Below are 57,671 nucleotides of genomic sequence, written 5' to 3' on the forward strand. Positions count from 1 at the left end.
CAGATAGCGCCGCGTGGCATTGAACAGGTCTTCGAGCAGCTTGGCTTTCCAGGCATTCCATACTTTGGGGCTGGTGCCGCGGATATCGGCGACCGACAGCAGGTAGAGCGCGATCAGATGACGCTCATCGCCCACCACCCGGGCAAAGCGCTCGACCGTGTCGGGGTCGTAGACATCCTGCTTCTGCGCCGTATGCGACATGGTCAGATGCTGCTCGACCAGCCAGGCCACCATCTCGCCGTCTTCGCGCGACAGACCGTGGCTGTCGCAGAACTGGCGTGCATCGATCTTGCCAAGCTTTGAATGGTCGCCACCGCGTCCCTTGGCGATATCGTGAAACAGCGCCGCCAGATACAGCACTTCCGGCCGCTCGAACGATTCGATCAGGCGCGAGCAAGTCGGGTATTCATGGTTAAAGGCGGGCGTGGCGAAGCGGCGCAGATTGCGCAGCACCATCAGGATATGTTCATCGACCGTATAGACGTGGAACAGGTCGTGTTGCATCCGGCCGACGATCTTGCCAAACGCCGGGATATAGCGGCCCAGCACGCCGTACTGGTTCATCCGCCGCATGACCCGGGTCGTGCCCCAGGGCTGGCGGACGATGGCCAGGAAAGTCGCCTTATTGACCGGATCGCGCCGGAAAGCCGCATTGATACGCGGCCGTGCATGCCAGAGCGCCCGCAGCGTGTCGGCTCCGATGCCGGTCAGTTCGGGATGCTGCTGGAGCACCAGAAAGGTCTCCAGGATGGCCGACGGGGTTTTCTCATACACATCGGGCCGGGCGATCTCCAGCAGCGGCCCGCGTGCCACAAAACGCTCGTTGATCGGCGTGGCCGGCATCTGTTCGGCACCGTAGAGATGGCGGCGGATTGCCTGGATCAATAAGGGCTGCAACTGCGCCACCACCCGGGCCGACAGATAGTAGACCGCCATCAGCTGCTCGCTGGCCCGGTTGGCGTCGGTGTCGTGGTAGCCGAAACGCTGGGCCAGCGCATTCTGGTAGTCGAACAGAATACGGTCCTCACGCCGCCGGGCAGTCAGATGCAAGGCAATTCGGAACGACCACAGCAGCTTCTCGGCCCGCTTGAGCTTGCGCATTTCCTGACCGGTCAGCATGCCGGCCTGCTTGAGGCTGGCCCAGTCGTTCCCCAGTCCGGCCGCCCGGGTCAGCCACAGCACCAGATGCAGATCGCGCAAACCACCGGGGGCTTCTTTGACGTTCGGTTCGAGCTTCATCGTGGCGCCCTGATGGCGCTCGTAACGCTGCTGCTGCTCCAGCAGCTTGGCCTCGAAAAAGGCGCGCGGGTCGAGGACGGCGGCGGTGGCGCGCTGGAATGCCTGATAAGTGTCGAGGCTGCCCGCCAGCAAGCGGTTCTCCAGCATGGCGGTCTGCACCGTGATGTCGCGCTGAGCCTCTTCGGCGCACTGCGCCACGCTGCGCACGCTGTGGCCGACTTCGAGCCCCAGATCCCACAGCAAGCCGATTAAGCCTTCGACTGCCGCCAGCGTCGGCCCGTCGGTCTCGGGCGGCAGCAGTATCAGCAGATCGATATCCGAACACGGAAACAATTGACCGCGCCCGTAACCACCCACCGCGACCAGGGCGGTACGAGGATCGAGCGGCAGTTCGGCCCAGCGCTGGGCCAGAAATTCATCGACCAGGGCGGCTTCGGCTGCGAGCAACTGACCCGCCTGTTCCGGGTCGTGATAACCATCGTGCAGCCGGGCACGGTCGGCCTGGAGTTGTTTTTTCAGCGTGGCAATCGGCGCATTCATGATGGGGCAAGCGGGAAAAATTGACGCCTATCTTGGCCCAACTGCCGGCGCTTGGCGAGTTGCAAGGGAGACTGGAGGGGAGGATGAAAGTAAGTCAATAAATAGTCGGCTTTTCTTGATCTTTCCTGCTGCTGGGGTGGTGGAGTGAATCTCTAGTGGAGACACGGAGAGTCAGCAAAGAAGAGTAGGGATGAGTGGGAGAGAGTAAACCAGTTTTTTTGTGAAAAATCTGGCGAAGCGTTGATTTTTTCCTATGGTGTATGGGTGCAAAACCAAGTGGAGCGTACTGCCAGCGTGGATTGGCTGACCGGGCGTCAGCAGTGAGTTTCAGCCTTGTAGCAGTGGGAGTGGGGGAGACGGGGCAAAATGAATGATTCACGCCAAATGACTGCAAGGAACTTAGCAATATTTGTTTGAAAAGGAATTATTGTTCCCTGGCTGACCAGTGTGTCATTTGTCATGGGGATTTCCCTATTTCTGCTTGAGCGCTTGCTTTGTGTAATGCCAAAGTCATTAATCTGTAGCACAATGGCCCGGCCCGTCTTCGGGCGATCACGACAATCAAAAACCTAGACAAGGAAAATCCGATGCTTCGCCGTTTGACCGCCACGGCCTGTGCCGTGCTCGCTCTGCAAGCCCAAGCCGCTTGTCCTGACTATGCAGTGATCGACCAGGCACCAGCCGCGCCGGCCGCACCGCGCGCCAGCTTCCAGCATTTCGGCAGCCGCCTGCTCTCCGCGCTCTATTCGCCCTGGCATATGGTGCACGACACCATGGTCGCCAAAGGCCAGTCGGCCATGGTGGTCGGCAAGTTCGACTATGATGCGGTGCTGCACAAAGACCTTGAGGACGAGCGCATCCATGTCTACCTGTACGGCGCCTCGACCAAGGGCTGGGAATATGTGGGCGTTCACCGTACCGACCGTGACGGCAAGATCTTCGTCTCGATGGGCCAGCGCCCGGTTGGTGAATACAAGGTACGGATGGTGGTCGAGGGCGATGGCAGCAGCGTCGAAGGTTTCCTGAGCGTGGTCGACCCGGGCCGCGAAGCGGTGCTGTTCGATGTGGACGGTACCCTGACCATCAACGACTTCGAAGCCTACGCCGACTATGTGGGCATCAAGACCGCCACGCCTTACTACTACGCACCGGAAACGGTCCGGGCCTATCGGGCGATGGGCTACCAGATCGTCTATCTGACCGCCCGTCCTTATTGGGTCACCCGTGACGCTCGCGAATGGTTCGGCAAGATGAACCTCGCCGCCGGTCACTACCGCTCCAATGCTTACGGCGACGGCCCGATTCCGCCCAATACCGAGCAGCACAAGACCGATTACGTCACCTATCTGCGCCAGACCGTGGGCCTGAATATCATCCGCGCCTATGGCAACGCGACCACCGATATCTCCGCCTATGCCAAGGGCGGACTGCCCAAGGCCGAGACCTGGATCATCGGCCCCAATGCCGGACGCGATGGCACCCAGGCGCTGAAGAACGACTACGCCTATCATTTCAGTACGGTGGTTTCCAAGACGCGGCCGGCGAAATGTAATTAAATTCGCGACAGGTGAATCTAAAAGGCTCAGTCTTATCTGAGCCTTTTTTATTGCCATTCCGAGTGAGATGAAAGTCGAGCTTCTCGGTTCAAGGGTTTGAGTGATTGAAAATTCCGATCGTGAGATTTTGCAAATTGTGGTTTCGGGAGTATTAAAATGCATCCTTTGGATTCAGATGACTATCTTTCTGCTTTGGTGAGAAGAACACAAATGAGATTTTTGTCTACAGGCTTTGATCTTCTTATTGTGGAGGATTGGTACGACGGTCCTGAGTCAGGGTTTGTCTTTACTTGTTCAGGAAGTGCGGTTTATTTTGTTCGCGTCGCTTGTTCAAAAAATAGTGGTTTACTGGGAGGTTTCGAACTTATCCAATTCAAAGGGAAGTGGCCGAGGGTGAAAAATTTTCATGGGTTAGATTGTTGCCCCAGCGAAAACATATCGGTGGTGGATGGGGGTGATTGTGAAGGCTGGGGTGCAATGAAGGATGAAATTATGAATTCTCCTAGGTTTGAAACTTTTTTGGGGCTGGGGAGCTACTATTTAGATAAATTGGCAATATTTCCTGTGGCTCAGGATGAATTAATTTCTTTACGAGCCTCCCCTGCTTGGGGAGTAGGTTACATGGGATTGCATCAAATTTTAAAAGAGAAGAGGAAGATTTTTGAAAAGGAAGGAGGATATTAGGGTGGGCGATTGACTTGCTTAGAGGGTATTGCGCAATAAATATTTACAAGGAGGCATCTCTTATATTTAGCCGGGGATGAGAGAAAATAAATGAAAAATGCCGCGACCTCGCAAAACTGAAAATCGACCGCAAAGCTGGGCTGGATGCGGCTTCCAACAAAAGTGCATAACAGGCTCTAGAGATTTCATTTGAGAGAAAGTCTGTGGGCGAGTTTGGATGGCGTGTTATTTAAGCTGATGAGGATAAATCTGTCCTCAAACATATCGCATGTCCTCATAACTTAAGCACAGCAAACGGCGCGAAAGCGTCTCTTCATTGAGAGTTGGGAGACGTACCGATGACGGAAATAATGTATTCTCTGGTGGCGATGGATACCGTGCTTGCCGAACTTGCAGCCGCTTCGCCAATTGGTGCCGCTTCCGTGGCGGACTTTTTCGAGCGATGCGCCGGTAGGGGCAGGCCCTGGAAGCATGTGGCGAACTGGGGAGATCTAGATGATATCGAGGTCTACCGGCATCTAACGCTGGCGGAAAAGCCGCAAGGTCCGCTTTATGGGGTGAGCGAGGCCTGCTAGTTCAAATCATCCGGTGCGTTCGCGCTCGACGCTGAAGATATGGAGCGCTTTGTGGAAGCGCATCTATCCTCGTTCGAAGAGTGTTTTTTCAATGGCGATACGATTATCTTCGAATTGAATCGATCCGTCGCTTGGCTGTTCAACCACGAGGGTTTCCACCATGTGTTTCGGTGGAAACCGCGCGGACAGGATAAGACATAAAGTTTCTCGGATTCATAAGTACCAATTTAAGAAAACGATACTTGGCGGCTGGAAATAGTTTGCGAGTCGCTAGGGCTGGAAGTCGATTTTGCCGATTGGGAAAACATTGCAGACGGCAGTCAACGCTGGCGTGTTGGCAGCTGGTGCTGCCAGCGATTATTACCTGCACCCCGTTTGACGCAATAAAAAAGCGACGCATAAGCGTCGCTTTCACATTTGATTTCAAATTCTTTTCTATCCGCTTGTAATCTTGCACGGAAATTGCAGATTATTTTCTATACCGCTCATTTCTTCCGCTGCGGCGGCAAATCCGTGCAATGGCCTTCGAACACTTCCGCTGCAAGGCCCACCGATTCGCACAGCGTCGGATGCGGGTGAATCGTCTTCGCGATATCGGTCGGGTCGCAACCCATCTCGATTGCCAGGCAAAGCTCGCCGATCAGATCGCCTGCATGGGTGCCGACGATGCCGGCGCCGACGATGCGGTGGCTTTCCTCGTCGAAGATCAGCTTGGTGAAACCTTCGTCGCGGCCGTTGGCGATGGCGCGGCCTGAGGCGGCCCAGGGGAAGAGGGATTTGCCGATCTTGATGCCCTGCGCCTTGGCCTGTTCCTCGGTCAGTCCAACCCAAGCGACTTCCGGATCGGTGTAGGCCACCGACGGAATCACCCGCGCATCGAAGAAGCGCTTCTGACCCGCCGCGACTTCAGCCGCTATATGGCCTTCGTGAACTGCCTTGTGCGCCAGCATCGGCTGGCCGACGATGTCGCCGATGGCAAAGATATGCGGCACATTGGTGCGCATCTGCTCGTCCACCGGGATAAAGCCGCGCTCGTTGACCGTCACCCCGGCATTTTCCGCACCGATCAGCTTGCCGTTGGGAGCGCGGCCGGCGGCGACCAGTACCATGTCGTAGCGCTGCGGCTCCTTGGGCGCCTGTTCGCCTTCGAAGGTCACCCAGATGCCGTCGTCACGCGCATCCACCGCCACCGTCTTGGTCTTCAGCATCACCCGGTCGAAGCGGTGGGCGTTCATCTTTTCCCACACCTTGACCAGATCACGGTCGGCACCCTGCATCAGGCCGTCCATCATCTCGACCACTTCAAGACGGGCACCCAGGGTCGAATACACCGTGCCCATCTCCAGCCCGATAATGCCACCGCCCAGAATCAGCATCCGACCTGGCACTTCGCGCAGTTCCAGCGCACCGGTCGAATCGACGATGCGCGGGTCGGTCGGGATAAAGGGCAACTGCGTCACCCGGCTGCCAGCGGCGATGATGGCCTGCTTGAACTTGACCACCTGCTTCTTGCCGGTCTTGTCGCGGCCCACCCCGTCGGTCAGCTCGACTTCGAGATGATGCGGATCGAGGAAGGTACCGACACCACGGATGACTTCCACCTTGCGTGCCCGTGCCATCCCGGTCAGACCGGTGGTGAGCTTGCTGACCACCTTGTCCTTGTAGCCACGCAGACCGGCCAGATCGATTTCCGGTTCGCCGAACTTGATGCCGTGCTTGGCCAACTGCTTGACCTCGTCGATCACCGCTGCGTTGTGCAGCAGTGCCTTGGACGGGATACAGCCCACATTGAGGCAGACTCCGCCCAGCGTGCCGTAGCGCTCGACCAGTACGACCTTGAGTCCCAGATCGGCTGCGCGGAAGGCGGCCGAATAGCCGCCTGGGCCAGCGCCCAGGACCAGCAGGTCGAACTCGGCATCGGCGCTGCCCGTGTGCTGGGCTGCCTGCGGAGCCGGAGCCGGAGCCGGAGCCGGAGCCGGAGCCGGAGCCGGAGCCGGAGTAGATGCAGCCGCCTTGGGTGCGTCCGCTGCTGCGTCTGCCGCGTCAAGCAGCGCAATCACCGACCCTTGCGACACCTTGTCGCCCACCTTGATCTTCACTTCGCGCACCGTGCCGCCGGCGCTGGCCGGCACTTCCATGGTGGCTTTGTCGGTTTCGAGCGTGAGCAGCGAATCTTCCTGCTTGATGGTGTCGCCGGCTTTGACGAACACCTCGATCACATCGACATCCTTGTAGTCGCCGATATCGGGGACTTTGAGTTCGATCGGATTGCTCATGGATTTCCCTTCGATGGCGGCGCCCAGGGCGCCGCGCCGGTTCACAGCATCAGACGGCGGATATCGCCGAGCACCTGGCCCAGATAGGCGGTGAAACGTGCCGCCGAGGCACCGTCGATCACGCGGTGGTCATAGGACAGCGACAGCGGCAGCATCAGCCGTGGCGCGAATTCCTGGCCGTTCCAGACCGGCTTGATCGAGGACTTGGACACCCCGAGGATGGCCACTTCCGGTGCATTGATAATCGGGGTGAAGGCCGTGCCGCCAATGCCACCCAGGCTGGAGATCGAGAAGCAGCCACCTTGCATATCGGCCGGCAACAGCTTGCCGTCGCGTGCCTTGGCTGCCAGGGCGGCGGTCTCGTTGGCGATATCGATCAGGCTCTTGCGATCGGCGTCGCGCACCACCGGCACCACCAGCCCATTGGGCGTATCGGCGGCAAAACCGATATGGAAGTACTGCTTGAGAATCAGCTGCTCGCCATCGAGCGAAGCATTGAATTCGGGGAATTTTTTAAGTGCTGCCACGCATGCCTTGATAATGAAAGCAAGTGGTGTCAGCTTGATGTCCTGTTTTTTGAGCTCTTCGGACATCTGCTTACGGAACGCTTCCATCTCGGTGATGTCGGCCTCGTCGAACTGGGTGACATGCGGAATCATCACCCAGTTGCGCGCCAGATTGGCGCCCGACAGCTTCTTGATCCGCGACAGCGGCTTTTCGCTGATCGGACCGAATTTGGCGAAATCGACCTTGGGCCAGGGCAGCAGGTCAAGACCGACACCCGAGCCGTTGCTGGGGGCGGCGGCCGAACCGGCCGCAGTCTGACCGCTCATCACCGACTTGACGAAGGCTTGCACATCGCTGTGCAGAATGCGCTGCTTTGGGCCGCTGCCGCTGACCCGGCTCAGATCGACGCCCAGTTCGCGGGCGAACTTGCGCACACTGGGGCTGGCATGGGCTTGTTTGAAGTTTTCACGATTCACCGGCGCACTGGCGGATGCTGGTTTGGCAGCGGGTGCCGGCGCCGCCGCAGTCGGGGCCGGTGCGGGTGCAGCGGCTTGCGGGGCCGGGCTGCCTGCCGGCGCCGAGGCGGCCGCGGATGCTTCGGCATCCACCACCACGATCACATGGCCTTCCGACACCTTGTCGCCGACCTTGACCCGCACCTCGCGCACCGTGCCGCCGGCGCTGGCCGGCACTTCCATCGACGCCTTGTCGGTCTCCAGCGTGATCAGGGCATCTTCCTTCCTGATCACATCGCCGACCTTGACGAAGACCTCGATTACATCGACGTCCTTGGCTTCGCCGATATCGGGCACCTTGATCTCGACCGGGCCGGCCGAGGCGGTTGCGGCGGCTGGGGTTGGAGCCGGCGCGGGGGAGGGGGCAGCCGCTTGCGGCGCCGGTGCTGCGGCGTCCGCAGCTTCCAGAATCACCACCACCGAGCCTTCCGACACCTTGTCACCGACCTTGACCCGTACTTCGCGCACCGTACCGCCGGCACTGGCGGGTACTTCCATGGTGGCCTTGTCGGTTTCGAGCGTCAGCAGCGAGTCTTCCTTGTTGATCGTATCGCCCGGCTTGACGAAGACCTCGATCACATCGACGTCCTGGTAGTCGCCGATATCGGGCACCTTGAGTTCGATCGCATTACTCATTTTTATCCTCCGTGCGACTGCACCGGCGCTTGGCGCCGGGCGGTCCACTGTTTCCGTGATATCAGACCGTCCAGGGCGCCGGGCGGTCGGCGTCGATGCCGTACTTGGCCAGGGCCTCGGCCACCACCGTGCGCGGCAGCTGGCCTTCGTCGGCCAGCGCCTTGAGCGCGGCGATCGTCACGTAATAGCGGTTGACCTCGAAGAAGCGGCGCAGCTGCTCGCGGGTGTCGGAACGACCGAAGCCGTCGGTGCCCAGCACCACATAGCGCTTGGGCAGATAGGCGCGGATCTGTTCGGCGAACATGCGCATCGAATCGGTGGCGGCGATCACCGGACCGCTCTGCTGGGCCAGGCACTCGGTGACATAAGGCACGCGCGGCTCGTCGGTCGGATGGAGCATATTCCAGCGCTCCACCGCCATCCCATCGCGGGCCAGTTCGGTAAAGCTCGGGCAGCTCCACAGATCGGACTCGACGTTCCAGTCCTGCCGCAGCAGCTCGGCCGCGGCGATCACTTCGTTGAAGATCGTGCCGGAGCCCAGCAACTGCACGCGCCGCTCACCCTCGCCACCGCGCCGGAAGGCGTACATCCCCTTGACGATGCCGGCCTCGGCACCTTCGGGCATGGCCGGGTGCGGGTAGTTTTCGTTCATCAGGGTGAGGTAGTAGTAGACGTCCTGCTGCTCGGCATACATGCGGCGCAGGCCATCTTGCACGATCACCGCCACTTCGTAGCCGAAGGTCGGGTCGTAGCTGATGCAGTTGGGAACAGTGGCCGAGATCAGATGCGAATGGCCGTCTTCGTGTTGCAGACCCTCGCCGTTGAGGGTGGTGCGACCGGCGGTGCCGCCCAGCAGGAAGCCGCGTGTGCGCATATCGGCAGCGGCCCAGGCCAGGTCACCGATCCGCTGGAAGCCGAACATCGAGTAGTAGATATAGAACGGGATCATCGGCACGCCGTGCGTGCTGTAGGAGGTGCCCGCCGCGATCCAGTCGCACATGGCACCGGCTTCGTTGATGCCTTCTTGCAGAATCTGACCGTCTTTCGATTCCTTGTAGAACATCAGCTGGTCGGCATCCTGCGGCACATACTTCTGGCCTTCCTGGCTCCAGATACCGACCTGGCGGAACAGACCTTCCATACCGAAGGTACGCGACTCGTCGGGCACGATGGGCACGATATGGCGGCCGATCTGCTTGTCCTTGAGCAGCTGGGTCAGCATGCGCACAAAGGCCATGGTGGTCGAGTATTCGCGGCCTTCTCCCGAGCCTTTGAGCAGGCTGTCAAAGCTCGCCAGTGGCGGAATCTCCAGCGGATAGGCATTGCGGCGCCGCGCCGGCAGATAGCCGCCCAGGGCCATCCGGTGGCCGCGCATATACTCGAGTTCGGGCGAGCCTTCTTCGAACTTGATATAGGGCACTTCGGCGAGCTGGTCGTCCGGCACCGGAATATCGAAACGGTCGCGGAACTGGCGGATTGCTTCCAGATCGAGCTTTTTCTGCTGGTGGGTGATGTTCTGGGCTTCGCCAGCCTGACCCATGCCATAGCCCTTGACGGTCTTGGCCAGGATCACCGTCGGGCGGCCCTGCGATTCGCTGGCTGCCTTGAAGGCGGCGTAGATCTTGGCCGGGTCGTGACCGCCGCGATTGAGTTCCCACACGTCCTTGTCGGACCAGTCGCGCACCAGATCGCGCAGCTCAGGGGTATTGAAGAAGTGTTCGCGGACGTAGGCGCCGTCCTTGGACTTCATGGTCTGGTATTCGCCATCGACCACTTCCATCATCCGCTTGGCCAGGATGCCCTTCTTGTCGCGGGCAAACAGCGCATCCCACTTGGTGCCCCATACGAGCTTGATCACATTCCAGCCGGCGCCACGGAAGTCGCCTTCGAGTTCCTGGATGATCTTGCCGTTGCCGCGCACCGGGCCGTCGAGCCGCTGCAGATTGCAGTTGATCACAAAGACCAGATTGTCGAGCTTTTCCCGGCCGGCCATGCCGATGGCGCCCATCGATTCGGGTTCGTCCATCTCGCCGTCGCCGCAGAAGCACCAGACCTTGCGGCCGGTGGTGTTGGCAAAGCCACGGTCGTGCAGATAGCGCATGAAGCGAGCCTGATAGATGGCCATCAAGGGGCCCAGGCCCATCGACACGGTGGGGAATTGCCAGAAGTCCGGCATCAGCCAGGGATGGGGATAGCTCGAAAGCCCGTTGCCATCGACTTCCTGGCGGTAGTTGTCGAGCTGCTCGGCGCTCAGCCGGCCCAGCAGATAGGCCCGTGAGTAGATGCCGGGCGCCGAGTGGCCCTGGGTAAAGATCAGGTCGCCGCCGTGCTGTTCGGACGGGGCGTGCCAGAAATGGTTGAAACCGACGTCGTACAGCGTGGCGGCCGAGGCGAACGAGGCGATATGGCCGCCGACATTGGTGTCCTTATTGGCCCGCACCACCATGGCCATGGCGTTCCAGCGCGTATAGGCGCGGATCTTGTGCTCGATGGTGGTGTTGCCGGGGAAGGGCGGTTCGAGTTCGGCCGGGATGCTGTTGATGTACTGGGTGGTGGCGCTGTACGGAATATTGGCGCCGCGCTGGGTCGCCTTGTCGATCAGTTGCTCGATCAGGTAATGCGCCCGCTTCGGGCCTTCGGCGCCGACCACGCTTTCCAGCGCGTCGAGCCACTCCTGCGTTTCCTGCGGATCGAGGTCGTCGAATTGCTCAGCCATCTTGAGTACCTTGTGGGTGTGTCGTTATGTGGAAAAGCGAGCGCGAACGGCACGGGAGTGGCCGGCCGGTGGAAACGGGACGGGCCGCCCACGACAGGGCGGCTGGAGCGTATAGGCGCTTCAATGTTGTCTCGGCGACCGGACGCGGCATTGGCGGGCCGGCTGGTTGTTCGCTTGGGTAAATCGCCGTCTGCGCGGCTTCGACGCTCAGGGCGTCGTCGGTTCCGGCGCCGGCGGACGGCGCTGGAGCTGGCCGTCCGAAGACGGCCGGCACTTACAGATCCTTGAGGATCGCAGCGCGTTTTTGCTGGTATTCGGACTCGGTGATCAGACCGTTGTCCTTAAGACGTTTGAGCACCATCAGCCGCTCTTCCGATTTGGTCAGCGGGACGGCCGGCAGCACGGCCGGCTGGCCGGCGACCGGCGCGGCCGGTACAGCGGCAGCCGGGGTCGCTGCCGGGGCGGCGGGCGGTACGACGACTGCCGGGGTCGGCAGGATGGTGGTTGGATGGGCCGGGGCCGGTTGATTGGCCTGGCTCAGGTCGATGGCCAGCCAGTCGGCCCGCTGATTGACAAAGGCGGCGCCGGGGCCGGCGACCAGCTCGCAGTCGAGCTTGGCGGGCTTCATCCGGCTGCCGGCGGCAAACGGCCGCAGTACGCCGGTGGCGCGGTACATGCCTTCGAACTCGGCTTCGCAGGCACCCAGGATCAGATTGAGCCGGCCGTTTTCGACAAACAGCCGGCCGCTATTGGCCACACGCGGAGTAAAGAACAGCTTGTAGGCGCGGTAGGTGCTGGCAAACAGGATATCGTCGCTGGGCTTGGCCTGGGCCAGCGCACGGGCCAGCGGCTTGGCGATCCGCTCCAATTGGTCGTTGTCGAACAGCGGGGCCACGCTGTCGCGGGTCTTGCGCTGGAAGGCGCCAAGCAGCCAGCTCACCTGTTCGGGGCTGATGCTGACGGGCTGCTGGTTGGCGGCGTTGACCGCTTCGAGCTTCACATATTCGAAGTCCTGCTTCCACACTTCTTCGGCAGCCACTACCGGCGTTGCGACAACCGTCGCCAGTGCGGCCAGACCGGCCCATTTGCGCGTCATGCGAAACTCCCATTCGTGGCAAAGGCGCTTTTATAGCGCATTCCGGCGCATTTGCCTGCTATTTTGTGCTATCTGCACGCCGGCGTAGTGCCTGGCGGCAGTATTCAAGCAAACGCCGGGTCGAGGCGTCGTGGCCGGTGGCACCGTCCTTGTCGCCGCGTAGTTCGGCTTCGATGGTTCGGGCCAGCTGCTTGCCCAGTTCCACCCCCCATTGATCGTAGGCGTTGACGCCCCAGATCGCGCTCTGCACAAACACCTTGTGCTCGTAGAGCGCAATCAGGCTCCCCAGCGTGGCCGGGTCGATCCGATCGAGCAGCAGGGTATTGGTCGGCCGGTTGCCGACAAATACCTTATGCGGTGCCAGCGCGGCAATCGCCGCCTCATCGAGGCCCTGGTCGCGCAGCTCGGCTTCGGCCTCGGCTCGGCTTTTGCCGCGCATCAGCGCCTCGGTCTGGGCCAAGCAGTTGGCCAGCAGGATGGTATGGTGGCCAAGCGGGCTGGCGGGGTTTTCCAGCGCGACGATAAAGTCGGCCGGGATCAATGCCGTGCCCTGATGCAGCAACTGGTAATAGGCATGCTGACCGTTGATGCCAGGCTCGCCCCAGATCAGCGGACCGGTACGGTAGTCGACCGGTTGGCCGTCGAGCCGGACCGACTTGCCGTTCGATTCCATGTCGAGCTGCTGCAAATAGGCCGGCAACCGGTGCAGCGGCTGGTTATACGGCGAAACCAGATGACTCGCGGCGCCAAAGCCGTTGATATACCAGACGCCCAGCAGACCGAGCAGCATCGGCAGATTGTCTGCCATCGGCGTTTCGCGGAAATGGCAGTCCATCGCATGCGCCCCGGCCAGCAGCTCGGCAAATCGCGTCGGGCCGATCTGTAGCACGATAGGCAGGCCAATTGCCGACCATAGCGAATAGCGGCCCCCGACCCAGTCCCAGAAACCGAACATATTGGCGGTATCAATACCGAAGGCGGCGACTGCCTGGCTATTCGTGGAAACCGCAACGAAGTGGCGCGCCACGGCCGTCTCGCCACCGGCTGCGGTGAGCCAGTCGCGGGCCGCACGGGCGTTGGTCAGGGTTTCCTGGGTGGTGAAGGTCTTCGAGGCGACGATGAACAGCGTGGTGGCCGGGTCGAGCGCTGCCAGCGTGTGGTGGAGCTGCCAGCCGTCGACGCTGGAGACGAAATGACAGCGCAGCTGCGGCGTGGCGTAGTCCTTGAGCGCCTCGCAGGCCATATAGGGGCCGAGGTCCGAGCCGCCGATACCGATATTGACCACATCGCGCACCGGCCGGCCATCGTAGCCCAGCCACTCGCCCTCGCGGACCGAGTCGGCAAAGCGGTAGAGCCTGTCGAGCGTGGCGTGCACCTCGGCCACCACCTCGTGGCCCTCGACCTCGATCCGGCTGCCGCGCGGCGCCCGCAGCGCAGTGTGCAGCACCGCGCGCCGCTCGGTGGCATTGATCCGCTCGCCACGGAACATCGCCTCGCGCCGCGCCTCGACGCCGCAGGCACGTGCCAGTTCAAACAGGGCGGCCCAACCGGCGTCGTCGATCAGATTCTTGGAATGGTCGAGCAGGATGCCGCAGGCCGCGGCGCTATAACGCTCGGCCCGGCCCGGGTCGGCGGCGAAGGCGGCGCGCAGGTCGAAGTCGCGCAGCGCGGCGGCACGGCGCTCGAAGTCTTGCCAGGCGGGCAGGGAAGTGAGGGCGGTCATCGCGGGGTCTCGCTTATTTGTCTTCGTAGCCGCGCACGCGGCGTTCCTTGAGATTGCGCTTGATCTTCTCCAACTGGTCGATCAGTTCGGGACCACGCCGTAGGGCGACGCCGACCGCCAGAATATCGACGATCACCAGATGAACGATGCGGGTGATCATCGGCGAGTACAGATCGGGGTCCTCCGGCGTATCGGCATACAGCGTGACGCTACAGCGCTTGGACAGCGGCGAGTTGGAGTGAGTGATGCCGATCACTTCGGCGCCGGCTTCACGTGCCAGCTCGACCGAACGGATCAGGTCGATGGTGCGGCCCGAGTTGGAAATTGCCACCACCGCGTCACCTGCCTTGAGCAGCGAGGCCGACATGCCGTGGATATGCGGGTCGGAATAGGAGATGCACGGCACACCGAGGCGGAAGAACTTGTGCTGGGCATCCTGAGCGATGATGCCCGAGTTGCCAAGGCCGTAGAACTCGATGCGCTTGGCGGCAGCCAGGATATCGATGGCCTGCTCGATCGCATCGGGGTTGAGCTCGTTGCGCGTGCGCATCAGGCTCGAAATGGTGTTGTCGAACAGCTTGGCCGCCAGATCGTGGGCCGAATCGTTCATTTCGACGGCGCTGTGCACATAGGGCACACCGGACACCAGGCTGCGGGTCAGGCGCAGCTTGAAGTCCTGTAGACCCGTGCAGTCGACCGAGCGGCAGAAGCGGATCACCGTGGGCTGGGAGACGGCAGCCATATCGGCAATCTGGGCAATCGGGGCGTGGGCCACGAAATTGGGCTGCGACAGCACCAGTTCCGCCACCTTGCGTTCCGACTTCGACAGCTCGCCCAGCAGCGACTTGATCTTTTCCAGCATGGCCATCTCCGTTCAGCGCCGCCGCGCCGCCAGCGCATCGAGCGCTGCCGCGCTGCCGCGCAGCGCTGGATGATCGGCCACGATCACAAAGCTCGCCACCGCCGCCAGATAGTCGGAGAAGCGGCCTTTTTGCTCGAAGCGGCTGCGAAACGGTGAGCGGGCGAAATAATCGCCGAGCTTGGGCACGATGCCGCCGCCAATATACAGCCCGCCGCGCGCGCCCAGCGTCACCACCAGATTGGCCGCTGCCGTGCCCAGCATGCCGCAGAAGATATCGACCGTCTCACGGCACAGCGCCGATTCATCGGCCACACCGCGACCGGTGATGGCGGCAGCGTCAAGCGGCTCGGCCTGAACGCCATGGAGTTCCGCCAGCGCCCGGTACAGATTGACCACGCCTGGCCCCGACAGCAGCCGCTCGGCCGAGACATGGCCGAATTGGCGCCGCAGCAGACGCAGGATGTCGTCCTCGCGCTCATTGAAGGGCGAGAACGACACATGGCCGCCTTCGCCTTGCAAGGGCAGCCAGCGGGGCGGTTCGCCGGGCTGATGGGCCGGGACCAGGCCCGAGACGCCAAGGCCGGTACCGGCGCCGAGCAGGGCGATTGGCAGGTCGGGATCGAAGCTGCCGCCGCCCACCTTGATCTTTTCCTCGTCGCGCAGCAAAGGCAGCGCCAGTGCAAGGGCAGTGAAGTCGTTGATGACCAGCAGCTCCTGCACACCCAGTTGGCTTTGCAGTTCGGCGCGCGAGAACTGCCAGCCCAGATTGGTCATGCGCACAAAGTCGCCGGCAATCGCCGTGGCGATGCCGATGGCGGCCCAGACCGGCTGGACCGCGACGCCATCGAGATAGGCACGCGCCGCTTCGAACAGGCCCGGAAAGTCGGCACAGGCAAGCGCACGTTCGTCGCTGAGTCCGGCTTCAGGCGCGCGCAGCAGGGCGAAACGGACGTTGGTGCCGCCGACATCGGCGACCAGACGCGGGTAGGTGGAGGCTTGCGACATCGAGTTATTCCGCCCAGAAGACATGGCACACCCCAGGCGCCCGGTCGAGCACCCGGCGTACCGGAAGATGAGGTTCAGCGGCCGAGGCCGCCATGGCCGCCTCGAAGATCTGTTTCTTTTTGCTGCCGGTGATATGAAGCAACAGATTGCGCGCCCGGGCAATCGTGGCCAGCGTCAGCGAGATCCGGCCATAGGGGGCGCTCATCGGCTGTAGGGCCGCGACCAGCCGTGGATTGGCCGGGTCAGCCGCCGCCTCCAGTTCGGCCGCGCACGGAAACAGGCTGGCGGTATGGCCGTCATCGCCCATGCCAAGCACCACCACATCGAACGGCTGCGGAATGGCCCGCAGCCGCTGATCGATGTCGGCCAGGGCCGCTGCGGGCTGCTCGTGCACGGTCTTGAGCGGGACGAAATGGGCCGCAGCGAGCTGGTATTTGAGCAGATGCTCGCGCACCAGCGCTTCGTTGCTGTCGGGGTGGTCCGCAGGCAGCCAGCGGTCATCGACCAGGGTGATCCAGACCTTGTCCCAGTCAAGCCGCATCTGGCGCAGCTGCTGGAACATGCCAAGCGGGGTACGGCCGCCCGATACCGCCAGGCTCGCGCTGCCGCGTTCGCTGATCGCGGTTTCGAGCGCGGCCGCGATTTCGCGGGCGAGCCAGATATCGAGGTCGGTACGGGAGTCGAATTCGTGCGGCTTGAGCTGGGCCATGGCGGTTGCTTCCATCAAAGTCATGCGGCCGCGCGCACGCGGCCGGAAAACGCCGGAGCGGGTTCAGCCTTCCTCGTGCCAGCAAAAGCCGTCACGCGACAGCAGCGCCGAACTTGCCGCCGGACCCCAGGTGCCGGCGGTATAGGACTTGGGCGCGTCGTCGCTCTGCTCCCAGGCATCGAGGATGGGTTCGACCCATTTCCAGGCGGCGTCGAGTTCGTCGCGCCGCATAAACAGTGTCAGACGGCCGTGGATCACATCGGTCAGCAGCCGTTCATAGGCGTCGGGCCGGCGGGTCTTGAAGGTCTCGTCGAAATCGAGGTCGAGATGAACGCTTCGGAGCTTCATCCGGTCGCCCGGCTGCTTGGCCAGCAGATAGAGCTTGACCGACTCTTCGGGCTGCAACTGGATCACCAGCCGGTTGGTGGTATGCGCTTCGGGCGGCAGACCGAAGATCGAATGCGGCACCTCGCGGAAATTGATCACGATCTCGGCCAGGCGCTCCTGCATCCGTTTGCCGGTACGCAGATAGAAGGGCACCCCGGCCCAGCGCCAGGTATCGATCTCGGCCTTGAGGGCGACAAAGGTCTCGGTCTTGCTGCCCGGGGCGATGCCCTGTTCGTCCTGGTAGCCGATCACCGGCTTGCCGCCGGTGGCGCCGGCGCGATATTGGCCGCGCACCGCCTTGGTGGCGACATCGTGCGGACCGAACGGGCGCAGGGCACGCAGGATCTTGAGCTTCTCGTCGCGCACCGCATCGGGGTCGATGCTGGCGGGCGGCTCCATGGCGATGATGCACAGCAGTTGCAACAGATGGTTCTGGATCATGTCGCGCAGCGCACCGGCCTTGTCGTAGAAGTCGCCCCGACTCTCGACGCCGACCTGTTCGGTCACAGTGACCTGTACATCGCGTATCCATTCGCGCCGCCACAGCGGCTCGAACAGGGTATTGCCAAAACGTAGCGCCAGCAGATTCTGTACCGCCTCTTTGCCGAGGTAATGGTCGATCCGGTAGATCTGGCTTTCCTTGAAATAACGGCCGACCTGGGCATTGATCGCCTGGCTCGACGCCAGGTCGTGGCCCAGCGGCTTTTCCAGCACCACGCGGGCGCCGCCCTTGTTGAGGCCGACGGCGGCCAGATGTTCGCAGATCCCGGCAAACAGATTGGGCGCGGTGGCGAGATAGAACACCCGAATATGGTCGGGATACTGGTTCAGGGTATCGGCCAGGGTGGCATAGGCGGCGCGGTCCTGGGCGTCGAGCCGCAGATAGAGCAGGCGGGCGGCGAACTCGGCCCAGTCCTTGTCGTTGAAGTAGTCGCCCAGATAGCGGCGGGCGGCTTCCTCGGCCATGGCGACATAGGCGGCCTGATCGGGCTGGCTGCGGCCCAGGCAGATGATCCGGCCGTCAGCCGGCAGATAGCCATCCTGGTGCTGGTGATACAGCGCCGGCAGCAGTTTTCTCATGACCAGATCGCCAGTACCGCCGAACAACACCATATCGAAGGGTTGAATCGATGTCATCCCTGTTTCCCCTTTGAATTCAATACAGAATCCCACCGCCTGAATCGGGCGCCTTTGTAACAATACTACTTTTATTAAGCCTTCGCAATGTAGTTTTGTTAGCTGAGGCTGGCGCGATGTTCAATGTTGCGGTGCAGCAAAGATGCAACGCATATATATGATTAGAGCTTGTCTATAGCGGTAAACCATAGCTTGCCATGGCGCTGGCTGCGGCGCCGATGCAACAGTGGAATGTTGCTGGTGTAAAAATTCCAAACCGCGCCTTGCGTTTTATATGTAGTAAAACTACTATCCGCGCTAATGGCCGACCAGGTGGTCGGCGGCTTTGCAAGGCAGGCGGCGGACCATCGGGCTCGCGGTCTGGACAGGGGGAGCGATGCATCTACATCCGCGGTTGATCGAGGTCAGCGAGCGAATCCGTGAACGAAGCCGGAGCCGGCGCGAGGCCTATCTGGCCCGGGTCGACAGCTGGGCTGCCCGCGAACCGGTCAGAAAAAGCCTGTCCTGCACCAATCTGGCCCATGCCTTTGCCGCCATGCCTGGCGGCGACAAGATCATGCTGCGCCAGCAGCGCCAACCCAATATCGCCATCGTCTCGGCCTACAATGATATGTTGTCGGCCCATCAACCGTTCGAGCACTACCCGGCCATCATCAAGGAAGCCGCCCGCCGTGCCGGCGCCACCGCCCAGTTCGCCGGCGGCGTGCCGGCGATGTGCGATGGCGTGACCCAGGGTCAGCCCGGGATGGAGCTGTCGCTGTTCTCGCGCGATGTGATCGCCATGGCCACTGCCGTGGCGCTCAGCCATCAGATGTTCGACGCCGTGCTGTGCCTGGGCGTGTGCGACAAGATCGTGCCGGGCCTGCTGATCGGCGCGCTGCAGTTTGGCCATCTGCCGACGGTGTTCGTCCCGGCCGGTCCCATGACCTCGGGTCTGGCCAACAAAGAAAAAGCCCATATCCGGCAGCTCTACGCCGAAGGCAAGGTCGGCCGCGAAGAGCTGCTCGAATCGGAAGCGCGTTCCTACCACGACGCCGGCACCTGCACCTTCTACGGCACGGCCAATTCCAATCAGATGCTGATGGAAATCATGGGCCTGCATCTGCCCGGTGCGGCATTCGTGAACCCCGGCCTGCCGCTGCGCGAGGCCCTGACTGCCGCGGCTGCCGAGCGTGCGGCCGCCATCACCGCCCTGGGCGCGGACTACATACCGCTGGCCCGGGTGATCGACGAGCGCGCCATCGTCAATGGTCTGGTGGGCCTGCTCGCCACTGGCGGCTCGACCAACCACACCATCCATCTGATCGCCATCGCTCGCGCTGCCGGCATCGTGATCGACTGGAGCGATTTCGACGATCTGTCGGCCGTGGTGCCGCTGTTGGCGCGCATCTATCCCAATGGGGCGGCCGACGTGAACCATTTCCATGCCGCCGGCGGCATGGGTCTGCTGATCCGCGAACTGCTCGACGCGGGCTTGCTCCATGAGGATGTGCAGACCGTGGTCGGCCAGGGGCTGCGCCGCTATACCGAGGAGCCGACGCTGAGCGAGGGGCGCCTGAGCTGGCGGCCTGCTCCGAGCGAGAGCGGCGACAGTGCGGTGCTCGGCAATATGGCCGCGCCGTTCTCGCCCGATGGCGGCGTCAAGCTGTTGCAGGGCAATCTGGGCCGGGCGGTGATCAAGACCTCGGCTGTGGCGGCCGAACACCGGGCGGTCGAGGCGCCGGCGCGGATCTTCGATTCGCAGGACGCCATGCTGGCCGCCTTCAAGGCCGGCGAACTCGAGCGCGATCTGGTAGCGGTGATCCGCTTCCAGGGCCCGCGCGCCAATGGTATGCCGGAGCTGCACAAGCTCACCCCGGCGCTTGGCGTGTTGCAGGACCGTGGCTTCAAGGTGGCGCTGGTGACCGATGGCCGGATGTCCGGAGCATCGGGCAAGGTGCCTGCGGCGATCCACGTCACGCCCGAATGCGTCAATGGCGGTCCGCTGGCCCGGCTGCGCGACGGCGACCTGGTGCGGCTCGATGCCGAAGCCGGTGTGCTCGAAGCGCTGGTCGAGCCGGCCGAGTGGGCGACGCGCGAATTGGCCGTGGCCGATCTGAGCGGCAACCAGCACGGCTTTGGCCGCGAACTGTTCGCCGGCTTTCGCCAACAGGCCAGCGGTGCCGAGCAGGGCGCGATGAGCTTTGGCTGGGCGGATTAGTGCCGGGATGGCTGGGCTATCCCGGCTTTTTCTGGTCTGAACATAAAAATAAAATATTGTGAATGAAGCTGTGCAAGATCCACTGCGAGTCTAAACAGTAAATTCAAAAATCATATTGTCAGGTCGGATGCGGCTGGCATTGGTGCAGTGCGGCATCGTGGCGACAGGGCGGGCCGACGGGAAGGGAATTCAGATGGGAACCATGACGATCCGTGAAATCATGGCGGCCGCGCCGGTGATGCCGGTGATCGTGCTCGACCGGGTCGAGGATGCCGTACCGCTGGCGCGCGCGCTGTGTGCAGGCGGTATCCGGGTGCTCGAAGTGACCTTGCGTACCGAAGCCGCCCTGGCGGCGGTGGCGGCGATTGCCGCCGAGGTCGACGAGGCCATCGTCGGGGTGGGCACGGTAACGCGACCGGAACAGTTTGCCGCTGCCCGCGCTGCGGGCGCCCGCTTTGCCGTCACGCCGGGCCTGACCCCGACGCTGGCGGCTGCGGCGCGCGCCAGTGGTCTGCCGCTTCTGCCCGGGGTGATGACCCCGTCCGAGGCGATTGCTGCCCGTGAGCAAGGGTTCGATGCACTCAAGCTGTTCCCGGCCGAGCAGGCAGGTGGAATGGGGATGTTGAAGGCACTCTACGGGCCTCTCCCCGATCTGCTGTTCTGCCCGACCGGCGGGATATCGGCTGCCACTGCCGCATCCTTCCTGGCCCTGCCCAATGTGGGCTGTGTCGGTGGGTCGTGGCTGGTGCCCAAGGAGGCGGTCCGTGCGGGCGACTGGGCGGCGATCAGTACGCTGGCCCGGCAAGCGGCAGCTTTGCGCTGAGGGGCGCCTGGCTGTGGCACGGTCCGATCGCGCCGAACCACAAAAACGGAAGCCGTCGCGTATTCCGTTGTTTCAACCCCAACCCAAACACGGAGAGGAGTGATCCGTATGCAACAACACAGCAAGCTGTTCGCGGCGGTCGCGCTGGCGCTGGCCGGCTTCGCCGCCAACGCCGCATCGGTGGATGTCCACGGTTATCTGCGCACCCAGGTCGGTGGCACGAGCGAAGGCGGTAATTTGCAGTGCTTCAAGCTTGCCCCGGCCCAGGCCAAGTACCGCCTCGGCAACGAGTGCGACAACTATGCCGAGATCCAGTTCGACACCAACCTCGGCGAGGGCAGCAATGGCGTGTGGGCCAAGCATCACCTGATGCTGGCCCTGCAAGAGAAGGGCGCCGTCGATTACGAGGGCGAGGAAGGCGACAGTTTCGATATCGCCCATCGGCAGAACTGGGTCGAATTCGGCGGCCTGTTCGGCAGCGGCATGAAAGACGCCAAGGTATGGCTGGGCAAGCGCTACTACAACCGCCATGACGTCCATATCAACGACTACTACTACTGGGCCAATACCGGCACCGGCGCCGGTATCGAGGATATCGCCGTGGGCGGCGGCGCCAAGATGGCGTTTGCCTACCACCAGAACGGCGGCAACGGCAACAAGGACACCGCCGTCAAGAAACTCGAAGCCCGCCTGTACAACCTCGGCGTCAACCCCGACGGTACGCTGGAGCTGGCGGCACAACTGATCCGCGGCAGCACGCCCGATCTGCCGACCACCGCCATCGACGAATCGTCCAAGGACAGCACTGGCTACCTGCTGACGGCCCAGCACTTCCAGGGCAATCTGCTGGGCGGCTTCAACAAGTTCGCCGTGCAATACGGTCGCGGCAACGGCGCAGGCGGCAGCTGGATTCCGGCTTACGCGAGCGGCACCGGCGACAAGAAGGACCGCTCCTACCGCGTGGTCGAAGCCTTTATGTGGCAGGTCGACAATTGGTCGGGCATGGCCAGCGCCATCTACCACGATATCAAGCCGCACAACGGCGCCAGCACCAAGTGGTACTCGCTGGGCGTCCGGCCGCAATACAACTTCAACGACAATATGAGCCTCGCGGTGGAACTGGGCTATGACCAGGGCCGCAGCGCAGGTGGTCCGACCCAGCGTCTGACCAAGTTCACCGTGGCGCCGCAGTGGGCGCTGCAGAAGGGCTTCTGGTCGCGGCCGGTGTTCCGTCTGTTTGCGACCTACGCCAACTGGAACGAAGCCGCTCGCGCCGGCCTCAATGCCAGCACCAACAACGTGTTTGCTGACAAGAAGCACGGTTTCACCTACGGCGCCCAGATCGAAGCCTGGTGGTGATCGCGCTCCGGTTGCCCGGTCTGTGCCGTGTCGACGGTGCAGTGACCGGGCCGGCCGGATCGTTGCGGCGGCCAGGCGGCCGCCGCCTGTGCGTCCATCCGCGTCGCCTGGGGCGAGTCGGATGGCCGTATTTCCCTGATTGGCGTAGAGAACGATGACTGACAAGCAGAACAAGGGCGAATGGTGGCGTGGTGCGGTGATCTATCAGATCTACCCGCGCAGCTTTGCCGACAGCAACGGCGACGGGGTGGGCGATCTGCCCGGCATTATCGACCGTCTTCCCTATATCGCCAGCCTGGGCGTCGATGCGATCTGGATTTCGCCGTTCTTCAAGTCGCCGATGAAGGACTTCGGCTACGACGTTTCGGACTACTGCGACGTCGATCCGCTGTTCGGCCAGCTGGCCGATTTCGACCGGCTGGTGGCCGAAGCGCATCGGCTGGGCCTCAAGGTCATGATCGACCAGGTGCTGAGCCATTGTGCCGACCAGCATCCATGGTTCCGCCAGAGCCGGCAAAGCCGCGATAACGAGCGGGCCGACTGGTTTGTCTGGGCCGACCCCAAGCCCGACGGCTCGCCGCCCAATAACTGGCTGTCGGTGTTCGGTGGCTCGGCCTGGCAATGGGAAGCGCGCCGGCGTCAGTACTATCTGCACAACTTCCTGGCCAGCCAGCCCGATCTGAATTTCCATCATCCTGCCGTGCAGGATGCCATGCTCGACACCATCCGTTTCTGGCTCGAGCGCGGTGTCGACGGTTTCCGGTTCGACGCCTGCAATTTCCATTTCCACGATGTCCGGCTGCGCAACAATCCGCCGGCCAAGGTGGCCGACAGCAAGACCGTCAGCGCCGAGAACCCCTACGGTCTGCAAGCGCATAAATACGATAAGTCGCAACCCGAGAATCTGGCTTTCCTGCGCCGGGTGCGGGCACTGCTCGACCAGTACGGCGCGGCCTCGGTGGGTGAAGTCGGCGATGACCATTCGCTCAAGACCATGGCCGAGTACACCTCGGGCGGCGACAAGCTCCATATGGCCTATAGCTTCAATCTGCTGACCACCGACTATTCGGCCGGCTATATCCGCCAGCAGGTCGAGGAACTGGAAGACCAGCTAAAAAAGACCGGTCGCCGGTTGGGCGGAGCAGGTTGGGGCTGCTGGTCGATCGGCAATCATGATTCCCGGCGCGTGATGAGTCGCTGGGGCAAGGGCGAGACCGACCCGGCCATGGCCAAGATGCTGCTCGCTATGTCGGCCAGTCTGCGCGGCAGCCTGTGTATCTATCAGGGCGAGGAACTGGCGCTGACCGAGGCCGAGATTCCGTTCGAGCAGTTGCAGGACCCCTATGGCATCACCTTCTGGCCCGAATTCAAGGGTCGCGACGGCTGCCGTACCCCGATGCCCTGGCAGGCCAAGGCTGCCCATGGCGGCTTTAGCAGCGGTGAGCCCTGGCTGCCCGTGCCGGCTGAACATCTGGCGCAGGCGGTCGATGGTCAGGAGCCGAAAAGCGAATCAGTGCTCAATTTCTACCGCCACTTCCTGAACTGGCGCCGTGAGCAGCCGGTGCTGCGGCTGGGAGACATCCGCTTTATCGACGCGGCCGAACCGCTGTTGGTGTTCGAGCGGCGCCATCAGGGTCGGCGCTGGCTGTGTGCCTTCAATCTGGGCCGGGCGCCGCTGCGGCTCACCCTGCCGGCCGACTGTCGCGGCGGCCGATTGCTCGAAGGCCATGGCCTGGGCGGCGCCACGCTCCAGCCCGACCAGCTCGAATTCGCGCCCTATGGCGGCGCGTTGGTCGAACTCTGAGAAAACACGGCGTCGAGCCGGAAAGCGAGGAAATATCCATGGCCGAGGTCGTACTGCGCGGCATCCGCAAATCGTTCGGCGAGATCGAGACTTTGCATGGCATCGATCTCGATATTCGTGACGGCGAGTTCGTGGTCTTTGTCGGGCCGTCGGGCTGTGGCAAGTCCACCTTGCTGCGCACCATCGCCGGGCTGGAGGACATCACGGCCGGCGAACTGCGTATCGGCGGCAATCTGGTCAATGACATACCGCCCGCCAAGCGCGGCGTGGCCATGGTGTTCCAGAGCTATGCGCTCTATCCGCATATGACGGTGGCCGAGAACATGGCGTTCGGCCTCAAGCTCGCCGGTGTCGACAAGCATGAGACCCAGGCGGCAGTCAGCCGGGCGGCGCGGATTCTCCAGATCGAACACCTGCTCGACCGCAAGCCCAAGGCCCTGTCGGGTGGCCAGCGCCAGCGTGTGGCGATCGGCCGGGCCATCGTGCGCAAACCCCAGGTGTTCCTGTTCGACGAGCCGCTGTCGAATCTCGATGCGGCGCTGCGGGTGCAGATGCGGATCGAGATCACCAAGCTCCATCGCGAACTGCGCACCACCATGATCTATGTGACCCACGACCAGGTCGAGGCAATGACGCTCGCTGACCGGATCGTGGTGTTGCAGGCCGGTCGGATCGAGCAGGTCGGCTCGCCGCTCGAGCTCTACCACCATCCGATCAATCTGTTTGTGGCGGGCTTTATCGGTTCGCCCAAAATGAATTTCATCGAGGCGCGGCTTCATGCCGTCGAGGCCGGCCGTGCCACGGTCCAGCTCGCCGACGGCGGCCTGGTCGAGGCGGCGGTCGACGCCAGCGGCGCCCAGCCGGGAACTCGCGTCACCCTGGGTATCCGGCCCGAGCATTTCGGCCTGGACGAAGCCCCGCACAACCGGGCCAGCGGCCGGGTGATCGCCGTCGAGCAGCTCGGCGAAGCCACCATGCTCTATCTGGAAATCGAAGGCGCCGGCGAACCCCTGGTGGTTCGAGCCGACGCCGACCACGGCGCCCGGATCGGCGAACAGGTGACGGTACGGCTGCCGCCCAACCGCTGCTATCTGTTCAACGAGGCCGGGATCGCTTTCCCGCGCACCCAGACCGCGTAGTAAAACTACCTCCGTCTATCAAGGAGTCAACCGCAATGATGCTGTCCCGCAAGTTGTCCGCCGCCGCCGTGGCTTCGCTGTTTGCCGCCGCTGGTCTGTCTGCCCACGCCGCTGAGCCCGGCAAGCTGTTGCTGTGGATCAACGGCGACAAGGGCTACAACGGCATCCAGAAGGTCGGTGATGAATTCGCCAAGAAGGCCGGGGTGCCGGTGACGGTCGAGCATCCCGAGGATGCCCCGAACAAGTTCCAGCAGGCCGCTGCCGTCGGCAAGGGCCCCGATATCTGGTGCTGGCCGCATGACCGCGCCGGCGAGTGGGTCAGCGCCGGTCTGCTCCACCCGCTCAATCCGTCGAAGAAGGTACGCGACGAGATCGACCCGCTGGCCTGGAAGGCCTTTACCCTGGGCGGCAAGGTCTACGGCTATCCGCTGTCGATCGAGGCCGTGGCGCTGATCTACAACAAGGATCTGCTGCCCAAGCCGCCCGCGACCTTCGAAGAAATCGCCAAGCTCGACAAGGAACTCCAGAAGAAGGGCAAGAAAGCCATTCTGTGGGACTACAGCAATACCTATTTCACCTGGCCGCTGCTGGCCGCCGGCGGCGGTTATGTGTTCAAGCAGAAGGCCGACGGCAGCTACGACCCGACCGATACCGGCGTCAACCATCCGGGCGCGCTCAAGGGTCTGGAAACCCTCAATAAGCTGATCACCGACGGGGTGATGCCCAAGGGCGCCGGTTACGCCGAAATGGAAGCCGGCATGGCCAAGGGCAATATCGCCATGATGATCAGCGGTCCGTGGGCCTGGGATAACCTCAAGACCAACAAGATCAACTTCGGCGTGGCACCGATTCCCACCGTGGCCGGCAAGAAGGCCGCCCCGTTTGTCGGCGTGCTGGGCTGCATGATCAATCGCGCCTCGCCCAATAAGGAAATCGCGGTCGAATTCCTGGAAAACAGCCTGCTGACCCTGAACGGCCTCAAGACCGTCAACGCCGATGTGCCGCTCGGCACCCCGGCCAACAAGGCCTTCTTCAAGGAATTGCAGGCTGACCCCAATATCAAGGTCACCATGGCCTCGGCGCAGGCCGGCAGCCCGATGCCCAATAACCCCGAGATGGGCCGTTTCTGGTCGTCGATGAATGCCGCGCTGCAAAACGTGACCCAGGGCCGCCAGTCGCCCAAGGAAGGCCTCGACGCCGCAGCCAAGCGGATCAAGGGGCAATAAGCCGCTGGCAACTACCCGCCTGTCGGGTCCCTGGACCGGACAGGCGTGAAGCAGAACAACGATGCGGCCTGCCGCATCGACAGAGAAGGGGTGGGGCGGTGCTGTCCGGGCCGGTCGGCGACCGTGTCGGGCCGGGGTCGTGCCCCTGATGGCGAGTCCGGAAGCCGGACCCCGTCTGCGCTGCCGGCGCGGACGCGCCGCCTGCACCCCAAAGCCTGGCGGGCAGCTTTGCTGCCCGGCTGGGCCAAGCGGATTCGTCTGAGTCCGCTTGGCCGAGTCGTACCGATGCGACCGGGGCGCGGATCATCGATCCGATGACCGAACCGGCTGGAGATTGAGATAGAAAATGGGGCGTATTTACGAGAAATTCGGCCTGCCGCTGTTGGCGGTGGCGGCTTTGCTGGCCGGGCTGTTCCTGGTGATGAAGATCTATCTGGTCGGTCAGCCCTTGGTGGCCGTGATCGGTCTGGCCGTGATCGGGGTCGCGACCTATATCTACACCTCGGCGCGCGGCTATGCCTATCGCTATCTGTTCCCGGGCCTGCTGGCGGCCGGTGTATTCGTGCTGTTTCCGCTGCTCTATACCTTCGCCATCGGCTTTACCAACTACAGCTCGAAGAATCTGCTGTCGTACGAGCGGGCGCGCCAGTTCTTTCTCGACGAAACCTATCTGGTCGAAGGCGAGACACTGGCTTTTACCCTGCATCCTGACGGCGCGGCCTTTCGTATCCGGCTGGAAAACGATCAGGGCAAGGTATTCCTGACTCCCTCGCTGGCCTTGCAGAAGGCCGAGCCGCTGACCGTCGAGGCGCGCCCGCCGCAGCCCGGCGAAGCGGCACTGGGCGAGCCTGCCCCGATCCGCCAGTTGACCCAGCGGCTGGCCGCATTGAAGCAGGTGACGGTGCTGCTGCCCGACGGCGCCCGCGCCAGCGCTTCGGGGCTGCGCGAATTCGCCCCGCTCAGAAAGCTCTATGCCGCCAACCCCGACGGCAGCCTGGTCAATCAGCAAGACGGCAGCCAGATCCGGCCCGATTTCGAACGCGGCTTCTTTGTCACGGCCAGTGGCGAGAGCCTTCAGCCCGGCTTTAAGGTGGCAATCGGCTGGGACAACTACCGCCGCATCTTTACCGAAGACGCCTTCCGCGAGCCGTTCCTGCGCATCTTTGGCTGGACCGTGCTGTTCTCGGGGCTGACCGTGGTGTTCACCTTCATGATCGGCATCGTGCTCGCGGTGCTGCTCAATTGGGAGGCGCTGCGTTTCCGCGGCGTCTACAGCACCTTGCTGTTCCTCCCTTATGCCGTACCGGGCTTTATTTCGATCCTGGTGTTCAAGGGGCTGTTCAACGACAACTTCGGCGAGATCAACTTCATTCTCAATGCGCTGTTCGGGCTCAAGCCGGCCTGGTTCAGCGACCCGGTACTGGCCAAGGTGATGCTGCTGATCGTCAATACCTGGCTGGGCTACCCCTATATGATGGTGCTGTGCATGGGCCTGATCAAAGCGATCCCGGCCGATCTGTACGAAGCGTCGGCGATTGCCGGCGCCGGTCCGCTGACCAATTTCTTCCGTATCACGCTGCCGCTGATCGTCAAGCCGATCACGCCGCTGCTGATTTCCAGCTTTGCCTTCAATTTCAACAATTTCGTGCTGATCGCCCTGTTGACGGGCGGCCGGCCCGACTTCCTTGAAACCAAGGTGCCGGCCGGGACCACCGATCTGCTGGTGTCCTACACCTACCGGATCGCCTTTGAAGACTCGGGCCAGAACTTCGGCCTTGCGGCGGCGGTATCGACGGTGATCTTTGTATTGGTTGCCATCCTGTCACTGATCAATCTGCGCCTGACCCGGGTCAATCAACAGGAAACACGCTGAAGGAGCTGCCATGGCCATCGTTCTCGACAAATCGCACCGCTGGCGCGTGCTGCTGGCCCATCTGGCCCTGATCGCGGTGATTGCGGCAGTGATGTTTCCGTTTCTGATGATCCTGTCGATCTCGCTGCGGCCGGGCAATTTCGCCACCGGCGAATTGATCCCGAGCGAAATCAGCCTGGAGCACTGGAAGCTGGCGCTCGGCATCGCCTACCAAGGCCCCGATGGCCAATTGGTCGAGCCGCAGTTCAATGTGCTGCGCTGGCTGTGGAATTCGATCAAGGTGGCCGGCATGTCGGCGCTGATTGCGCTCTGCCTCTCCACCACCTGCGCCTATGCCTTTGCCCGGATGCGCTTTGCCCTCAAAAAGCCGCTGATGAATTCGCTGCTGCTGATGCAGATGTTCCCCTCGGTGCTGGCACTGGTGGCGATCTACGCCATCTTCGATCAGATCGGCAACTATGTGCCGTGGCTGGGCATCGATACCCACGGCGGTCTGGTATTGGCTTATACGGGCGGCATTGCGCTGCATATCTGGACCATCAAGGGCTATTTCGACACCGTGCCGGTCGAGATCGAAGAAGCCGCCAAGGTCGATGGCGCCACCGCCTTTCAGGCGTTTCGCTATGTGCTGTTGCCGATGGCGCTGCCCATCTTGATGGTGGTGTTCCTGTTCGCCTTTATCCAGGGGATCATCGAATACCCGATCGCCTCGGTGCTGCTCCATGAAAAGGACAGCCTGACCCTGGCCGTGGGGGCCAAACAGTTTCTCTATCCGCAGCACTACCGCTGGGGCGACTTCGCTGCCGCCGCCATCCTGTCGGGACTGCCGATTACCGTGGTGTTCCTGCTGGCGCGCCGCTGGATGGTGGCCGGTCTGACCGCAGGTGGGGTCAAGGGCTAAGGGTGAATGGTGGTTATCAAATAATCAGCATAATCATCGCTAGACAAGGTGCGGAGGTAAAAGAAAAATGAACATAACAGGAAGAATAGGGCTGAGCCTGCTGGCACTGCTGCTGGCAGCCTGCGCGACGCAGGCGCCGACTCAGAACCCGACGCCGACTGTTGCTGTGACGGCAACCGCCGCAGCGGAACCGACCGCTCACCCGATGCCGGCCGCGCGTCCCGCCAGCTTTGCCGACAACCCCATCGTCTATTTCATCGTCACCGACCGTTTCCGCAACGGCAATCGCGCCAACGACCATAGCTACGGCCGCCTGGGCGATGGTCAGTCGGAGATCGGCACCTTCCACGGTGGCGATCTGGCCGGGATTACCGAGAAGCTGCGCGAAGGCTATTTCCGTGAGCTGGGTGTCAATGCGCTGTGGATCACTGCGCCCTACGAGCAGATCCACGGCTGGGTGGTGGGCGGCAACAAGGAATTCCGCCACTACGCCTATCACGGCTACTACCCGCTCGATTTCACCGTGCTCGACCGCAATATGGGCACGCCCGAGGAATTGCGCGAGATGGTCGATACCGCCCATGGTCAGGGCATCCGGGTGCTGTTTGATGTGGTGATGAATCATCCGGGCTATGCCGATATCGCCACCTTGTCGCGCTATCTGCCCGAGGTGCTGTGGAAAGGCTGGCAAGCCCATGGGCTGAGCGACTACCACAGCTGGATCGACTACAACAGTTTCGCCTTTACCGGCTGGTGGGGGCCCGATTGGATCCGGTCCGGCCTGCCCGGTTATCGGGAGGGCGGGCGCGACGACCGCACCATGCAGCTTGCCTATCTGCCCGATTTCCGCACCGAAGAGACCAAGCCGGTCGATTTGCCGCCGCTCCTCAAGAAGAAACCCGATACCCGGGCCGTGCCATTGCCCAATACGCCCGTGCGCGGCTATCTGATCAAATGGCTCAGCGACTGGGTGCGCGAATACGGCATCGACGGTTTCCGCTGCGATACCGCCAAGCATGTGGAGCTTGCGGCCTGGCGCGAGCTGAAAGCCGCCTCCTCTGAAGCGCTGGCGCAGTGGAAGGCCGCCAATCCGCACAAGAAGATCGACGATGCCCCGTTCTGGATGACCGGCGAGGTCTGGGGCCACGGCGTCGAGCGTTCGGCCTATTTCGACCACGGCTTTGACAGCCTGATCAATTTCGATTTCCAGGACCGGCCACTTGAGGAGCCGCGTCAGCTCAACCAGCTCTATAGCGACTATGCGGCCCGTCTGCGCGAGGGTGGCTTTGATGTGCTGTCCTATCTGTCCTCGCACGACACCCGACTCTACCGGCGCGACCGCATGATGGCGGCGGCCACCGCCTTGCTGCTGGCGCCGGGCGGCGTGCAGATCTTCTACGGCGACGAAAGCGGCCGGCAGCCCGGGCCCGCCAGTGCGGGCGATCCGCAGCAGGCTACCCGCTCCGATATGAATTGGGCGACGCTTGATCAGGCGCTGCTGGCGCATTTCCGCAAATTGGGCCAATTCCGCGCCCGCCATCGGGCGCTGGCACGCGGCAGCCATCGGATGCTGGGCGAAGCGCCCTATACCTTTGGACGAATCGATGAGCGGACCGGAGACCGCGTGGTCGTGGCATTGGGTGCCGATGGCACCGTCAGCCTGCCGGTCGGTGATCTGTTCCGCGAAGGCGAGCGGGTGCGCGATGCCTATAGCGACGCCAGCGCCACGGTGAGCGCGGGCCGGGTACGGCTTGACGCGGCCGGCGCGGTGGTGCTGCTCGAGAGGGCTTCCTGAGACGGATTTCAGGACCGGCGAGCCAAGCCGAGACGCGCGTGTTCAGGCACCTGGGCTGGATTCGGCCCGGAGGCTGGGTCCGGCTTGGACGCAGCAGGCATCCGGCCCGTCCCATCATTTGATTCTCTTTAGAAACGGCGTCAAGGACCGCAGAGCCGCAGGGTGGGTCAGTCGCGAATCGGTAGGACGCTAGATGGCTGTCTTCTGCCCACAGGATGGGAGCGGGCACGATAGCGACTCGGCTGCTTCGGTCTGCACTGCCTGGTGCTCTTGGTCAATTGGACGCCGCAGCGAAAGCGAATCGGTAATAACGAGGCGCCGCTTAAGTACGGCGCTGCGGCCGTCGGACGACCGACGGCATGGGAGTGAGACCGGCAATTGCCCGTTCAGAAACGCCCGAGCATCCAAGGAGCCAAGCTATGACTATCCGCATCGCCATCAACGGTTACGGCCGTATCGGCCGCAACGTGCTGCGCGGCCTCTATGAATACCAGCGCCGCGACGAATTCGAGATCGTGGCCATCAATAATCTGGGCGAGATCGAGGTCAATGCCCATCTGACCGAATACGACAGCGTGCATGGCCGCTTCCGCGCCGAAGTCGGCCACGAGGGCGATACGCTGCTGGTCAATGGCGACCGTATCCGCTATCTGTCCGAACGCGACCCGAGCAAGCTGCCGTGGGGCGAACTCGGGGTCGATGTGGTGCTCGAATGCACCGGCCTGTTTACCAGCAAGGCCAAGGCTTCCACCCATCTGGCCGCCGGTGCGCGCAAGGTGGTGATCTCGGCCCCGGGCGGCGAGGATGTCGATGCCACCGTGGTGTTCGGCGTCAATGAGTCGGTGCTGCGGCCCGAGCATACGGTGGTGTCCAATGCCTCTTGCACCACCAACTGTCTGGCCCCGCTGCTCAAGCCGCTGCATGCCGCCATCGGTGTCGAGCTGGGTCTGATGACCACGGTGCATGCCTACACCAACGATCAGGTGCTGACCGACCTCTACCATAGCGATCTGCGCCGTGCCCGCTCGGCGACCCAGTCGATGATCCCGACCAAGACCGGCGCTGCGGCCGCCATTGGCCTGGTGCTGCCCGAACTGGCCGGGCGGCTCGACGGGCTGGCGGTGCGGGTGCCGACCATCAATGTCAGCCTGGTCGATCTGACCTTCACCGCAGCGCGCAATACCACGGTCGATGAAGTCAACACCGTGCTGCGCGACGCGGCGGCGCGCAGCAATGGCATCCTGACCTATAACACCAAGCCGCTGGTCTCGATCGACTTCAACCATAACCCGGCGTCGAGCAATTTCGACGCGACCCAGACCAAGGTGACAGGTGGCCGGCTGGTCAAGGTGATGGCCTGGTACGACAACGAGTGGGGTTATTCCAACCGGATGCTCGACACGGTCAAGGCCCTGGCCGAAGCTGGTCGCTAGCCCGTTTTCAGCCGATTCGGCGTCAGCGTGTCCGGACCAGCACAGACGCCTGGCACTCAACCAGGCTTCGTGGTGACTCCGCTTCAGACGCCAAGGCGCCGAATGATCGGGCCGACAATCGAACACCGCCTGCGGGCGGTGTTTTTATTGCGCGACACCACTGGAAACGACGTTATGGCCACAATCATGCGGACGGAATGCGACAGAGAAGGCCTGTTTGTACTGCCGTTCGGCGTCAGCCCCAGTAGGACGATGGAACTTTGCGATAATGGCGCCCGCCTTCAGGCGCCGCGCGACTGCGCGAGAGATTTTGCTTTGATGTTTTTCCAGGAGTGGATGAGATGACACAAGAACGCAATCCCCGCCGCAATGCACTGGCGACCCTGGGTCGGTTGACGGCCGGCCTGCTGCTCGGTGCCGGTCTGCTGGTGCCGGCCCATGCCGCCGGTCGCGATCTGGTGGTATGGGTCAATGGTGACAAGGGCTATAACGGCATCCGCAAGGTGGGCGAGGAGTTCACCAAAGCGACCGGGATCGCGGTCAAGGTCGAGCATCCGGACGATGCGCCCAATAAATTCCAGCAGGCGGCAATCGCCGGTGGCGGTCCCGATATCTGGATCTGGCCACATGACCGGATCGGCGAATGGATCAAACTGGGCCTGCTGACCCCGATTTCGCCCAGCGCCGACGCCAAGCGCAATATTGTGCCGATCGCCTGGGATGCCTTTACCGTCAATGGCAAGGTCTGGGGCTATCCGATCTCGGTCGAGGCAGTCGGCCTGCTCTATAACAAGGCCCTGGTGAAAAAGCCGCCCCGCAGTTTCGAAGAACTGCCGGCACTCGATGCCGAACTGCAAAAGCGCGGCGCCCGGGCCATTCTGTGGGACTACAACAATACCTACTTCACCTGGCCGCTGCTGGCTGCCAACGGTGCCTATCCCTTCTTCCGCGATACCCGTGGCAACTACGACCCCAATGATACGGGCGTGGCAAAGCCCGGTGCCGTCAGCGGGCTTGAGGCGGTGGTCTCGATGATCACCCAGGGCCTGATGCCGCGCGGCACCAACTACGCCCAGATGGAAGAAGCCATGCACAGTGGCAAGGTGGCGATGATCATCAGCGGACCGTGGGCCTGGGAAGGCCTGCGCAAAGCCAAGATCGACTTTGGCGTGGCACCGATTCCGACTGTCAAGGGCAAGCCGTCCCGTCCCTTTGTCGGCGTACTGGGCGCCATGATCAATGCCAAGAGCCCGAATAAAAAGCAGGCGCTCAGTTTCCTCGAGAACTACCTGCTCAAGGCCGAAGGCCTCAAGCGGATGAACGACGATGTGCCGCTTGGCGTGCCGGCCGATATCACGCTGTTCTGGGAGCTTTACAACGACGAGAACATCCGCAAGTCGATGGATGCGATCCACCTGGGCAAGCCCATGCCGTCCAACCCGGAGATGAACCGCTTCTGGGGCGCGATGACCGAAGCGCTGCAAGCGGCCACCGATGGCCGGCTCAAGCCGCGCGAAGCGCTCGAAGGCGCTGCCGCGAAGATCGTCGGCAAAAAATAGCCGCCTGGGCTGCGCTATTTGCCGCCCCAAAGACAGCCGGCCGCGAGGCCGGCTTTTTCTTGCCTGTTGCAGGCGGCAAGTCCTGCCGCTCTATGATTGCCGATTTAGGAAAGATTTATTTTTCCTTGAAACTGGCTATGAATCTTTCAGATATACGTCCTGAAAATGAATAAATAATCTATCCATAATTTGCTTTCTATGGCACGGCTCGTGCTTTCGTCTGGCCCACTGTCCGCGAGCGAGGCTGCCATGCTTTCCAGAATCAGCGATCACTTTTCCTTCAACGAAGCCGCACTGTCGTTGCGGGCAACCCGTCAGGAAGTGCTGGCCAGCAATCTTGCCAACGCCGACACCCCGAACTACAAGGCGCGCGATTTTGATTTCGGCGCCACCTTGAAAAAAGCCACCAGCCAACGCGAAAGCAGCCTGCCATTGAGCCGCACCGACCATGGACATCTGCCTGGAATCCAGCGCAACTGGCTCGAAGCCGAGCTGCTGTACCGCAACGATGTTCAGCCTTCGATCGATGGCAATACCGTCGATAAGAATATCGAGATGGCCAACTACACCGACAACGCCATCCGCTACCAGGCCAGCCTGACCTTCCTGCAACGCCGCATCGAAGGTCTGCGTACCGCGATGCAGTCGCAATAAGGAGCCGCCGCCATGTCTTTGTTCCGGGTATTCGATATTGCAGGTTCGGCCATGACCGCCCAGTCGATGCGGCTCAATGTGGTAGCGAGCAATCTGGCCAATGCCGAGAGCGCCACCAGTTCCTCGGGCCAGCCCTACCGGGCCAAGCAGGTGGTATTCAGCGCGACCCAGATGACCCAGAACCAGCCACAGGCCGTGGGAGTACGGGTCAGCGCCGTCTCGGAAGACATGTCGCCGCCACGGCTGGTCTACGACCCCAAAAATCCGCTGGCCGACCAGAACGGCTATATCGCCATGCCCAACGTCAATGTCATCGAAGAGATGACCAATATGATCTCGGCCTCGCGCTCTTATCAGACCAGCGCCGATATGATGAATACTGCCAAGACGCTGCTCCAGCGTACTTTGGCGCTTGGACAGGCTTAAAGGGAATCTGCCATGCTTGCCGTCAACTCCTCCACCAATGCACCCAATCCCTACGCCAGTCTGAACGGTAAGACCACCGACAAGACCGAGATGGAGCAGACCCAGGACCGCTTTCTGAAGCTGCTGGTCAAGCAGTTGCAGAGCCAGGATCCGATGAATCCGATGGATAGCGCCCAGAGCACGGCCCAGATGGCCCAGATCAATACCGTGACGGGTATCGAGAAGCTCAACCAGACCATGACCACCATGATGAGCACCTTCCAGGCTGGTCTGTCGGTCCAGGCAGCCAGTATGGCGGCCGGTCTGGTCGGCCGTGAGGTCATTGCACCGGGCGACAAGACAACCGTCAAAGATGGCACAACCCTTGCTGAGGTAGGAGTGAAAGACGGTGTCAGCAATGTAGAAGTGACGGTCTACAGCGAAAGCGGCACCAAAGTCGGTGTGGTGAAGCTCGGCAACGTCAAGCCGGGGCGCCAGGCGATCGATCTGAATGGGATTGCCGGTGAGGGGCAAAAGCTGCCGGACGGCAATTACCGCCTGGTTGCCGCCGGGGTGGACAAGGATGGCAAGCAAGTCCAGCTCGATACCTTCACCAAGACCAAGGTGGTCAGCGTGGGCGTCAGCGGTACTGGCATCAATCTGAACCTGCCAGGCAATCGCAGCGTGTCGCTCGGCGACGTCACCCAAATCATGTAGTTGTAGTCGACACCGGAGCAAGCAACATGGCATTCCAGCAAGGTCTGAGCGGTCTGAATTCCGCTTCCAAGTTCCTCGACGTGATCGGCAATAACGTAGCCAACGCCAATACGGTCGGCTACAAAGGCTCGCGCGCCGAATTCTCGGATATCTATGCCAACACCCTGGCCAGTTCCAAGCTGCAAACCGGTATCGGTGGCCGGGCCTACAGCGTCAGCCAGCAGTTCACCCAAGGCCCGATCACCACCACGAATAATCCGCTCGACGTTGCTATCGGCGGCAACGGTTTCTTCCGTCTGCTCGACCAGAGCGGCAGCGTCAGCTACGGCCGCAACGGCCAGTTCCAGCTTGATCGCTCCGGCTATATCGTCAACGGCGGCCTGCGGCTCGCTGGCTATATGGCCAATGAGAACGGCCAGTTGCTGAGCGGCTCGACGCCGGAAGCCCTGCGCATCCAGACCCAGAATATCGGCGCCCGCGCCACCGGTGGTTCCTCGCTGGCCGACGCCGGTCTCAAACTGGCAATGAATCTCGATGCCCGTTCGGCCATCATCAATCGCGGCACCAACCAAGTCTCGATCAATGGCGCCGTACTGAACCCGGGTACGCCGCTTGGCCCGCATACCTTGCGCGTGACCGACTCGGCCGGTCAATTCCATGTGCTCGAAGTGACCGCTGAAGAAGCGAGCCCGGGTACCCATCTGTGGAACGTCAAGGCCACCCTCGACGGCAAACCGCTGCCAGACAAGCAACTCAAATTTGACGCCAACTCGGGCGCCATCGTCTCGGGTTCGCCAGTAGCCTATTCGACGACTGTCTCGGTGGCTGGCGTGGATAAAGCCATCCCGATGGACTTCCGTATCAGCTTCGGTGGGGTCAAGGAGAGCACGACGCTGCCCGCCAGCAACGGCACGGTCAAGATCGACGACGAAAGCGCCAAGAACACCCGCTTGCTCTATCCTGGCGTGAATCTGGATGCTTCCACCCCAATTGCCACCGACCCGGCCGCCCCCGATCCCTTGTCGCAACAGGCGCTGTCCACCGTCACGGTGCTCGACCCGAGCGGCGCTTCGCACACGGTTGATGTGACCCTGACCAAGATCGGTGCCAATGGCTGGCAAGCTGCCGTCTCGCTCGATGGTGCCCCGCTGACGCTGCCTGATCCGCAGCCGGTGCTGACCTTCAACGACAAGGGCCAGATTATCGACGGGATGGAATACGCGATCAGCGATACCGTGACCCAGATCACCGGTTTCAGCTTCAAGCTCGACTTCCATGGCATGACCCAGAAGGCCGAGGCGTTCTCGCAGACCACGCCGCCGTATGCCCGTGCCACCCCGGGTATCACGCCGTCCGACCCGAGCACCTATACCAGCTCGACCTCGGCGACGGTGTACGACTCGCAGGGCGTGCCGCATACCCTGACCTTCTATATGACCAAGGTCGCGCCCAATACCTGGGAAATCCAGACCAGCTTCGATGGAGCTGCTCCGATCACTCAGCCGACCTATATGCAGTTCGATGAGACCGGCAAGCTGATCAATGGCGATGAGCTGGCCTTTGCCGGCGATCTGGTTGGCAAGGATGGTGCGGTCGATCCGCTGGCCTTTACCACCTTCTTTACTGGTTCTACCCAGTACGGCAGCACCTTCGGGGTCAATGAACTGACTCAGGATGGCTATGCCGACGGTTCGATCACCGGTTTGTCGATCGGACCGGACGGCATTATCCAAGGCCGCTACTCCAACGGTCAGAACCGGACCATTGGCCAGATCGTGCTGTTCAATTTTGCCAATTCGCAGGGCTTGCAGCCGCTCGGTGACAACCGCTGGGCCGAGACTTTCGGTTCCAACCAGGCTCGTGCCGGTGTTCCCGGATCGGCTGATTTCGGGGCACTCCAGGCCGGTTCGCTGGAAGATGCCAATATCGACCTGACCAAGGAACTGGTCGATATGATCAGCGCCCAGCGCAGCTATCAGGCCAATGCCCAGACCATCCGCACCCAGGACCAATTGATGCAGACGCTGGTGAATCTGCGTTAATCGACCACTTCCCCCGCTTTCCACCCCGGCTGGTCTGCGGATCACCGGGGTTTTCTTGTTGATACGGCTGAGCTTGGCACGGAAGCTGCTTTTGCTGACCCGTACAGTCATCCGGATAGCGCAGGCGCCTTATGCTGGTGCCGATACCAGGGGAGACCGCTCCATGGACAGAATGATTTATGTCGCCATGACCGGCGCCAAACAGTCCAGCTTTCAGCAGGCCACCATCGCCAACAATCTGGCCAATGCCAATACCCCGGGCTTCCGGGCCGAACTTGCCGCTTTCCGTGCTGTGCCGGCAACAGGCGGCACAGGCTTGCCGACCCGGGCCTTTGTGCTCGAACAGACCACCGGCGCCGATATGACGCCGGGCGTGGTTCAGACCACCGGCCGCTCTCTCGATATCGCCCTGACCACGGGCGGTTTTTTTGCCGTGCAGACCCCAAGCGGTGAAGCCTACACCCGCAACGGCAGCCTCGAAATCGATCCCAACGGTATTCTGCGCACCCGCGACGGCCAACAGGTGCAAGGCGATGGCGGACCGATCTCCATCCCTTCCGAGAGCGTGATCAGTATCGGCCACGACGGCACCATCAGCGCTTCGCCGCCAGGTGATCCGACCCAGAGCAACCAGATCGGCCGGATCAAACTGGTCGAACCTGGTGAGCGACAGATGGAGCGCGGCAGCGATGGCCTGTTCCGGCCACGCGATGGCCAGCCGCTCGAGGCCGACGCCTCGGTCAAGCTGATGCAGGGCGCGCTCGAATCGAGCAATGTCAATGCCGTGGAACAGTTGGTGAAGATGATCGACTACCAGCGCCACTACGATATGCAGGTACGGTTGTTGCAAGCAGCCGACCAGAATGACAGGGCGGCCGCGCAGGTTCTGACGCTGAGCTGATTCCCGACCGAATACCGATTTCCCGCCAGGAAAGGGCCGCCATCATGATGCGCTCGCTGTGGATCGCCAAAACCGGCATGGATGCAATGCAGACCAATATCGACGTGGTCTCCAACAACCTTGCCAACGTCAATACCACGGGCTTCAAGCGCGGCCGCGCCCAGTTCGAAGACCTCTACTACCAGACCCTGCGCCAGCCCGGCGCCCCCAGTTCACAACAAACCCAATTGCCGACCGGCCTGCAACTCGGCACCGGTGTGCGTACTGTGGCAGTCGAGCGTATTCATACCGCCGGCCCGGCCCAGTCGGGCACCGATTTCGATGTGATGATCAACGGTGACGGCTTTTTCCAGGTGCAACTGCCCGATGGCAGCACCGCCTATACCCGCGATGGTGCCTTCAAGCGCGACAACCAGGGCCGTCTGGTGACGTCGGGTGGCTATCCCTATCTGCCCGGCATTACCTTGCCGCAGGAAGCGCAGGGTTTCACCGTCGGCCGCGATGGTGTCGTCACCGTCACCTTGCCGGGCGGCGGTGGCCAGCCGACCCAGATCGGCAATCTGCAACTGGCCAGCTTTATCAACCCGGGCGGCCTACAGAGCGTGGGCGAGAATATGTATATCGAGACGGCAGCGTCCGGTGCGCCGCAGGTCGGGGCGCCTGGCGCCAATGGACTCGGTGTGCTGATGCAGCAGTTCCTCGAAGGCTCCAACGTCAATATCACCGAAGAATTGGTCAATATGATCCAGGCCCAGCGAGCCTATGAGATCAATTCACGCTCGATCCAATCGTCGGATCAGATGCTGCAACGACTGACCCAGCTCTAACCCTCTTCGCCGGGAGAACCGCCATGCGTCCCTTCCTCGTTCTGTCTCTGTCGCTGCTGCTCGCCGCCTGCGCCACCCACACGCCCGAGACCATCGTGCAGCAGCCGACCACGGTGCGACCGAGCCAGGCCATGCCGCAGACGGTGGCCAATGGCAGCATCTTCCAGCTCGCCAACGCTCGGCCGCTGTTCGAAGACAAACTGGCCCGCCATGTGGGCGATATCATCACGGTTCAGATCGAAGAGCGGGTCTCGGCGTCCGCCAGATCAGGCAACCGGGCCCAGCGGGAAGGCACGATCTCCAATGCCCTGTCAGCGGGCGCAAGCTCGAGCTTTTTCAACCGCACCCTGGGCGGGCTCAATATCAGCAACAGCAGCAATAACGAATTCCAAGGCCAGGGCGAGAGCAATACCAGCAACAATTTCGCTGGCAGCATCACTTCCAGCGTGGTCGAAGTACTGGGCAACGGCAATCTGGTGATCGCCGGAGAAAAGCAGCTCAATATCCGCGGCGAAGTCAGCTATCTGCGTCTGTCCGGGGTGATCAACCCGAACGATATCAAGGCAGGCAATATGGTATCTTCCACCAAGATCGCCGAGGCCCGGATCGAAGAGATGGGTTCCGGCACGGTGGCCGCCGCCAACAAGGCGGGCTGGCTGCAACGCTTCTTCTTCAGCTTCTACCCCTTCTAGCCTATGAAACCGCTCCGCGCAGTCTGGAAGTTAATATTTATTGCCATTTTTTTTGGTAGTGCTGGAGCGGTAGAAGCTCAAAAACTAAAAGAAATTGCATCAGTGGGTGGCGTGCGGGTCAATCAGCTGGTCGGCTATGGCCTGGTGGTCGGTCTCGATGGCAGCGGGGACCAGACGACGCAGACGCCGTTCACGGTGCAGAGCATCATCAATATGCTGACCCAGCTCGGGGTTCAGCTTCCCACCGGTACCAATCTTCAGCTCAAAAACGTGGCGGCCGTGTCGGTGACGGCTACCTTGCCACCGTATTCCCGCCCGGGTCAGACGGTCGACGTCACCGTGTCGTCGATCGGCAATGCCAAGTCACTGCGCGGCGGTACCTTGTTGATCAGTCCGCTCAAAGGGCTCGATGGCCAGGTATATGCCATTGCCCAGGGCAATGTGGTGGTAGCCAGTCCAGGCGGGGCCGGCGGCGGTGGTGGCGGTCAGCAGGCCAACCCTTTGGCGGTAGGTCGGGTGCCTGGCGGGGCTACGGTCGAGCGCGAAGTGCCGGGTGGAGTGGGGCAGGGCGACTATGTGACCCTGGCGCTCAACGAAGCCGATTTTTCGCTGGCCAACCGGGTGGTTCAGGCCATCAATACCGGCATGGGCAGCGGCGTTGCCCGGGCGCTCGATGCCAGGGCCATTCAGGTCAGGGCACCGCAGGATCCTGATGCCCGGGTCGCGTTTATGGCCCGGCTGGAAAATCTGGATATCAAGCCGGGCGAAGCACCGGCCAAGGTGATCGTCAATGCCCGCACCGGCTCGGTGGTGATGAACCAGGCAGTCAAGCTCGAACCATGTGCCATCTCGCATGGCAGCCTCAGCGTTACCATCAATCCTCCCAGCGGCGGTCAGGCCCCGGCGGCCGAAGTCAGCGCCCAGACCAGCAAGGGAGCCGTCACCACCGTTCCCAAGAGTGCTTCACTCAATGAAGTGGTGCGCGCGCTCAACCAGATCGGTGCCACCCCGCAGGATCTGCTGGCGATCTTGCAGGCGCTCAAGGCGGCAGGTGCCTTGCGGGCCGAGTTGGAAATCATCTGATCTGCCCTGAAAAATCCAGTCGGCTCATTGGTTTAGCTGATTTCGGATAACTTGTAGAGCTTGGCATGGAAGCTGCTTTTAGACCGGCACTCTTCGACCGGGAGCGCCTGCCATGCAAGCCTTCACATCTCTTAGCGACAGCCGCCTGACCAGCAAATTTGCGCTGGACAGCCAAAGCGTCGGCGATCTGCGTGCCAAGCTCGGCCGTGATCCGCAAGGCGCGACGCGTGAAGTGGCCGAACAGTTCGAAGCGCTGTTCGTCGATATGATGATGAAGGCTATGCGTGAAGCCACACCGAAGTTCGACGAACTGGAGAGCGAGTCGGTGGGCTTTTTCCGTGGCATGTATGATCAGCAGTTGTCGCAGACTTTTGCCGGCGGTCGCGGTCTTGGCTTTGCCGACCTGATCGAACGCCAGATCAACCAATTCAACGAACAGCGCCGTAGCGTGCTGCCCATTATCGAACCGCCGACCTCGTCCGAGGCCGGCAAGCCGCCGGCAATGCTTGCCGCTCCGGCCGCCGCGCCTGCCATACCGTCCGGCCCGGCCAAATCTTCCAACGCTGAACAATTCATTGCCGAAGTGGGCGAGCATGCCGTCGATGCGGCCCGCTCGCTCGGAGTGTCGCCCCATCTGCTGCTGGCCCATGCCGCACTTGAGTCGGGCTGGGGCCGCCGTCCCATCGTCAACGAAGCAGGCCAGAACAGCCACAACCTGTTCGGTATCAAGGCCGGTCGCGGCTGGCAGGGCAAGACTGCCGAAATCGTCACCACTGAATACGTCGATGGCGTGGCACAGAAGCGGGTGGAACGCTTCCGTGCCTACGACAGCTACGACGAAGCCTTCGCCGATTACGCCCGGCTGCTCAACCAGCGCTATGGCGAAGTGGTGGGCGCCCCTGACGCCAAAGCCTTTGCCGGCGAACTGCAACAGGGTGGCTATGCCACCGATCCCCAATACGCCGCCAAGCTGACCCGCGTGGCGGAACATCGCGCGTTGCGCGCCTACCGGACCGTCTAAAGCCGGCCGCGAGGAGAATCTAGCATCATGGGCAACAGTATCTTCGGTATCGCTATCTCTGGCCTGCGTGCGGCGCAGATCGGTCTGGCCACCACCAGCCACAATATCGCCAACGCCAGCACTCCCGGCTATAACCGCCAGACCATGAGCCAGAGCGCCACCACCCCGCTCCCCAGCGGTGGCGGCTTTATCGGCCGGGGCGTCGAGATCGATTCGATCAGCCGTGTCTACAACGATTTCGTCACCCGCCAGGTGCAGAGCGCCCAGGCCCAGGATGGCTATCTGAGCAATCTGCTCAACCATCTGTCCGACCTCGACAATATGCTGGCCGACCCGTCGGCGGGTTTTTCCCCGTCCCTGCAGGACTTCTTCGGTGGTATCCAGACGGTGGCCAACAACCCGGCCTCGGTGCCGGCACGCCAGTCGCTGCTCGGCCTGACCGAGGCGATGGTGACCAAGCTGCAGACGGTCAACAACCGGATGAATCAACTGCGCGAAGACGTCAACGGCGAGATCAAATCCACCGTCACCAGCATCAATTCGGTGACTTCGCAGATCGCCAAGCTGAACGACCAGATCGTGCTCAACCGTGGCCTGGGCAACGGGCAGGCTCCCAATGACCTGCTTGATCAGCGCGACCAACTGGTCAAGGAACTCAATAAATTCGTCAAGAGCACCGTCGTGACCCAATCCGACGGCAGCTACAACGTGTTTGTCGGCAATGGTCAGAATCTGGTGGTCGGCAATCAGGCGTTCACCCTGGCGGCAGTGGCATCCAAGATCGACCCGCACCGGCTTGAGGTGGCTTATCAGCAATACGGGGTGACGGCACTGATCCCATCCAAGATGCTGACCGGCGGCTCGCTCGGCGGCGTGCTGGAATTCCGCGAGCAAGGGCTTGATCTGGCGCAGAATTCTCTCGGCCGGGTCGCGGCGGCCATGTCGCTGGCGATCAACCAGCAGCACCGGCAAGGTCAGGACCTGAATGGCCAGATCGGCGGCAATTTCTTCCGCATGCCGATGGCCACCCAGACGTTTGCCGAAGGCAGCAATACTGCCGTGCCTGCTGAATCGATCAAATTCACCGCCGAGTTGCAACCGTCGGTCAATTTCGTCGAGAGCGACTACAGCCTCGAATACGACGGCACCAACTATATGGTGACCCGCCTGACCGACGGCCGGCGTGAGCTGCTGTCCGTAGTGGATGGCTCGGCCAGCGCATTCGGTTTCTATATCAAGCTCGACGAAACCAATCTGACTCCGAATACCCCGTTCAACCCGATTTCGTTCTCGTTCCTGCCCAAGGCGCGAGCCATCCCCAACGGCAATAACGACATCAGTTCGAGCCAGTTGCTGTCGGTGGGGATCAAGGATGCGAGCAAGCTGACCACCAGCGATTATGAATTCAGCTATGAAGGTGATTCGCTGTGGACGATCCAGCGGCTCAGCGACGGCGCCAAATTCCTGGTCGATACGGGTGATCTGGATGGCCGGCCCTATGAGCTAGATGGCCTGCAATTCCCGCTGGTCAGTTCGGTGGCCGGGCTGTTCCAGCCCGGCGATAAATTCCTGATCCAGCCGACCCGCGAGTTTTCCAACAATCTATCGGTGGCGATTACCGATACCAGCAAGATCGCAGCAGCGGTGCCGATCCGCACCAGCAGCGATGTGCTCAATATCCAGGCGGTATCGAGCGACCCGGCCGCGACCACCATCAGCGTGCTGTCGCCGCTGATCAAGAGTGAAGGCGGGGCGACGGTCAACCCGATCCGGATCGAATTCGACGCTACCAGCTATAAGCTGGTCGATACCGTCAGCGGCAAGACCCTGAAGGAGAACCAGCCCTATACCGGTACCGATGATGTGATCGAGCTGAACGGCTGGCGTATCCAGGTCAATGGTGTGACGGCCGGCGAGACCATTGTGGTGACGCCGCGCAAGAACACCGGCTCGGGCACCATCTCGGCCGGCAAGATGAGCGGTGCGCCGCTGACGCTGGACCATCCGGTACTGACCGATGCGCTGGGCAATGCCTCGCCGATCAAGCACCGGCTGGCCTTCCAGTTCACCTCGGCCACCCAGTTCGATATTGTCGATCTGGACGCGCCGGCACCGGGTCTGGTGCAGAGCGGGGTATCTTTCACAGCCGGCAAGCCTATCCTGGTCAATGGCATGGAGTTCGCCATTACCGGCACGCCTGCCCAGGGCGACGCCTTCCTGGTCGAGCCCAATAAGGGCGGGGTGGCCGACAACCGTAATATGCTGGCGATGGGGAAGTTGCAGACCACCAATCTGCTCGACGGTGGCACCACCAACTTCCAGGGTGCCTATAGCAAGACGGTGGCCGATGTCGGGGTAAAGACCAACCAGGCCAAGATCAATCAGCAGGCCCAGGCATCTCTGCTGAAGCAGGCGGAAACCAAGCTGCAAGACTTATCGGGTGTCAACCTTGATGAGGAGGCCGCAGGCCTGCTCAGTTTCCAGCAGGCGTATATGGCCGCCAGCCGTACCATTCAGATTGCGCAGCGGGCCTTTGACGAAGTGTTGAATATCGGCCGCTAGCCAGGAGTAAGACATCATGCGAGTCGCCACCAGCAGCATCTACAATATGGCGGTTTTCCATCTGCAGAACCGCGAAAGCGACCTGTACAAGCTACAGAACCAACTGTCGACCGGGCGCAAGATCCTCACCCCGTCCGACGACCCGGTCGCCTCGGCGCGTTCGCTCGATCTGAGCCAATCGACCCGACTCAACGACCAGTACATCGAAAACGGCCAGTACGCCGACGGCACCTTGTCGCTGGCCGAATCGAACCTGCAACATTCGATCACGGTCATCCAGAGCATCCAGCAACTGGCTATCCAGTCGGGCAACCCGGCTCTGACCAGTGCCGAGAAGAAGATGATCGAAGCCGATATCCGGGGCAAATACCAGGAGCTGCTGGCCGTGGCCAACAGCACCGACGGCAACGGCCAATATCTGTTCTCGGGCTACAAGGGTGCCACCAAGCCGTTCAATGAACTCGAATACGGCAATGTCACCTACGACGGTGACCAAGGGCAGCGGCTGGTGCAGATCTCGACCGGCCGACAGATCCCAGTGTCCGATTCGGGCGCCGATATCTTCATCAAGGTCAAGAACGGCAACGGCACGTTCACCACGGCCATGTCGCAGCCCGGTTTCCCGCGCAGCGTGAGCTTCCCCGGTGGCTCCACGGTGCAGATCACCCGTCAGATCGGCCAGCAGTTCGCTCCGTCGGAATTCCGTCTCAGCTACGACGGCACCAACTACACCCTGACCCGGCTCAGCGACGGCAGCAGCGAACAGTTCGACCATAACACCCTGAGCGCCGGCTATAGCTCGGCGGCGTTCGGCATCAATCTGCAATCGCAAACGGCGGCGCCGCCGGTCAATTCGACCCATACCCTTGATCTGACCCTGCAAAAGAACCAGGGCACCGGCGTAGTCAGCCCGGGTGTGGTGGTCGATCCGGTACGCTGGTCCGACCCCAACAATTTGCAGGACTACCGGATCCAGTTTCACGTCACCAACAACCCCGACGATCCGAGCGGCAATACCAAGATCACCCGCTACGACATCGTCGACAGCCGCAACTACCTGGGCGACGGTGTCACCCCCAACCCGAACTACAACCGCTCGATGATCGACGGTTTCGATTACAACACAGGCGACCGGATCGATACGCTGCCCGCTACCCCCAACGCCTTCCCGCGTCTGTACAAGCCGGGCACCGATATCGAATTCCGTCAGTTGCCGGGCGAGACGGGCTTGCAGCCGGGCTGGGACTTCGGCGCCAAGATCTCGGTCGATGGCAAACCGGTCGATGGCGACAGCTTCCGTCTGCAAGCCAGTCGCAATGTCGACCTGTTCAGCACGCTGGGCGATTTTGCCAAGGCACTGACTTCCTATACCGAAGAGGATATGGGCCGGGCCGAATTCCAGAACCATCTCAATACCGCCTTGCAGCAGCTCAATAATTCGCTGGGCAATATCCTGACCACCCAGTCGAATATCGGGGCGCGGCTCAAGGAAATGGAATCGGTCAACAACACCAATACCGACCTCAACCTGCAATACAAGCGCACCATCTCCGGTCTGACCGATATCGACTACGCCTCGGCGATCAGCGATTTCAGCCTGACCCAGACTTATCTCGATGCAGCGCGCAAATCGTTTTCCTCGGTACAGGGCCTGTCGCTGTTTCAATACATCAGCTAATCAGAAATATTTCCAAAATAAACGAATGCCGCACTGGGTGCGGCATTCGTTTTGCTGGATTTTTGAAATTCGACCCTGGGCCAGCGCCGGCCCGGACAGATGGACTGCCCGGCAGCACTGGTGAGGCGAAGTCTTTGGCTGGACGTGCTTTCGCCTGTCCTGGAAGGCTGTGTCAACGCCCGTAGGCAGGGTGTGGACACGATGATTGGCTACGAACGTCGGTCTGGACCTGCTGGCGATGGCCGCTATCAGAAGCGGATCGACACCGACTCGTCTCCGAGCCAGCCCCGCAGCGCCGTCAGCAGCTCATCGCGCAGCGTCACGCGCCAGCCTTCGCCGAGCTTCAGGCCGCACTGGGCCTCGCGGTTGCGGTACAGCACCTCGATCGGGCAGTCGCCGCCGAGATAAGGGTCGAGCAACTGGCGCAACCGGCCCGCGTCGGCCTGGCCGTTGATGCCGACACTGAGCGCCTGGGCAAAGCGGCTGCGTGCCTCGGCCAGATCGTAGATCTTGTCGGCGATGATGCGTAAGCCGCCCGAGTAGCTATCTTCACTGACCTTGCCCTCGATGATCAGCAGAGTATCTTCGCGCAGCTTGGCACGGTTGACTTCGAAGGCTTCCGAGAACACCGAGACCTCGCGCCGGGCCGAGGCGTCGTCGAGGGTGATGAACGCCATCTTGCCGCGCTGGCCGATCTTGGTGCGCAGTTCGGTGACCACCCCGGCCAGCCACTGCGGCTCCTTGCGTGGCGCGAGCCGGGCCAGCGGGGTCTTGACGAAGCCGCGTACCGCGCGCGCCTGGGCATCGAACGGGTGGCCCGACAGATAAAAGCCGATGGCCGACTTCTCTTCGATCAGCTTGGTGGCCTCGTCCCAGCGTGGCACTTCGACCAGTTGCAACTGATGCTCGGGTGCGGCTTCAAGCAGATCGAACAGACTGCCTTGCGAGGCATTGACCGCCGCCTGCTCGGCCGCTTCGAGCGCCAGGCCCACCGAGGCGATCAGGGCGGCGCGATGGTCGGACAACTGATCGAAGGCGCCACCGCGAATCAAGGCTTCGATCACCCGGCGATTGACCAGCTTTTTGTCGGTACGCTGGCAGAAATCGAACAGATCGCGGAACGGCCCGCCCTGTTCGCGCACCGCCACGATATGGTCAATGGCCGCCTCGCCCGTGCCCTTGATGGCACCCAGTCCGTAGCGGATCTCGCGGCGCGACACCGGCACGAAACGATAGAAGCTGGCGTTGACATCAGGCGGCAGGATCTTGATGCCATTGGCCACCGCATCGTCGTAGAACACCTTGAGCTGATCGGTGTCGTTCAATTCAGTCGACATGGTCGCCGCCATATAGGCGGCGCAGTGGTGGGCCTTGAGCCAGGCAGTATGGTAGGAGATCAGCGCATAGGCAGCCGCGTGCGACTTGTTGAAGCCATAGCCGGCGAACTTCTCCATATAGTCGAAGATTTCGTTGGCCTTGGCTTCCGAGATCTGCTTGGTGGCGGCACCTTCGACAAAGATGGCGCGCTGCTTGACCATTTCCTCGGGCTTCTTCTTGCCCATGGCGCGGCGCAACAGGTCAGCGCCACCGAGGCTATAGCCGCCGCAGACCTGGGCTGCCTGCATCACCTGCTCCTGGTACACCATGATGCCGTAGGTCGGCGCCAGCACGGGTTCGAGCAGCGGATGGAGATATTCGAAGGCCTGGCCTTGCTTGCGGGCGATAAAGTCCGGGATCAGGTCCATCGGACCTGGCCGGTACAGTGCCACGAAGGCGATGATTTCCTCGAAGCGGTCGGGCTTGGCGCGCTTGAGCATGTCCTTCATGCCCGACGATTCAAACTGGAATACGGCGGTGGTATTGCCGTCCTGGAAGATCTTGTAGGCCTGCTGATCATCGAGCGCCAGCGTGGCCAGATCGACCTTGCCGCCGCCCAGCCGCTCAATGTACTGGCAGGCCATCTCGAGGATGGTGAGGTTGCGCAGCCCCAGAAAGTCGAACTTGACCAGGCCGATCTGCTCGACATCGTCCTTGTCGTACTGCGACACCGGCGAGGCATCTTCGCCGCTGGCCTGATAGAGCGGGCAGAAATCGGTGAGCTTGCCCGGCGCGATCAGCACGCCGCCGGCGTGCATGCCGATATTGCGGGTCATGCCTTCGAGCTTCTTGCCCAGCGCCCATAGCTCGGCCACTTCCTCTTCGTTGGCGATCCGCTCCTTAAGTTGCGGCTCCATCTCGACGGCGTCATCGAGGCTGAACTGCTTGCCCGGTGCGGCCGGAATCAGCTTGGACAGCTGGTCGCAGAAGTTATACGGCAGATCGAGCACCCGCCCCACATCGCGCACCACCGCCTTGGACGCCAGCGTACCGAAGGTGGCGATCTGGCTGACCGCCTCGTCGCCGTATTTCTGCCGCACATACTCGATCACGCGCCAGCGGTTGTCCTGGCAGAAGTCGATATCGAAGTCGGGCATCGACACCCGCTCCGGGTTCAGGAAGCGCTCGAACAGCAGGGCATAGCGCAGCGGGTCGATATCGGTGATCCCGAGCGAATAGGCGACCAGCGAACCCGCCCCCGAACCGCGGCCCGGGCCCACCGGGCAGCCGTTGTTCTTGGCCCAGTTGATAAAGTCGGCCACGATCAGGAAGTAGCCCGGAAACCCCATCTGGATGATGGTATCGGTCTCGAATTTGAGCCGGCTTTCATATTCCTCGCGCCGGGCAGCCAACTGGGCGGGGTCGGGGAACAGCAGGGGCAGACGCTTTTCCAGCCCCTCGCGTGCTTGCAGCACCAGATAGTCGTCGAGCGACAGCCCGTCGGGAGTCGGAAAAAGCGGCAGATAGTTCTTGCCGAGCTGGACCGTGATATTGCAGCGCTGGGCGATGGCCACGCTGTTGGCCAGCGCCTCGGGCACGTCGGCAAACAGTGCCGCCATCTCCTCGGGCGACTTGAAATACTGCTCCGGGGTATAGAGCCGGGGTCGGCGCTTGTCGGCCATCACATAGCCTTCGGCGATGCAGACGCGGGCTTCGTGCGCCTTGAAGTCGTCGCGATCAAGGAACTGGACCGGATGGGTGGCCACCACCGGCAGATCGAGTTCGGCGGCCAGATCGATGGCGCCATGGACCTGCGTCTCGGCACGCGGGTCGCCGGTGCGTTGCAGTTCCAGATAGAAGCTGTCGCGGAAACAGTCGGCCCACCAGCGGGCGCGCAGGCGGGCGGCTTCGAGATTGCCGTTGAGCAGCAGCTGGCCCACCTCGCCCAGATGGGCGCCAGACAGCGCGATCAGTGCGCTGTTGTCGCCTTGTGCCAGCCAGTCGGGCTTGATCTCGGCCCGGCCACGATATTGGTTATGGCGAAAGGCCGCCGTCAGCAATTCGCACAGCCGGCCGTAGCCGGCGCGGTTCTTGGCAAGCAGCAGGGCACGGAACGGTTTATCGCGGTCTTCGGGGTTCTCGATCCATACGTCGGCACCGACGATGGGCTTGATCCCGGCACTCCGGCAGGCCTTGTAGTGCTTGACCATGCCGAACAGGTTCATCAGATCGGTCAGCGCCAGCGCCGGCATGCGCTGCGCCTGGGCGCGCCGTACGGCGTCGTCGATACGGACGATGCCATCGGTGACGGAATATTCGGAATGGAGGCGGAGATGGATAAAGGCAGGCTGCGTCATCCCCGAATTTTACCCGTGCCCCGTGCTGCGCGCACCGTGACTTGGATTTCAGAACACCTGAACTAAGCTGAAGACGACGGATGCCGGGCGAAATGCCTGTCCGGTGCGGGACGCCAAAGGCCGGGAGTGATACATGGGCTTCATGCAGAGCATAAGCGGGCGACTCAATGTGCTGTTTGTGGTGATCGTCACCCTGGTGCTGGCGGGCCTTGGGGCATTCAACTACACCAGCAGTAAGCAGCGGCTCGAACGCGGTCTGGAGGAACAGGCCAATGCCCTGGCCACCCGCCTGCAATTGAGTCTGCCTGCTGCCATCTGGAACTTCGACAAGATCCAGATCGCCCAGATTCTCGAGGCCGAAATGGCCTCGGTGGCTTTCAACGGGATTCTGCTCAGCAATGGCAAGGACTTTATCGACGGCCGGATGCGCAACGCCGAAGGCAAGCTCGTCCCGGCTCCCAAGGACGCCAAACTCGCCGGCAGCATGCGCGAGATCAAACTCCAGTTCGACGACAACGGCCAGAAGAAGGATGTGGCCCAGGCCACGGTCTATGTATCGCGGGCCGAGGTCGAATCGGCCCTGCGCGAGAATCTGATCACGCTGGCTGTGCAGATCATCGTGCTCGATGTGCTGTTGAGCCTGGCCCTGTCGGTCAGCCTGTCGGCCGTGGTGCTCAAGCCCTTGCAGCGGCTCAACGACGCGCTCAAGGAAATCGCCTCGGGTGATGCCGATCTGACCCGCCGCCTGGCCGCGCAGGGCAGCCGCGAATTCGTCGAAGTCTCGCGCTCCTTCAATACCTTCGTCGCCCGCTTGCAGGAGGTGATGAAGCAGATCGCCGAAACCGCTCCCCAGCTTGCCGCCGCCGCCGAACAGACCAGCCGGATCACCGAACAGGCCAGTGAAGGCATCCAGCAGCAGCAGCACGAAACCGAACGCATCGTCTCGTCCACCGATGAGCTGACCTCGCAGGTCCATGAAATCACCAGCAATACCAACGCCGCTTCCGAGGCGGCGGCCTATGCCGATGCCGAGGCCGAAAAAGGCCAGGCGGTGGTACAGGACGCGATCCAGACCATCGGCGAGGCCACTGCCGAGGTCGAGAACGCGGCGATGGTGATCCAGCAGCTGGCCGAAAGCAGCGACAAGATCGGTACGGTGCTGCTGGTGATCAATGAGATTGCCAAACAGACCAACCTGCTGGCGCTCAACGCCGCGATCGAAGCCGCACGGGCCGGCGAGGCCGGCCGTGGCTTTGCCGTGGTCGCCGACGAGGTGCGCACGCTTGCCAACCGCACCCATGACCAGACGACCGAGATCCAGCAGGTGATCACCCAGCTTCAGGAAGGCACCATGCGGGCGGTCACGGTAATGGAGCGCAGCAAGGAAAAGGCCGATCTGGGCCTGAAGCGCGCCCGCGAGGCGGGCGGGGCCATCCATCATCTGGCCGAGTCGGCCCGCAAGATCGCTCATCTCAATGAGGAAATCGCCAACGCTTCCGACCGGCAGGACGAGATGGTGAGCGGGGTCAGCAGCAGTATCCAGCAGATCCAGAGAATCGTCGGCGAGGCCGCCACGGGCGCCCAGCAAACGGCGATCGCCAGTGAGGAGGTTGCCAAGCTCGCCGTAAGGTTGCAGATCACGGTGGAGCAATTCAAGGTCTGATTCGCGAGGGGTTCAATGATGCGGATGGGATGGCAGTCCTTCCGGGCTGGCCTGTTGGCCCTCATGTGTGCCGGGGCGGCGCTGGCCGAGGTCAAGACGGTGACCCTGGCTTCACTCGAATGGCCGCCCTATACCGGGGCCAAGTTGCCGGAGCAGGGCGCCAGTGTGGCGGTGGCACGGGCAGCGTTCAAGGCGATGGGCTATGAGCTGAAAGTCGAGTTCTACCCTTGGAGCCGGGCGGTGCAATTGGCCAAGAACTCACCTGGCCATGCCGGTTATTTCCCTGAATATTATTCCGACGAACTCAAAAACGATTTCGTGCTGTCCGAGCCCATGGGCAGCGGCCCGCTCGGGCTGGCCCAGCGCAACGATAAGCCGCTTAACTGGAGCAAGATATCCGATCTGTCAGCGATCAAGGTCGGTGTGGTACAGGACTATCTCAATACCACCGAATTCGACGCCCGCGTCGCCGCGAAGCAGCAAAGAGTCGATGTGGCGCCCGACGATTCGCGCAATCTGATGAAACTCGGCGCCGGTCGTATCGATGCCGCGGTGGTGGACAGCAATGTCTTTACCTACCTGCTGAAGACCGATCCGCAGCTCAAGCCCTATGTGGGCCAGTTGTCGATGAATCCCCGGCTGATGGAGGACAAAAAGCTCTATATCTGTTTCAAGAAAGGCGCCGAGGGTGAGAGGATTGCCCGCGTGTTCAATGAAGGGCTGAAGAAGATCGATATCAGCGCCATCATGGCCAAACACCTATAAAGACAACTGTCCCGCCTGCGACTTTCCAGTCGCAGGCGGGAGAGGCTGATCATCAATAAATCATGCTTTTCTGATATTCTCTTGTCTTTCTGATAGTTTTCAGATCTCTGCACGACTCCCCGAACCATGGCGGCGCTGCCGCCCTGCCTGCTCACAAGGATTTCCGCATGACCATCGCTTCGGCCTTTGGTGACGTGATCGACTGGTTTATTCCCGACAGCGTCAAGCAACATCCGATCGATCTGAGCCGCGCCCGTAATCTCGTCGGCGCTTCCTTGCTGGCCTCGCTGTGCGTACCGATCTTTTCGCTCAGCTATTTCCGCTTGAACCATGCGGCCATGGCCTGGGGCATCGTGATCGCCGGTGGCCTGATGATCATGATCAGTCTGCTGATGAAGCTGACCGGCGCGCTGGTGCTGCTGCGCGAATATGGCCTGGCGGTGTTTTTCGGCATGGTGGTGTGGATGTGCTATGTCAACGGTGGCATCGAGTCCTCATCTGCCTCCTGGTTTCTGCTGGTCCCCGTGGCGGCCATGTTTCTGGGCGGCCGGCGCAGCAGTATCTTCTGGACCGGCTGTACGCTGCTGGCCATTGTCCTGTTCTCGCTGGCGCACAGCCATGGCTGGCCATTGCCCAAGAGTCCGCTGGCGGCTTCGCTGCATGCCCAGTTGCAGACCCGCTCCCTGTTTGCCTTGACCCTGGTGCTGTTCTGTCTGGCGCTGATTTTCGAAGTCGGCAAGACCCGCAGTTTCGCCAAGATCGAGCAGGCCCGCGCCGCGGCCGAGCGCAGCAATGAGGCCATCGAGCGGATGCTGGGCCAGGTCACCCAGACCATCGGTACGGCATCCGGCCAATCGACCGAGATCAACGAACGCTCGCGTTCGATCAGTGAAGCCATGCGCCATCAGGCCAAGGAAACCGATGCCATGGCCCAGTTGATCGACCGTATCGCCGGCCTGACCGTCACCAGCGTCGAACAATCACAGCGCGCCGCCGACGAGGCGGGCCAGGCCGGGCGTCTGGCGCAGGAGAGCGGGGTCGCCATGACCCGCACGCTCGAAGACCTCGACGCCGCCTCGCGGGCAGTCGGCCACTCGGCCGAACGGATCGAGGACCTGGGTCGGCGCAGCGGCGAGATCGGCCATATCGTCCAGGTCATCAGCGAAATCGCCGATCAGACCAATCTGCTGGCCCTCAACGCCGCCATCGAAGCGGCCCGCGCCGGCGAGTCGGGACGTGGCTTTGCCGTCGTGGCCGATGAAGTGCGCAAACTGGCCGAGCGCACCACGGTCGCCACCCGCGAAATCGGCGATAAGGTCGGCAAGATCCTGACCGGCACCTCCGAAGCCATGGAAGCGATGCGCGAAGGCACCAGCCGGATGGCCGCCATCAATGCCCACGCCGCCGAAGCCGATGCCAAACTGCGCGCGATTATCGCCGGTACCGAACAGGTGGCTGGCCTGATCAAGGATGTGGCCGGCAACGAGGCCCAACAATCCAACCGTATCCAGGAAATCGCCCAGGATATCGCCGGCCTGCGTGCCGATGTGCTGGCCGCCAGCGAGTCGACCGCCGCCATTGCCGCAGCGGTGAAGACGCTCGATACCACCGTCCACGATCTCGACCAGCTTGCCAGTCAACTGCGCACCTGAGTGTCCGTGGGTCAGTTCGAGCAAGAATGGAGACGTAAGTCTCCATTTTTCTTTCAGAAGCGCTCAGGGGCTAGTGGATACTTTTCCTGAAATTTTCCTATTGGCCTCTCCGAGCCATGAGTGGCTCCGTCGCTGCCAAGGGATTGGCGGGTTGGGGGACGGTGGCGAAGGAAAGGCGGAAAAAGACACGGCCCGCTGCTGAGCGGACCGTGTGGTCTGACGTGGTCGAACGCGTCCCGCGTGACGGGACGCTTAGGCGACTTACTTACTATCCTTATCGATACTGGCGCTAAACACAGCGCCAGTATTTGCAATGGTTCGATCCGGATGGAAGGTTAATTAGTCAATCATCCGTTTACAGCTTGGCCGCATGTTCGCGCGTGGCATGGAACTGGACCTTGGGCCAGCGCTCCTGGGTCAGTTCCAGATTGACCCGGTTGGCCGCCAGATAGGTCAGATTGTCGGCGGCGTCGCGAGCGAGGTTCATGGCCAGCGATTTCTCGAAGTCCTGCAGGATGCGGGCATCGTCACACGATACCCAGCGTGCGGTATAGATCGAGCACGACTCGAAGATCGCATCGACGCCGTATTCGTTCTCAAGCCGGCTTTTCACCACTTCGAATTGCAGCACGCCCACCGCACCCAGAATCAGATCGGCGCCCGACAGCGGCTTGAATACCTGCACCGCGCCTTCTTCGCCCAACTGTTGCAGACCTTTTTGCAGTTGCTTCAGCTTGAGCGGGTTGCGGATGCGGACCGAGCGGAACAGTTCCGGCGCGAAGAACGGGATGCCGGTAAAGGTCAGCATTTCGCCTTCGGAGAACGAGTCGCCGATCTGGATATTGCCGTGGTTGGGCAGGCCGATAATATCGCCGGCGTAGGCCTCTTCCACCTGTTCACGACTCGATGCCATAAATGTGACAACCGAATTGGCAGCCACATCGCGTTCAAGACGCAGATGTTTCATTTTCATGCCACGCTCGAACCGGCCCGAGCAGACGCGCAGGAAAGCAATGCGGTCGCGGTGCTTCGGGTCCATATTGGCCTGGATCTTGAAGACGAAGGCCGAGAATTTTTCTTCTGATGGCGAGACTTCGCGCACGCTGGCGTCGCGCGAGCCCGGTGCCGGTGCCCAGTCGACCAGGGCGTTGAGAATCTCGCGCACCCCGAAGTTATTGATGGCCGAGCCGAAGAACACCGGCGTCTGCCTGCCGGCCAGGAAGGCGGCGAGATCGAACGGGTGCGAAGCACCCTTGACCAGTTCGAGTTCCATCCGGGTGTGCTCGATTTCGAGCGGGAACAGTTCATCGAGGCGCGGGTTGTCGAGGCCCTGGATGACTTCGGCCACTTCCTGACCGGCCTTGTCTTCACCCGGGGTGAACAGCAGCACCTCGTCCTTGAGGATGTGATAGACGCCACGGAAGGTCTTGCCCATGCCGATCGGCCAGGTGATCGGTGCACACTGGATCTGCAACACCGATTCGACCTCGTCGAGCAGCTCCAGGCTGTCGCGCACCTCGCGGTCGTACTTGTTCATAAAGGTGACGATGGGCGTGTGGCGCAGCCGGCAGACGTTGAGCAGCTTGATCGTCTGGGCTTCCACGCCTTTGGCGGCGTCGATCACCATCAGGGCCGAATCGACCGCGGTCAGCACGCGGTAGGTATCTTCGGAAAAGTCCTGGTGGCCCGGGGTATCGAGCAGGTTGACCACATGGTCGCGGTAATCGAACTGCATCACCGACGAGGCCACCGAAATGCCGCGCTGTTTCTCGATTTCCATCCAGTCGGAAGTGGCGAACTTGCCAGTTTTCTTGCCCTTGACCGTACCCGCCAACTGAATGGCACCGGAGAACAGCAGCAGTTTTTCCGTCAGCGTGGTCTTGCCGGCGTCGGGGTGGGAGATGATGGCGAAGGTACGGCGGCGCGCCACCTCGGCGGCAATCTGGCGGGCAAACTCGGACATGACGGTGGACGGAAAGGGGGAAAAGGGGCGGATTTTAAGCGAGCCGGTCCGCCCCAAGCAAGTCTGCTGGCGCTAAGCAATTGATCTATCGACAGAAAAAGCCGGTTGCCTCACCGGCAGTGTCACAGGCCGAAGCTAAGTCGTCTTGGAGAATTTTTTAATAAAAAGAAGGACATCGCTACCTGTCTCGCACAGGATTTTCCTTTTTATTGGCTTTAAGGAGGGGGCTTTCATAGTCGGGCAATTCGCCCTGTTGGCGCAGCCTGAGCAGCGCGTCATTGAGGCGCGGCAGCAAAGCACGGTGGCGTTTGTGCAGATAGTGATAGAGCGGCTCGACTTCGCTGACGAAGCCGACTTCGCGTACCTGCGACAATTCCTCGCGCGCCAGCACCTGGGCCGCCTCGCTGCGCGGCAGCAGCGCGATATCGGCGGTACGGGTGGCCACCAGCCTCAAGGCATCGTAGCTGTCCAGTCCCTCGACCTTGTGGGGCAGAGGTTCGAGATGACGTTCGATAAAGCGGGCTCCGCGCATATAGGCCACCCGGTAGCGCGTGAGCGCCTGCCAGTTGCCGGGCACAGGAGTGCCCGGGCGGGCATAGGCGCCCAGCTCGACCTGGGCGATGGCAATCGGCACGCGCAGCAGATCGGGGTGTTCCTGACCGATCTGGCGGATGCGCAGCAATTCGGCATCGAGCTGACCACCCGCTGCCAGCAACAGGGAGCGTCGCGTCGGCAACCGCACGAGCTCGACCTCGATGCCCAATTGGCCATATACCCGCCGCATCAGCGCCTCGCCCTGGTCCGAGAGCGGTGAATGGCTATCACTGCGGCCGATCCGCAAAGGTTCGGCGGCAAGGCCCAGAGACAGCAGCAGCAAGGCCAGCCAGCGCCAGTGTGTGGGCAGGAGGGAAATGGTCATCACCGAGCGATTCCTCATCCGATCAGGTCCGGTTGACCGGTTGGCAGGCAAGTGCCATGGCATCCGACGGCTGGCGGCGGGTGCGACAGGTTTGTCTGGAAATTTTTATATCAAATAAAACGGCGCAATAAGTCTTGCGCCGTTTTTTCTTGTTATTTTAATTGATACCTGTTTTGCG

The 57,671-nt window shown here is 61.9% G+C and carries 41 protein-coding genes; 28 read left to right on the plus strand and 13 right to left on the minus strand.

Annotated elements, in window-relative coordinates:
* On the minus strand, positions 1-1,779 hold a 1,779-nt coding region (gene glnD / locus ACFOW7_RS00005), incomplete at its 3' end, for a [protein-PII] uridylyltransferase (RefSeq protein ID WP_378159659.1).
* A gap of 587 nt (positions 1,780-2,366) precedes the next feature.
* Between glnD and ACFOW7_RS00010 the strand changes: the two genes are divergently transcribed.
* The 3 genes from ACFOW7_RS00010 (at position 2,367) to ACFOW7_RS00020 (ending at position 4,594) form a co-directional block, all read left to right on the plus strand.
* Positions 2,367-3,335, plus strand: coding sequence for a lipin/Ned1/Smp2 family protein (locus tag ACFOW7_RS00010; protein WP_378159661.1), 969 nt, complete (start codon positions 2,367-2,369; stop codon positions 3,333-3,335).
* Positions 3,336-3,491: 156 nt separating this feature from the next.
* Entirely contained in the window at positions 3,492-4,019 is a 528-nt protein-coding gene (locus ACFOW7_RS00015; protein WP_378159664.1) for a hypothetical protein, read from the plus strand.
* Between the two features lie 338 nt (positions 4,020-4,357).
* Positions 4,358-4,594, plus strand: a complete 237-nt coding sequence (locus ACFOW7_RS00020) for a hypothetical protein (RefSeq protein WP_378159666.1) — start codon at positions 4,358-4,360, stop codon at positions 4,592-4,594.
* 485 nt (positions 4,595-5,079) lie between these two features.
* Here the strand turns inward: ACFOW7_RS00020 and lpdA are convergent, their stop codons facing one another.
* The 9 genes from lpdA to zwf form a co-directional block, all read right to left on the minus strand.
* Complete coding sequence (gene lpdA / locus ACFOW7_RS00025; protein WP_378159668.1) at positions 5,080-6,870, minus strand: dihydrolipoyl dehydrogenase; 1,791 nt, start codon at positions 6,868-6,870, stop codon at positions 5,080-5,082.
* A gap of 41 nt (positions 6,871-6,911) precedes the next feature.
* Positions 6,912-8,528 carry a dihydrolipoyllysine-residue acetyltransferase gene (gene aceF, locus ACFOW7_RS00030; RefSeq protein WP_378159670.1) on the minus strand — a complete coding sequence of 539 codons (1,617 nt, stop codon included), beginning with the start codon at positions 8,526-8,528 and terminating at the stop codon, positions 6,912-6,914.
* A gap of 61 nt (positions 8,529-8,589) precedes the next feature.
* The gene (gene aceE, locus ACFOW7_RS00035; RefSeq protein WP_378159672.1) at positions 8,590-11,244 is read right to left on the minus strand and encodes a pyruvate dehydrogenase (acetyl-transferring), homodimeric type; all 2,655 of its coding nucleotides are present in this window, start codon (positions 11,242-11,244) and stop codon (positions 8,590-8,592) included.
* A gap of 274 nt (positions 11,245-11,518) precedes the next feature.
* Positions 11,519-12,340, minus strand: a complete 822-nt coding sequence (locus ACFOW7_RS00040) for an SHOCT domain-containing protein (RefSeq protein ID WP_378159674.1) — start codon at positions 12,338-12,340, stop codon at positions 11,519-11,521.
* Positions 12,341-12,398: 58 nt separating this feature from the next.
* On the minus strand, positions 12,399-14,063 hold the full coding sequence (gene pgi, locus ACFOW7_RS00045; RefSeq protein WP_378159676.1) for a glucose-6-phosphate isomerase: 1,665 nt from the start codon (positions 14,061-14,063) through the stop codon (positions 12,399-12,401).
* Between the two features lie 13 nt (positions 14,064-14,076).
* Positions 14,077-14,925, minus strand: a complete 849-nt coding sequence (gene hexR, locus ACFOW7_RS00050) for a transcriptional regulator HexR (protein ID WP_378159678.1) — start codon at positions 14,923-14,925, stop codon at positions 14,077-14,079.
* Between the two features lie 12 nt (positions 14,926-14,937).
* On the minus strand, positions 14,938-15,930 hold the full coding sequence (locus ACFOW7_RS00055) for a glucokinase (protein WP_378159680.1): 993 nt from the start codon (positions 15,928-15,930) through the stop codon (positions 14,938-14,940).
* 4 nt (positions 15,931-15,934) lie between these two features.
* Positions 15,935-16,654, minus strand: coding sequence for a 6-phosphogluconolactonase (gene pgl / locus ACFOW7_RS00060; protein WP_378159682.1), 720 nt, complete (start codon positions 16,652-16,654; stop codon positions 15,935-15,937).
* 48 nt (positions 16,655-16,702) lie between these two features.
* Positions 16,703-18,163 carry a glucose-6-phosphate dehydrogenase gene (zwf, locus tag ACFOW7_RS00065; RefSeq protein ID WP_378159684.1) on the minus strand — a complete coding sequence of 487 codons (1,461 nt, stop codon included), beginning with the start codon at positions 18,161-18,163 and terminating at the stop codon, positions 16,703-16,705.
* 376 nt (positions 18,164-18,539) lie between these two features.
* On the opposite strand from zwf, the gene edd reads away from it, so the two are divergent.
* The 22 genes from edd (at position 18,540) to flgL (ending at position 46,857) form a co-directional block, all read left to right on the plus strand.
* Positions 18,540-20,363 (plus strand): phosphogluconate dehydratase, encoded by a 1,824-nt coding sequence (gene edd / locus ACFOW7_RS00070; protein ID WP_378159686.1) that lies wholly within the window; start codon positions 18,540-18,542, stop codon positions 20,361-20,363.
* A gap of 193 nt (positions 20,364-20,556) precedes the next feature.
* Positions 20,557-21,186, plus strand: a complete 630-nt coding sequence (gene eda / locus ACFOW7_RS00075; protein WP_378159688.1) for a bifunctional 4-hydroxy-2-oxoglutarate aldolase/2-dehydro-3-deoxy-phosphogluconate aldolase — start codon at positions 20,557-20,559, stop codon at positions 21,184-21,186.
* Between the two features lie 108 nt (positions 21,187-21,294).
* Complete coding sequence (locus tag ACFOW7_RS00080) at positions 21,295-22,545, plus strand: maltoporin (protein WP_378159690.1); 1,251 nt, start codon at positions 21,295-21,297, stop codon at positions 22,543-22,545.
* Positions 22,546-22,699: 154 nt separating this feature from the next.
* Positions 22,700-24,349 (plus strand): alpha-amylase family glycosyl hydrolase, encoded by a 1,650-nt coding sequence (locus tag ACFOW7_RS00085; RefSeq protein WP_378159693.1) that lies wholly within the window; start codon positions 22,700-22,702, stop codon positions 24,347-24,349.
* Positions 24,350-24,387: 38 nt separating this feature from the next.
* Positions 24,388-25,488, plus strand: a complete 1,101-nt coding sequence (locus tag ACFOW7_RS00090; RefSeq protein WP_378159695.1) for an ABC transporter ATP-binding protein — start codon at positions 24,388-24,390, stop codon at positions 25,486-25,488.
* A 35-nt stretch (positions 25,489-25,523) separates the two neighbouring features.
* Complete coding sequence (gene malE, locus ACFOW7_RS00095) at positions 25,524-26,714, plus strand: maltose/maltodextrin ABC transporter substrate-binding protein MalE (RefSeq protein WP_378159697.1); 1,191 nt, start codon at positions 25,524-25,526, stop codon at positions 26,712-26,714.
* A 346-nt stretch (positions 26,715-27,060) separates the two neighbouring features.
* A complete protein-coding gene (gene malF, locus ACFOW7_RS00100) occupies positions 27,061-28,587 on the plus strand; it encodes a maltose ABC transporter permease MalF (protein ID WP_378159699.1) in 1,527 nt (508 codons plus the stop codon).
* Positions 28,588-28,597: 10 nt separating this feature from the next.
* Positions 28,598-29,488, plus strand: a complete 891-nt coding sequence (malG, locus tag ACFOW7_RS00105; RefSeq protein WP_378159703.1) for a maltose ABC transporter permease MalG — start codon at positions 28,598-28,600, stop codon at positions 29,486-29,488.
* 67 nt (positions 29,489-29,555) lie between these two features.
* Entirely contained in the window at positions 29,556-31,283 is a 1,728-nt protein-coding gene (locus ACFOW7_RS00110; RefSeq protein ID WP_378159705.1) for an alpha-amylase family glycosyl hydrolase, read from the plus strand.
* Positions 31,284-31,702: 419 nt separating this feature from the next.
* Positions 31,703-32,716, plus strand: a complete 1,014-nt coding sequence (gene gap / locus ACFOW7_RS00115) for a type I glyceraldehyde-3-phosphate dehydrogenase (protein WP_378159707.1) — start codon at positions 31,703-31,705, stop codon at positions 32,714-32,716.
* A 341-nt stretch (positions 32,717-33,057) separates the two neighbouring features.
* Positions 33,058-34,275, plus strand: a complete 1,218-nt coding sequence (gene malE / locus ACFOW7_RS00120; protein WP_378159710.1) for a maltose/maltodextrin ABC transporter substrate-binding protein MalE — start codon at positions 33,058-33,060, stop codon at positions 34,273-34,275.
* Between the two features lie 249 nt (positions 34,276-34,524).
* Positions 34,525-34,929, plus strand: coding sequence for a flagellar basal body rod protein FlgB (gene flgB / locus ACFOW7_RS00125; protein ID WP_378159712.1), 405 nt, complete (start codon positions 34,525-34,527; stop codon positions 34,927-34,929).
* Between the two features lie 12 nt (positions 34,930-34,941).
* Positions 34,942-35,355 (plus strand): flagellar basal body rod protein FlgC, encoded by a 414-nt coding sequence (gene flgC / locus ACFOW7_RS00130; RefSeq protein WP_378159714.1) that lies wholly within the window; start codon positions 34,942-34,944, stop codon positions 35,353-35,355.
* Between the two features lie 12 nt (positions 35,356-35,367).
* Complete coding sequence (locus ACFOW7_RS00135) at positions 35,368-36,051, plus strand: flagellar hook assembly protein FlgD (protein ID WP_378159716.1); 684 nt, start codon at positions 35,368-35,370, stop codon at positions 36,049-36,051.
* 26 nt (positions 36,052-36,077) lie between these two features.
* Positions 36,078-38,093 (plus strand): flagellar hook protein FlgE, encoded by a 2,016-nt coding sequence (locus tag ACFOW7_RS00140; RefSeq protein WP_378159718.1) that lies wholly within the window; start codon positions 36,078-36,080, stop codon positions 38,091-38,093.
* 163 nt (positions 38,094-38,256) lie between these two features.
* Positions 38,257-38,994 carry a flagellar basal-body rod protein FlgF gene (gene flgF / locus ACFOW7_RS00145; protein ID WP_378159720.1) on the plus strand — a complete coding sequence of 246 codons (738 nt, stop codon included), beginning with the start codon at positions 38,257-38,259 and terminating at the stop codon, positions 38,992-38,994.
* A 44-nt stretch (positions 38,995-39,038) separates the two neighbouring features.
* Complete coding sequence (gene flgG, locus ACFOW7_RS00150; RefSeq protein ID WP_378159723.1) at positions 39,039-39,821, plus strand: flagellar basal-body rod protein FlgG; 783 nt, start codon at positions 39,039-39,041, stop codon at positions 39,819-39,821.
* Between the two features lie 23 nt (positions 39,822-39,844).
* Positions 39,845-40,513: a flagellar basal body L-ring protein FlgH gene (locus tag ACFOW7_RS00155; RefSeq protein WP_378159725.1), complete on the plus strand. Its 669-nt coding sequence runs from the start codon at positions 39,845-39,847 to the stop codon at positions 40,511-40,513.
* A 111-nt stretch (positions 40,514-40,624) separates the two neighbouring features.
* Positions 40,625-41,596: a flagellar basal body P-ring protein FlgI gene (locus ACFOW7_RS00160; protein ID WP_378159727.1), complete on the plus strand. Its 972-nt coding sequence runs from the start codon at positions 40,625-40,627 to the stop codon at positions 41,594-41,596.
* Between the two features lie 112 nt (positions 41,597-41,708).
* Positions 41,709-42,617 (plus strand): flagellar assembly peptidoglycan hydrolase FlgJ, encoded by a 909-nt coding sequence (gene flgJ / locus ACFOW7_RS00165; protein ID WP_378159729.1) that lies wholly within the window; start codon positions 41,709-41,711, stop codon positions 42,615-42,617.
* Between the two features lie 27 nt (positions 42,618-42,644).
* On the plus strand, positions 42,645-45,179 hold the full coding sequence (flgK, locus tag ACFOW7_RS00170) for a flagellar hook-associated protein FlgK (RefSeq protein ID WP_378159731.1): 2,535 nt from the start codon (positions 42,645-42,647) through the stop codon (positions 45,177-45,179).
* Between the two features lie 16 nt (positions 45,180-45,195).
* Positions 45,196-46,857: a flagellar hook-associated protein FlgL gene (gene flgL / locus ACFOW7_RS00175; protein WP_378159734.1), complete on the plus strand. Its 1,662-nt coding sequence runs from the start codon at positions 45,196-45,198 to the stop codon at positions 46,855-46,857.
* A 248-nt stretch (positions 46,858-47,105) separates the two neighbouring features.
* On the opposite strand, the gene dnaE is transcribed toward flgL, so the two are convergent.
* Entirely contained in the window at positions 47,106-50,531 is a 3,426-nt protein-coding gene (gene dnaE, locus ACFOW7_RS00180; RefSeq protein WP_378159736.1) for a DNA polymerase III subunit alpha, read from the minus strand.
* Between the two features lie 133 nt (positions 50,532-50,664).
* Here dnaE and ACFOW7_RS00185 point away from each other — a divergent pair, with 133 nt between their 5' ends.
* From ACFOW7_RS00185 to ACFOW7_RS00195, 3 genes are all read left to right on the plus strand, one after another.
* Complete coding sequence (locus tag ACFOW7_RS00185; protein ID WP_378159738.1) at positions 50,665-52,194, plus strand: methyl-accepting chemotaxis protein; 1,530 nt, start codon at positions 50,665-50,667, stop codon at positions 52,192-52,194.
* A 54-nt stretch (positions 52,195-52,248) separates the two neighbouring features.
* Complete coding sequence (locus ACFOW7_RS00190) at positions 52,249-52,959, plus strand: substrate-binding periplasmic protein (RefSeq protein WP_378159741.1); 711 nt, start codon at positions 52,249-52,251, stop codon at positions 52,957-52,959.
* Between the two features lie 167 nt (positions 52,960-53,126).
* Positions 53,127-54,611, plus strand: a complete 1,485-nt coding sequence (locus tag ACFOW7_RS00195) for a methyl-accepting chemotaxis protein (RefSeq protein ID WP_378159743.1) — start codon at positions 53,127-53,129, stop codon at positions 54,609-54,611.
* 355 nt (positions 54,612-54,966) lie between these two features.
* Here the strand turns inward: ACFOW7_RS00195 and ACFOW7_RS00200 are convergent, their stop codons facing one another.
* Positions 54,967-56,574: a peptide chain release factor 3 gene (locus ACFOW7_RS00200; protein WP_378159745.1), complete on the minus strand. Its 1,608-nt coding sequence runs from the start codon at positions 56,572-56,574 to the stop codon at positions 54,967-54,969.
* 178 nt (positions 56,575-56,752) lie between these two features.
* On the minus strand, positions 56,753-57,493 hold the full coding sequence (locus tag ACFOW7_RS00205; protein WP_378159747.1) for a substrate-binding periplasmic protein: 741 nt from the start codon (positions 57,491-57,493) through the stop codon (positions 56,753-56,755).
* Between the last annotated feature and the right edge of the window lie 178 nt (positions 57,494-57,671).

The organism is Chitinimonas lacunae (genome assembly GCF_042650885.1).
GTDB classification, from domain to species: Bacteria; Pseudomonadota; Gammaproteobacteria; order Burkholderiales; family Chitinimonadaceae; genus Chitinimonas_A; species Chitinimonas_A lacunae.

Coding starts and splice junctions, on each gene's coding strand:
- malE (WP_378159697.1), top strand. CDS start 25,524: ATGATGCTGTCCCGCAAGTTGTCCGCCGCCGCCGTGGCTTCGCTGTTT.
- ACFOW7_RS00020 (WP_378159666.1), top strand. CDS start 4,358: ATGACGGAAATAATGTATTCTCTGGTGGCGATGGATACCGTGCTTGCC.
- ACFOW7_RS00080 (WP_378159690.1), top strand. CDS start 21,295: ATGCAACAACACAGCAAGCTGTTCGCGGCGGTCGCGCTGGCGCTGGCC.
- ACFOW7_RS00090 (WP_378159695.1), top strand. CDS start 24,388: ATGGCCGAGGTCGTACTGCGCGGCATCCGCAAATCGTTCGGCGAGATC.
- ACFOW7_RS00205 (WP_378159747.1), bottom strand. CDS start 57,493: ATGACCATTTCCCTCCTGCCCACACACTGGCGCTGGCTGGCCTTGCTG.
- malE (WP_378159710.1), top strand. CDS start 33,058: ATGACACAAGAACGCAATCCCCGCCGCAATGCACTGGCGACCCTGGGT.
- gap (WP_378159707.1), top strand. CDS start 31,703: ATGACTATCCGCATCGCCATCAACGGTTACGGCCGTATCGGCCGCAAC.
- ACFOW7_RS00135 (WP_378159716.1), top strand. CDS start 35,368: ATGCTTGCCGTCAACTCCTCCACCAATGCACCCAATCCCTACGCCAGT.
- flgJ (WP_378159729.1), top strand. CDS start 41,709: ATGCAAGCCTTCACATCTCTTAGCGACAGCCGCCTGACCAGCAAATTT.
- ACFOW7_RS00015 (WP_378159664.1), top strand. CDS start 3,492: ATGCATCCTTTGGATTCAGATGACTATCTTTCTGCTTTGGTGAGAAGA.
- edd (WP_378159686.1), top strand. CDS start 18,540: ATGCATCTACATCCGCGGTTGATCGAGGTCAGCGAGCGAATCCGTGAA.
- eda (WP_378159688.1), top strand. CDS start 20,557: ATGGGAACCATGACGATCCGTGAAATCATGGCGGCCGCGCCGGTGATG.
- flgB (WP_378159712.1), top strand. CDS start 34,525: ATGCTTTCCAGAATCAGCGATCACTTTTCCTTCAACGAAGCCGCACTG.
- flgK (WP_378159731.1), top strand. CDS start 42,645: ATGGGCAACAGTATCTTCGGTATCGCTATCTCTGGCCTGCGTGCGGCG.
- ACFOW7_RS00055 (WP_378159680.1), bottom strand. CDS start 15,930: ATGTCGCAAGCCTCCACCTACCCGCGTCTGGTCGCCGATGTCGGCGGC.
- ACFOW7_RS00110 (WP_378159705.1), top strand. CDS start 29,556: ATGAACATAACAGGAAGAATAGGGCTGAGCCTGCTGGCACTGCTGCTG.
- pgl (WP_378159682.1), bottom strand. CDS start 16,654: ATGGAAGCAACCGCCATGGCCCAGCTCAAGCCGCACGAATTCGACTCC.
- lpdA (WP_378159668.1), bottom strand. CDS start 6,870: ATGAGCAATCCGATCGAACTCAAAGTCCCCGATATCGGCGACTACAAG.
- ACFOW7_RS00185 (WP_378159738.1), top strand. CDS start 50,665: ATGGGCTTCATGCAGAGCATAAGCGGGCGACTCAATGTGCTGTTTGTG.
- zwf (WP_378159684.1), bottom strand. CDS start 18,163: ATGACATCGATTCAACCCTTCGATATGGTGTTGTTCGGCGGTACTGGC.
- aceF (WP_378159670.1), bottom strand. CDS start 8,528: ATGAGTAATGCGATCGAACTCAAGGTGCCCGATATCGGCGACTACCAG.
- pgi (WP_378159676.1), bottom strand. CDS start 14,063: ATGACCGCCCTCACTTCCCTGCCCGCCTGGCAAGACTTCGAGCGCCGT.
- ACFOW7_RS00085 (WP_378159693.1), top strand. CDS start 22,700: ATGACTGACAAGCAGAACAAGGGCGAATGGTGGCGTGGTGCGGTGATC.
- ACFOW7_RS00195 (WP_378159743.1), top strand. CDS start 53,127: ATGACCATCGCTTCGGCCTTTGGTGACGTGATCGACTGGTTTATTCCC.
- ACFOW7_RS00200 (WP_378159745.1), bottom strand. CDS start 56,574: ATGTCCGAGTTTGCCCGCCAGATTGCCGCCGAGGTGGCGCGCCGCCGT.
- dnaE (WP_378159736.1), bottom strand. CDS start 50,531: ATGACGCAGCCTGCCTTTATCCATCTCCGCCTCCATTCCGAATATTCC.
- flgC (WP_378159714.1), top strand. CDS start 34,942: ATGTCTTTGTTCCGGGTATTCGATATTGCAGGTTCGGCCATGACCGCC.
- aceE (WP_378159672.1), bottom strand. CDS start 11,244: ATGGCTGAGCAATTCGACGACCTCGATCCGCAGGAAACGCAGGAGTGG.
- flgG (WP_378159723.1), top strand. CDS start 39,039: ATGATGCGCTCGCTGTGGATCGCCAAAACCGGCATGGATGCAATGCAG.
- ACFOW7_RS00010 (WP_378159661.1), top strand. CDS start 2,367: ATGCTTCGCCGTTTGACCGCCACGGCCTGTGCCGTGCTCGCTCTGCAA.
- flgF (WP_378159720.1), top strand. CDS start 38,257: ATGGACAGAATGATTTATGTCGCCATGACCGGCGCCAAACAGTCCAGC.
- ACFOW7_RS00140 (WP_378159718.1), top strand. CDS start 36,078: ATGGCATTCCAGCAAGGTCTGAGCGGTCTGAATTCCGCTTCCAAGTTC.
- ACFOW7_RS00040 (WP_378159674.1), bottom strand. CDS start 12,340: ATGACGCGCAAATGGGCCGGTCTGGCCGCACTGGCGACGGTTGTCGCA.
- malF (WP_378159699.1), top strand. CDS start 27,061: ATGGGGCGTATTTACGAGAAATTCGGCCTGCCGCTGTTGGCGGTGGCG.
- hexR (WP_378159678.1), bottom strand. CDS start 14,925: ATGCTGGAAAAGATCAAGTCGCTGCTGGGCGAGCTGTCGAAGTCGGAA.
- ACFOW7_RS00155 (WP_378159725.1), top strand. CDS start 39,845: ATGCGTCCCTTCCTCGTTCTGTCTCTGTCGCTGCTGCTCGCCGCCTGC.
- malG (WP_378159703.1), top strand. CDS start 28,598: ATGGCCATCGTTCTCGACAAATCGCACCGCTGGCGCGTGCTGCTGGCC.
- flgL (WP_378159734.1), top strand. CDS start 45,196: ATGCGAGTCGCCACCAGCAGCATCTACAATATGGCGGTTTTCCATCTG.